This window comes from Microbacterium sp. (assembly GCF_043427715.1).
GTDB lineage: Bacteria > Actinomycetota > Actinomycetes > Actinomycetales > Microbacteriaceae > Microbacterium.
The window spans coordinates 1-52,507 of record NZ_JBHWTD010000045.1 but is presented as its reverse complement, the minus strand read 5'-3'; the positions used below and the strand labels follow the sequence as shown (position 1 = coordinate 52,507).

Below are 52,507 nucleotides of genomic sequence, written 5' to 3'. Positions count from 1 at the left end.
GATCTACCGAGTCGGACTACGCCGTGCGTCTGCGCGAGAAGCAGCGTCTGCGTGCGCAGTACGCCCTGCGCGAGAAGCAGCTGCACCGCGCCTACCTGGACGCCCGCAAGGAGTCCGGCCTGACCGGCGAGAGCATGGTCGAGCTGCTGGAGATGCGTCTGGACGCTCTCGTGCTGCGCTCTGGCTTCGCCCGCACCATCCTTCAGGCCCGCCAGGCGGTCACCCACCGCCACGTGCTGGTCGACGGCAAGCTGGTGGACCGTCCCTCCTTCCGCGTGAAGCCGGGCCAGACCATCCACGTCAAGGAGAAGAGCGAGTCGCTCGAGCCCTTCCAGGTCGCAGCCGCCGGCGGTCACGCCGAGGTCCTGCCCCCGGTTCCCGGCTACCTGTCGGTCGAGCTCGACAAGCTCCAGGCCCGTCTCGAGCGTCGCCCCAAGCGCGCCGAGGTTCCGGTGACCTGTGAAGTCCAGCTCGTCGTGGAGTACTACGCCGCGCGCTGAGCGAGGCGTCGTTCCGTCGCGCAGCGACCGAAGGCACAGCTACGCCGCGCGCTGAGCGAGGCGTACAGCTACGAAGGGCGTCGGGGTCACCCGGCGCCCTTCGTGCTTTGCACCTAAAGTGGATGCCATGAAGAAAGCGCTCTGGTTCGTTCTCGGGATCGCCGGTGGTTTCGTCGCCGCGCACTTCGTGAACAAGGATCCCCGCGGCCAGGAGCTCCTCTCCGAAGTCGATCTGCGGATCTCGGAGTTCACCGATCGCATCGCCGAGGCGTACCGCGAGCAGGAAGCCCGCATCGAGGGCATCGTCGCCGGTGCCAAGGACGTCGCCGAGGACCTCGCCGACTCCGTCGCCGACGCGGCGCAAGATGCCGGCGCCGGCATCGTCGACGCCGTCCGCGCACCCAAGACCACGGACTGACACCCCCACCGATCTGCCGGGCCCCACGGGCTCGGCGGGTCTCGCACGCTTACGAGGATTGACACACCCATGAAGACCGCCGAGATCGCGAAGCGCTACCTGGACTTCTTCCAGAAGGAGGGGCACACGATCGTCCCCTCCGCCTCGCTCGTCAGCGACGACCCCGCTCTGCTGTTCACCGTCGCGGGCATGGTCCCCTTCATCCCGTACCTCTCCGGCGACGTCCCCGCGCCCTACCCGCGCGCGGCCGACAACCAGAAGTGCATCCGGACCAACGACATCGAAGAGGTCGGCAAGACCCCTCGTCACGGCACCTTCTTCCAGATGCTGGGCAACTGGTCGTTCGGCGACTACTTCAAGGAGGGTGCGATCACGTTCGCGTGGACCCTCCTGACCACCCCCGAGGAGGAGGGCGGCCTCGGCTTCGACCCGAAGGACCTCTGGGTCACGGTGTACGAAGAGGACGACGAGGCACGTGAGCTGTGGCTGCGGCTGTCCTCGCTTCCCGAAGAACGGATCCAGCGTCTCGGCAAGGACACCAACTACTGGACGACCGGGCTGCCCGGGCCTGCAGGCCCCTGCTCCGAGATCTTCTTCGATCGCGGACCCGCCTACGGCGTCGACGGCGGTCCCGCCACGGATGACGACCGCTACGTGGAGATCTGGAATCTCGTGTTCATGCAGTACGAGATCACCAACGTCCGATCGAAGTACGAGTTCGACATCGTCGGCGAGCTGCCGGCGAAGAACATCGACACCGGGATGGGCCTCGAGCGCGTCGCGTTCATCAAGCAGGGCGTCGACAACATGTACGAGACCGACCAGGTGCGCCCGGTGCTCGACAAGGCCGTCGAACTCTCCGGCAAGCGGTACGGCGAGAACCACGAGGACGACGTCCGCTTCCGGGTCGTCGCCGACCACATCAGGTCCTCGCTCATGCTGCTCTCCGACGGCGTGACCCCCGCCAACGACGGACGCGGCTACATCCTTCGGCGCCTGATGCGACGGGCGATCCGTTCGATGCGTCTTCTCGGCGTCGACGGGCCGAGCTTCGCGGAGCTGTTCGCCGTCTCCCGCGACGCGATGAAGGAGTCGTACCCGATCGTCGCGACCGATTACGACCGACTCTCGCAGTACGCGCTGGCCGAGGAGGCCACCTTCCTGCGCACCCTCGCGAGCGGATCCGAGATCCTCGACGAGTCGGTCGCTCAAGCGAAGGAGTCGGGCTCGGCCCGTCTCAGCGGGGCGCAGGCGTTCCTCCTGCACGACACCTACGGCTTCCCGATCGATCTGACCCTCGAGATCGCCGAGGAGGCCGGACTCGACGTCGATCGCTCCGCCTTCGACACGCTCATGGCCGAACAGCGCAACCGTGCCAAGGCCGACGCGCGCTCCCGCAAGGGCCAGCTGGCCGACACCAGCGTCTACCGCGATTTCCGCGCGCAGGGGGAGACGGTCTTCACCGGCTACACCGACCTCGAGACGGAATCGCGGGTCCTCGGCATCCTCGTCGGAGGAACGCCCACCGATCGCGCGACGACGGGCCAGATCGCCGAGGTCATCCTCGCCGAGACTGCTCTGTACGCCGAGAGCGGTGGCCAGGTGGCCGACAAGGGAGTCATCGTCGGCCCCGGGTACGAGCTCGAGGTGCTGGATGTCCAGAAGCCGGTTCCCGGCCTGGTGTCCCACACGGTCGAGGTGACCACCGGTGAGGTCGGTGTGGGTCAGCCCGCCACGACCGTCGTGGACGCGGCCAACCGCCGCGCCGCCGCGCAGGCTCACTCGGCCACCCACCTCGTGCACGCGGCGCTCCGCGACACGCTGGGCAAGGGCGCGACGCAGGCCGGCTCGCTGAACCGTGCCGGGTACCTCCGCTTCGACTTTTCGTGGGGGCAGTCGCTCTCGCCGGAGACCCGCAGCGAGATCGAAGAGATCGCCAACAACGCGGTCCGCGACGATCTGACGGTCACCACGCGCGTGCTCTCGCTCGACGAGGCGAAGGCAGCGGGCGCGATGGCGCTGTTCGGCGAGAAGTACGGCGAGACCGTGCGGATGGTCGACATCGGCGGCCCGTGGTCGCGTGAACTCTGCGCGGGCACCCATGTGTCCTCCAGTGCGCAGGTCGGTCTCATCAACCTGGTGGGTGAGAGCTCGGTCGGCGCGTCGAACCGCCGCGTCGAGGCGCTCGTCGGTCTCGATGCGTTCCGCGAGCTCGCCGCCGAGCGTGCGATCGTGTCGCAGCTGACGGCGAACCTGAAGGCACCCCGGGACCAGCTGCCCGCGCGCATCGCTGAGCTGCAGGCGAACCTCAAGGCCGCTGAGAAGAAGATCGCGCAGTTCGAGGCGAAGGCGCTCGGCGAGCGGATTCCCGCACTCGCCACTTCGGCGGAGCGCGTCGGTTCGCTCTCGGTGGTCGCCCAGTCGCTCGGCACCGCGGCATCGGCCGACGACGTCCGCTCGGTCGCCCTCCAGGTGCGCGAGCGCCTGGGATCGGAGGCCGCGGTCGTCGCCCTCGGCGCCGACGTCGGCGGTCGCCCCGTCGTGATCGTCGCGACGAACGAGGCCGCCCGTGCCGCCGGCGTCAAGGCCGGTGCGCTGGCGAAGTCCGCTGCGGCCGCGCTCGGTGGTGGCGGTGGCGGTCGTGACGACGTGGCGCAGGGCGGTGGCACGGATGCCGCGGCGCTCCCGGCCGCGCTGCGCTCGGTCGTCGACGGGCTCGCGGGCACGACGGCGTGATGACGTTCCGTCGGGGTACGCGCCTGGGCGTCGACGTGGGCAAAGCCCGCGTGGGGGTCGCCCGGTGCGACCCGGACGGGATGCTGGCGGTGCCGATCGAGACGGTGCCGCGGTCGGACGTCGCCGCGAAGCGCGTGGCGGAGCTCGCTGACGAGTACTCGGCGTTCGAGATCCTCGTCGGTCTTCCGATCAGCCTCGCCGGCGGGGAGACCGCCTCGACCGCTGACGCACGCGCGTTCGCGGCCGAGATCGCGGCCCTCGCTGACCTGCCGATCCGACTCGTCGACGAGCGCCTCAGCACCGTGACGGCACATGCCGCGCTCCGCCAGAGCGGGCGGTCGCAGAAGTCATCTCGTAGGATTGTCGACCAGGTCGCAGCGGTCGTCCTGCTGCAGCAGGCGATCGATGTCGAGAAGAGCACCGGTAACCCGGCCGGTCAGCTGCTCAGTCCCACCCAGGAGCCCGCCTGATGCCCGAGAACCCGTCGGCCCACGACCCCGGCGCGCCGGCGGAGCCCCCGCTCAGTCGACGCGCGGCGCGCGAGGCGCGCGGGGTCTCCAGTGATCCCGCTCCGGAGACCGTTCCCGCGGGGTCCGCACCCACCCGGCCGCAGCCCCCGCTGCGCCCGTCGGGCACCGAGCGCACCGCGCCGACCAGCGCTGCGCCCATCGATGCGCTCTTCGAGGCGCACACCGGCCGCGCACCGGCCACCGCGGCCCGCCACGACAAGGACCGGCGCAAGAGCCGCGTCGCCGCGTGGGCGATCTTCCTCATCGTCCTCGGACTCCTCGGCGGCGTCGTGGCCGGCGGCTTCTGGGTGTGGAACACCTACGAGAACCAGATCCGGGCCGTCATGGGCTGGGAAGAGCCGAAGGACTACGACGAGGGGCTCGCTGAGGGCGAGGCGACGGTGACGGTCGTCTCCGGTCAGACCGGCGCCGACATCTCCCGCACCCTCTTCGAAGCGGGCGTCACGAAGACCTCCGGCGCGTTCTACTCCTACCTCATCGAGTCCGCTGAGGACACGAACCTGCTCAAGCCGGGTGTCTACGTGCTGCAGCAGAAGATGACGTCCGAGGCGGCTTTCCAAGCGCTCCGCGATCCCGCCAACAAGCTCGAGAGCACCGCTCAGCTGCGCGAGGGGCTCACGGTCGATCAGTCCGTGACCCGCATCGCCGAAGGCGTGGGCCTTCCGCTGGAAGAGGTCGAGGCCGCTGTGGCGGATCCGAGCGCGTACGGCGTCGCGGCGGAGAGCCTGGAGGGCTGGCTGTTCCCCGCGACCTACACGTTCGATCCCGGCACGACGGCCGCCGAGGTGATCCAGACGATGGTCGACCAGACCATCTCGACTCTCGACGCGGCCGGCGTCCCGGAGGGCCGGCGTGAGGAGATCCTGACGATCGCGTCGATCATCCAGAAGGAAGCCCGCTACGAGGAGGACTTCTTCAAGGTCTCCCGGGTCATCGCGAACCGCCTCGATCCGGCGATCAGCGACACCAACGGCCTGCTCCAGATGGACTCGACCGCCCAGTACGGTTTCGCCGAGCGCGAGGGCGGGGCGAGCTCGACGGCGGAAGAGCTCACCGACGACAACGGGTGGAACACGTACGTCCGCACCGGTCTCCCGATCGGACCGATCTCGAACCCGGGCGCACTCGCGATCGCCGCGGCGATGGATCCGGCAGAGGGGCCGTGGCAGTACTTCGTGACGGTCAACCTCGAAACCGGCGAGACGGAGTTCACCGAGACGCTCGCCGAGCACGAGCAGGCCGTCCGGAAGTGGCGCGAGTGGTGCGCCGCCAACCCCGACGGCGGCTGCTGAGGGATGCCCGCACGCACCTTCGAGGTCTGGGGTGATCCGATCGACCACAGCCTCTCGCCGCGCCTGCACACCGCCGCGTATGCGGAGCTCGGACGGGACTGGTCCTACGGCAGGCGTCGCGTCGATGAGGGCGGTTTCGCCGCGGCGCTGGCGGGGGTGGATGCCACGTGCGGCGGGCTGTCGCTGACCATGCCGCTGAAGGGTCTCGCCTTCCGCGCCGCGACGGGAGTGGATGATCGTGCGGCGCGCACGCGCGCGGTGAACACCCTTGTCCGCGAGGACGACATCTGGCACGGGTTCAACACGGACGTGGGCGGGATCGTCGGCGCCCTGGGGGAGGCGGGGATCGGCTCGATCGGCCGAGGCCGGATCGTCGGCGCCGGCGCCACGGCCACGTCCGCCCTCGTCGCCCTGGTCGAGCTCGGTGCCCACGAGGTGGAGATCACCGCCCGCCGTGCGGATGCTGTGGCGCCGCTGATCGCGCTCGGTGAGGATCTCGGCATCCGTGTCACGGGAGCGGAGCTGGCGGTGCGCCGGCCTGATCCCCGCGAGCTCACGATCGCCACGCTCCCGGGTGGAGCCGCGGTGGCCTCGGGGGTCGCCGACGCGCTGGCGGATGCCGGCGGCGCGCTGCTCGACGTCGTGTACGGCCACTGGCCGACGGCGCTGTCGGCGGCGTGGGCGAGGCGGGGGCTGCCGGTGCGGGACGGATCCGCCATGCTCGTGCACCAGGCGCTCCTGCAGGTGCGTGCGTTCGGTGCCGGACGTGTCGATGAGCCCCTGGCGGACGAGCCGCGTCTTCTGGCCGTCATGCACGGTGCGCTCGTGGGAGACTAGAGCAATGCTCCGCGTGCTGACGGCCGGTGAATCCCACGGCCCCGAACTCGTCGCCATCATGGAGGGTCTTCCCTCCGGCGTGCCGATCTCCCTCGACGCCATCCGCGCCGACCTCGCCCGCCGAAGGCTCGGCTACGGCCGCGGCTCGCGCATGAAGTTCGAGGAGGACGAGCTCGCCCTCTCCGGCGGCGTGCGTCACGGACTCTCGCTCGGAAGTCCCATCGCGCTGCGTGTCGGCAACACCGAATGGCCCAAATGGGTCGAGGTGATGAGCGCGGAGCCGGTGGAGCTCACCGAGAAGTCCCGCGGCCGCGGCGCGGCACTCACCCGCCCCCGCCCCGGGCACGCCGACCTCGTCGGCATGCAGAAGTACGACTTCGATGAGGCACGGCCCATCCTCGAGCGTGCGAGCGCCCGTGAGACCGCCGCACGTGTCGCGCTCGGCGCGATCGCGCGCGCCTTCCTGTCGGAGCTGGGCGTTCGCCTGGTGAGCCACACACTGTCGATCGGACCTGTTCGGGTGCCCGAGGGCGCGGCCCTCCCGACGCCCGACGACGTGGACGCCCTCGACGCCGATCCGCTCCGGTGCTTCGACGCCGCGACGAGCGCGGAGATGGTCACGGAGGTCGACGCAGCGAAGAAGGACGGTGACACCCTGGGCGGCATCGTCGAGGTGCTCGCCTACGGCCTCCCGCCGGGGCTCGGCTCGCACGTGCACTGGGACCGCCGCCTCGACGGCAAGCTCGCGCAGGCGCTCATGAGCATCCAGGCGATCAAGGGCGTGGAGGTCGGCGACGGCTTCGAGACCACCCGCCGACGGGGTTCGGCCGCGCACGACGAGCTCGTCGTGAACGAGGGCGAGATCGCCCGCACCTCCGACCGCGCCGGTGGCACCGAAGGCGGCATGTCGACCGGAACCGTGCTGCGCGTCCGCGCCGGGATGAAGCCCATCGCGACGGTGCCCCGCGCCCTGCGCACCGTCGATGTGGCCACCGGCGATGCGGCATCCGCTCACCACCAGCGCTCCGATGTCTGCGCCGTTCCGGCCGCGGGCGTCGTCGCCGAGGCGATGGTCGCGATCGTGCTCGCCGACGCCATGCTCGAGAAGTTCGGCGGCGACAGCATCCGCGAGACCCGTCGCAACCTGCAGTCGTACCTGGACGGCATCCCTGCCGCCCTCAAGACCGCTCCCGCCTCGGAGGCGGCGCTGCTCGAGCATGACCTCGCCTGAGCCGTCCGGCGCGATCGTCCTGGTGGGGCCGATGGGCTCGGGGAAGACGAGCATCGGCAAGAAGCTCGCCAAGCAGCTCGGGCTCGGCTTCACCGACACCGATTCGCTCGTCGTGCGCGCCCACGGGCCGATTGCGGCGCTGTTCACCGCGCACGGTGAGGCCCACTTCCGTCGGCTCGAGCGTGAGGCGGTCGTCGAGGCTATCGCGAACGGCGGGGTGATCTCGCTCGGCGGGGGAGCGGTGCTGGATGCCGACACCCGCCGCGACCTCGCCGATCACCGGGTCGTGCTGCTCACCGTCGCCCCGAAGGTCGTGGCACACCGCCTCGGCGAGGGCGCGAAGCGGCCGCTCCTCGCGCAGAGCGACGAGACGCCGATGCAGCACTGGCAGCGGATCTACGACGAGCGCCGCCCGCTGTACGAGGGCGTCGCCGACATCATCTTCGACACCTCGTCCGGCCCGCTCCATCGCGTCGTCACCGCGATCGCCGAGTGGGTCCAGAACCCGGGAGGCTCTGCATGAGCAGCACCACGATCAGCGTCACCGGAGCCTCGCCCTACGACATCCTCGTGGGGCGCGGCATCCTCTCCGGCATCCGGGAGCTCCTCGCGCCGACCGTCGCGAAGGTCCTCATCGTCCACACCCCGCGCCTCGGAGCGAAGGCCGCCGCCCTCCGCGAGCAGCTGCTCGAGGACGGGACCCTCGAGGTCCTGACCGCGGAGGTTCCCGACGCCGAAGACGGCAAGCGCATCGAGGTCGCCGCCTTCTGCTGGCAGGTCCTGGGCCAGGCCGATTTCACCCGCACCGACGCCGTCATCGGCTTCGGCGGCGGCGCTGTGACCGACCTCGCCGGGTTCGTCGCGGCATCCTGGCTCCGCGGCGTCCAGGTGATCCAGGTCCCGACCACCGTCCTCGGCATGGTCGACGCCGCCGTCGGCGGGAAGACCGGGGTCAACACCGCCGAGGGGAAGAACCTCGTCGGAGCGTTCTGGGCCCCGCGCGCGGTGGTGTGCGACCTCGACACCCTCGACACGCTGCCGCGCAACGAGGCGGTCGCTGGGTTCGCCGAGGTCGTCAAGGCGGGATTCATCTGGTTCCCCGAGATCCTCGACATCATCGAAGCCGATCCCGAGGCCGCCGTCGACACGACCAGCGACGCGTTCCGCCGCTGCATCGAGCTGGCGATCGAGATGAAGGCTCGCGTGGTCAGCGAGGACTTCCGCGAGGCGGGCCTTCGCGAAGTGCTGAACTACGGGCACACCCTCGGTCACGCCATCGAACACGCCGAGCGCTACCGCTGGCGCCACGGCGCCGCGATCTCGATCGGCATGATGTACGCCGCCGAGCTCGCACGCCTGGCCGGTCGCCTCTCGGACGACGACGTCGCGCGTCACCGCCGGATCTTCGACCTGCTCGGTCTTCCCACCGGTTACCGGATGGACGGCTGGCAGCACCTGCTCGGCGTCATGCAGCGCGACAAGAAGACCCGTGCGGGCATGCTGCGCTTCATCGTGCTGGACGGCATCGGCAAACCGACCGTCATGCAGGCGCCCGACGAGTCGCTCCTGTTCACGGCCTACCAGGAGATCGCGGAATGACCCGCGTCCTCCGATCGCTAGGGTGCTGACGTGACCTCTGATCGACGCCTGCTCCTCGTCAACGGCCCGAACCTCAACCTTCTCGGCACGCGCGAGCCCGCGCTGTACGGCACCGACACACTCGACGACGTGGAGGCGCTCGTCACCGAGGCTGCCGCCGCCCGTGGCTACGAGGTGCGCGCGGTGCAGAGCAACCACGAGGGCGTCCTCCTCGACGCGATCCACGCGGCGCGCACCGACTGCGCCGGCATCGTGATCAACCCCGGCGGTCTCACCCACACCTCCGTCGTCCTCCGCGATGCGCTCTCGGGGGTCAGCCTCCCCGTCGCCGAAGTCCACATCTCCGACGTGATGGCGCGGGAGTCCTTCCGGCACCACTCCTACGTCGCCGACGTCGCCGTCGTCCACGTCATCGGCAAGGGGATCGCGGGGTACGCCGAGGCCGTCGAGCGACTGGTCGAGGTCATCGAGGGCTGAACCGGGACGCCCCGCGGGGGGCGGGAACCCGATTCGGGAGCGCGCGGCGCGGCATCCCGTAGACTCGTTTGTCGGCCGTACCGGCCCCGAACTCCACTGAACGGAAAACCCCACACTCATGGCATCCACCGCAGACATCAAGAACGGCGTCGTCCTGTCCATCGACGGGCAGCTCTGGAGCGTCGTGGAGTTCCAGCACGTCAAGCCCGGCAAGGGCGGTGCGTTCGTGCGCACCAAGCTGAAGAACGTCGTCAGCGGCAAGGTTGTCGACCGCACCTACAACGCGGGCACGAAGATCGAGATCGAGAACGTCGACCGCCGCGACTTCACCTACCTCTACAACGACGGCGAGAGCTTTGTCTTCATGGACGTCGCCGACTACGACCAGCTCAACGTCTCGGCGACGGTCGTCGGCGACGCCGCGAACTACCTGCTCGAGAACCAGCAGGTCCAGATCGCGCTCAACAACGGCAACCCGCTCTACATCGAGCTGCCCGCGTCGGTCGTGCTGGAGATCACCTACACCGAGCCGGGCCTGCAGGGCGATCGCTCGTCGGCCGGCACCAAGCCCGCGACCCTCGAGACCGGCTACGAGATCCAGGTGCCGCTGTTCGTCGAGCAGGGCACCAAGGTCAAGGTCGACACGCGCACCGGGGATTACCTCGGCCGCGTGAGCTGACCCCCCGATGAGCGCTCGGAGCAAGGCGCGCAAGCGCGCGCTCGACATCCTCTTCCAGGCCGACGTCCGCGGCGATGAGCTGGCGGTCACCCTCGCGGCCGAGGCGAAGCGCGCCGCGAGCGAGCCGGCCCGTGAAGCCTCCTGGCTCTACGCCCGCGAGATCGTCGACGGCGTCATCGACAACCGCGACGAGATCGACGAGCAGATCGTCACGCACGCGCGTGACTGGAAGCTCGAGCGGATGCCGGCGGTCGACCGCGCGATCCTCCGGATCGGCGTGTGGGAGATCGTCTACAACGACGAGGTCCCCACCGCCGTCGCGATCGACGAGGCGGTGGAGCTCGCGAAGGAGTTCTCCACCGAGGACTCCGGCTCGTTCGTCCACGGGGTCCTGGCGCGGATCTCGCGCGCGGGCTGACCCGATTCTGCGCGGGCCCGGGAGGTGACTCCCGGGCCCGTCGTCGTTCCCGGCCGGCGGGGCGGCGTCGGGTTCGGAGCGTCTCGGTGTTCCGAATTCAGTCCGGAGGTTTTCTGTCGGCGCGCCGGGCAGCGTCGTCACGCGGTGCGGCCGGGTTCCGGCATCCGGCTAGACTGAATACGGAACCACAGCAACCTTTAACACCGTCCTGTGAGGCGGAGAAGGGAGCGGCGGATGACCTCGCGCACCGTTCTGCACGATGCCGACATCGCCCGCGCACTCACGCGCATCTCGCACGAGATCCTCGAGTCGAACAAAGGCCCGGACGGGCTCGTGCTCCTCGGAATCCCCACCCGCGGCGTCACCCTCGCCGAACGCATCGGCGCCCTCATCGCCACGTTCACCGGCGTCACCGTCCCGGTCGGCTCTCTCGACGTCACGATGTACCGCGACGATCTGCACCGTCACCCGACGCGGACGCCCCGCCCGACGGAGATCCCTGCCGGGGGAGTCGACGGGAAGACGGTCGTCCTCGTCGACGACGTGCTGTTCTCGGGCCGGTCGATCCGCGCGGCGCTCGACGCGCTGCAGGACATCGGCCGCCCCGCGTCGGTGCGCCTGGCGATCCTCGTCGATCGCGGCCACCGCGAACTGCCGATCCGCCCCGACTTCGTCGGCAAGAACCTGCCGAGCGCCCGCGAGGAGCGGGTCAACGTCCGGCTCGCGGAGATCGACGATGCCGACGAGGTGACGATCGCATCATGAGGCACCTCCTCGACACCAAGACGCTCGGTCGCATCGACGCCCTCCGCATCCTCGACGTCGCCGAGGACATGCGCGACACCCAGTCCCGCGAGATCAAGAAGCTCCCGACCCTCCGCGGCAAGACGGTGGTCAACCTCTTCTTCGAGGACTCCACCCGCACCCGGATCTCGTTCGAAGCCGCCGCGAAGCGGCTCTCCGCCGATGTCATCAACTTCTCCGCCAAGGGCTCATCGGTCTCCAAGGGCGAGTCGCTCCAGGACACCGCCCAGACCCTGCAGGCGATGGGGGCGGATGCCGTGGTCATCCGGCACGGTGCGTCCGGCGCCCCGCACACCCTCGCCACGAGCGGCTGGATCTCGGCCGGCGTCCTCAACGCCGGCGACGGGACGCATGAGCACCCCACGCAGGCGCTCCTCGACGCGTTCACGATCCGCAAGCGCTTCTTCGGTGACGACAGCCGCGGCCGCGACCTCGCGGGGCTCCGCGTCACGATCGTCGGCGATGTGCTCCATTCCCGCGTCGCCCGCTCGAACGTGTGGCTGCTGACGACCCTCGGCGCCGAGGTCACCTTGGTCGCCCCGCCCACCCTCGTGCCGCAGGACGTCACGGCGTGGCCCGTCCGCGTGCTCTACGACCTCGATGAGGCCCTCGCAGCCGGCCCCGACGCCGTCATGATGCTCCGCATCCAGCTCGAACGCATGAACGCGGCCTATTTCCCGACTGAGCGGGAGTATTCGCGGCGGTGGGGACTGGATGCCGCGCGGCTGGGCCGCCTTCCGGCGACTAGCATTGTCATGCACCCCGGACCCATGAACCGGGGCATGGAGATCTCCGCCGACGCCGCCGATTCGCCACAGTCGACCGTCCTCGAACAGGTCGCGAACGGTGTGTCGGTGCGCATGGCGGCGCTGTACCTGCTGCTGGCGGGCGAGCGGGACACCACGAACGCAGAGGAGGACGGCCGATGAGCGCAGCAACCCTCATCCGCGGAGCACGGGTCCAGGGCGGCGACGCCGCCGACATCCTGGTCGAAGGCGGCGTCATCACCGCGGTCGGCACCGTCTCGGCCCCCGCCGGCGCGCGCGTCGTCGACGCCGACGGCCTCCTCGCCCTCCCCGGTCTCGTCGACCTCCACACGCACCTTCGTGAACCCGGCTACGAGGCGTCCGAGACGATCCTCACGGGGTCCCGCGCCGCTGCGGCCGGCGGGTTCACGACCGTCTTCGCGATGCCCAACACCTCCCCGGTCGCCGACACCGCCGGTGTCGTCGAGCAGGAGCTCGCTCTCGGCGAGGCAGCCGGGTACGTGCACGTCCAGCCGATCGGCGCCGTCACCGTCGGGCAGAAGGGCGAGCGGCTCGCCGAGCTCGGCGCGATGGCGTCCTCCAGGGCGCGGGTGCGCGTCTTCAGCGACGACGGCTTCTGCGTCTTCGACCCGCTCATCATGCGCCGCGCGCTCGAATACGTGAAGGCGTTCGACGGCGTCGTGGCGCAGCACGCGCAGGACCCGCGGCTCACCGAAGGCGCGCAGATGAACGAGGGCGTCGTCTCGGCGGAGCTCGGCCTCACCGGCTGGCCGGCCGTCGCCGAAGAGTCGATCATCGCCCGCGATGTCCTCCTCGCCGAGCACGTCGGCTCGCGCCTGCACGTCTGCCACCTCTCCACGGCCGGCTCCGTCGACCTGATCCGGTGGGCCAAGAAGCGCGGCATCAACGTCACCGCCGAGGTCACCCCGCACCACCTCCTCCTCACCGAGGAGCTCGTGCGCGGCTACGACCCGCGCTACAAGGTCAACCCGCCGCTCCGCCGCGACGAGGACGTGCTCGCGGTGCGCGAGGGGCTCGCCGACGGCACGATCGACATCGTCGCGACCGACCACGCGCCCCACCCCGCGGAGGCGAAGACGTGCGAGTGGCAGGCCGCGGCGAACGGCATGGTCGGGCTCGAATCCGCCCTGCGGGTCGTGCATGCCGCGATGGTCGAGACGGGCCTGCTCGGCTGGGACGACGTCGCGCGTGTCATGTCGTCGGCCCCCGCCCGCATCGGCCGGCTCGCGGATGCCGGCACTCCCATCGCCGTGGGAGAAGCGGCATCCTTCACCTTCTACGACCCCGCCCCGGTGCGCACGTTCACGACTGCGGACCTCCGCGGGCGCAGCGTCAACTCGCCGTACCTCGAGCGCGAACTCCCCGGCGAGGTGCGCGCGACCTTCTTCCGCGGCACGCAGACCGTCCGCGATGGCGAGGTCGTGGGCGGCGCCGAACTCGCAGGAGGTGAGCCCGCATGACCCGTGAGGTCGCCCTCCTCCTGATGCTCGCCCTCGCGGTCGTGCTCGTCGTCCTCGGCATGCGCGCCTGGCGACGACGCGGACGCCGCGACGCCGGCATCGCCGCGCCGGTCGGGGAGGCGCCCGCGGGCGCCGTCGAGACGCTGCACTCCCGCGGGCTCTATGTGGCGACCACCCGCCACGGCGACCCGCTCGAGCGCCTCGCGATCCGCGGCCTCGCGTTCCGGTCCCGTGTCGCGGTGACGGTCACCGACCGCGGCGTGGCCCTCGACCTCACCGGTCAGTCGCGCGTGTTCCTCGACGCGGCACGGATCACGGACGTCGCGCAGGCGACGGTCGCGATCGACCGGGTCGTCGAACGCGACGGCCTCGTGCGCGTGACCTGGACCGCCGACTCCGGCGACACGGTCGACAGCTACCTCCGCCCGCAGGACCTCTCCGCGAAGGCCCTCGCCGACGCGATCAGCGCGATCGGCACGCCCGAGGTCGCCGCGCCCTCCCCGACTCCCTCCACCACTCCGCAGACCCCCGGAAGCGACGCATGAGCATCCCCACGAGATTCCAGGCTCCCGAGCCCGCCGTCCTCGTCCTCGAAGACGGCTCCCGCCACCCCGGACACGCCTACGGCGCCCGCGGCACGACGCTCGGCGAGGTCGTCTTCGCGACGGCCATGACCGGCTACCAGGAGACGATCACCGACCCGTCCTATGCGGGGCAGATCGTCCTCCAGACCGCGCCCCACATCGGCAACACCGGCATGAACGGCGAGGACCACGAGTCCCGTCGCATCTGGGTCGCCGGCTACATCGTCCGCGACCCCTCGCGCATCGTGTCGAACTGGCGCGCCGACCACTCGCTCGAGGACGCCCTCGTCCGCGACGGCATCGTCGGCATCAGCGGCATCGACACCCGCGCCGTGACGCGCGTGCTCCGCTCGGCCGGTTCGATGCGCGGCGGTGTGTTCTCCGGGGATGCCGCGTCTCTCAGCGACGATGAGCAGCTGCGCATCGTGCGCGAGGCCCCCGAGATGACGGGGCTCAACCTGTCGGCCGACGTCTCCGTCCCCGTCGCCGAGGTGACGCCCGCGGTGGGGGAGCGGATCGGCAACCTCGCGATCCTCGACCTCGGCGTGAAGCAGGCCACCGTGAACAACCTCGCCGCCCGCGGCTTCGAGGTGCACGTGCTGCCGCAGTCGACGACCATCGAGGACATCCGCGCCATCGACCCCGTCGCCGTCTTCTACTCGAACGGACCCGGTGACCCGGCGGCATCCGATCGCCATGTCGGGCTCCTGCGCGAGGTGCTCGATGCAGGGCTCCCGTTCTTCGGGATCTGCTTCGGCAACCAGCTGTTCGGGCGTGCGCTCGGCTTCGGCACCTACAAGCTCCCCTTCGGCCACCGCGGCATCAACCAGCCGGTCCTCGACAAGACCACCGGCCGGGTCGAGATCACCGCCCACAACCACGGGTTCGCCGTCGACGCGCCGATCGAGGGCGTCGTCGAGAGCCCGAACGGCTACGGCCGCGTCGAGGTCAGCCACGTGGGCCTCAACGACAACGTCGTGGAAGGCCTGCGCGCCCTCGACATCCCCGCCTTCAGCGTGCAGTACCACCCGGAGGCCGCTGCCGGCCCGCACGATGCCAACTACCTGTTCGACCGCTTCCGCGACCTCGTGATCGCGACCCTGGAGACCAAGAAGAATGCCTAAGCGCGACGATATCCAGAGCGTCCTCGTCATCGGCTCCGGTCCGATCGTCATCGGTCAGGCCTGCGAGTTCGACTACTCCGGCACCCAGGCGTGCCGCGTGCTGCGAGAGGAAGGCGTCCGCGTCATCCTCGTCAACTCGAACCCGGCGACGATCATGACCGACCCCGACTTCGCCGACGCGACCTACATCGAGCCGATCACCCCCGAGGTCATCGAGACGATCATCGCGAAGGAGAAGCCCGACGCGATCCTGCCGACCCTCGGTGGCCAGACGGCGCTGAACGCGGCGATGGCCCTGCACGACCGCGGCATCCTCGAGAAGTACGACGTCGAGCTCATCGGCGCCAAGGTCGACGCCATCCGCAAGGGCGAGGACCGCCAGATCTTCAAGGAGCTCGTCCTCGAAGCGGGCGCCGACGTCGCGAAGTCGGTCATCGCGCACACGATGGACGACCTCCTCGCCGGCGCCGAGCAGCTCGGCTACCCGCTCGTGGTCCGTCCCTCCTTCACGATGGGCGGCCTCGGCTCGGGCTTCGCGTACAACGAGGAGGACCTCCGCCGCATCGGGGGCGCGGGCCTTCGCGACTCCCCGACGACCGAGGTGCTCCTGGAGGAGTCCATCCTCGGCTGGAAGGAGTACGAGCTCGAGCTCATGCGCGACACGTCCGACAACACGGTCGTCGTCTGCTCCATCGAGAACGTCGACCCCGTCGGCGTGCACACCGGCGACTCGATCACGGTCGCCCCGGCGCTCACCCTCACCGACCGCGAGTACCAGAAGCTCCGCGACATCGGCATCGACATCATTCGCGCCGTGGGCGTGGACACCGGCGGCTGCAACATCCAGTTCGCCGTCGACCCGGCATCCGGTCGCATCATCGTCATCGAGATGAACCCGCGCGTCTCGCGCTCGTCGGCCCTCGCCTCGAAGGCGACCGGCTTCCCGATCGCCAAGCTCGCCGCCAAGCTCGCCATCGGCTACCGCCTCGACGAGGTCCCGAACGACATCACCCAGGCGACGCCGGCGAGCTTCGAGCCGACGCTCGACTACGTCGTCGTGAAGGTGCCCCGCTTCAACTTCGAGAAGTTCCCCGCCGCGGACACGACGCTCACGACCACCATGAAGTCGGTCGGAGAGGCGATGGCGATCGGCCGCAACTACACGACCGCGCTGCAGAAGGCGCTCCGCTCGCTCGAGAAGCGCGGCTCCAGCTTCCACTGGGGCCCCGAGGATCGCACCGTCGAGGAGCTCCTCGAGATCGCGAAGACCCCGACCGACGGCCGCATCGTCGTGCTCCAGCAGGCCCTGCGCAAGGGCGCCACGATGGAGCAGGCGTTCGAGGCGACCGCCATCGACCCGTGGTTCCTCGACCAGATGATGCTCATCAACGAGGTCGCCGACTTTATCGCGGCCGCCCCCGAGCTGAACCTCGAGACCCTCCGGATCGCCAAGGACCACGGCTTCAGCGACGCCCAGATCGCGCAGCTGCGGGGCCTCGGCGAGGCAGAGGTGCGGAGCCTCCGCCACGATCTGCAGCTGCGCCCGGTCTACAAGACCGTCGACACCTGCGCGGGCGAGTTCCCGGCTCTCACGCCGTACCACTACTCGTCGTACGACCGCGAGACCGAGGTCACGCCCAGCGAGCGCCAGAAGATCGTCATCATCGGGTCGGGCCCGAACCGCATCGGTCAGGGCGTCGAGTTCGACTACTCGTGCGTGCACGCCTCGTTCGCACTGTCGGATGCCGGTTACGAGACGATCATGGTCAACTGCAACCCCGAGACCGTCTCGACCGACTACGACACCAGTGACCGGCTCTACTTCGAGCCGCTGACCCTCGAAGACGTCCTCGAGGTGCTGCACGCCGAAGCGCAGTCGGGCGAGATCCTCGGTGTCGTCTGCCAGCTCGGCGGACAGACGCCGCTGGGCTTGGCGAAGGGCATCGAGGAGGCCGGGTACACGATCCTCGGCACCAAGCCCGCCGCGATCGACATCGCCGAGGAGCGCGAGCTGTTCTCGCAGCTGCTCGAGCGCGCCGGGCTCACCGCCCCCCGTCACGGCACCGCCGTCGACGAGGCCGGCGCCGTCGCGATCGCCGAGGAGATCGGGTACCCCGTGCTCGTCCGCCCGAGCTTCGTGCTCGGCGGCCGCGGCATGGAGATCGTCTACGACACCGCGAGCCTGCACGACTACTTCGTCCGCGTCGCCGACCAGGCGATCATCGGACCCGACGCGCCGCTGCTCGTGGACCGCTTCCTCGACGACGCCGTGGAGATCGACGTCGACGCGCTGTTCGACGGCGAGACCCTCTACATCGGCGGCGTCATGGAGCACCTCGAGGAGGCCGGCATCCACTCCGGCGACTCGTCCTGCACCCTCCCACCGATGTCGCTCGGTCGCACCGAGATCGATCGCGTCCGCACCGCGACCCACGCGATCGCTGAGGGCGTCGGCGTCCGCGGCCTCCTCAACGTGCAGTTCGCGGTGTCCGCCGGGGTGCTCTACGTCATCGAGGCCAACCCCCGCGCCTCGCGCACCGTCCCGTTCGTCTCCAAGGCGCTCGGGATCCCCATGGCGAAGGCCGCGAGCCGCATCATGGCCGGCGCCACGATCGCCGAGCTGATCGCGGAAGGCCTGCTCCCCGAGCAGGACGGCTCGCGCGTGCCGCTGGACGCCCCCGTCGCGGTCAAGGAGGCCGTGCTCCCGTTCAAGCGGTTCCGCACCGCCGACGGCCGCACCGTCGACTCGGTGCTCGGCCCCGAGATGCGCTCGACCGGCGAGGTCATGGGCATCGACCGCGACTTCCCGACCGCGTTCGCGAAGAGCCAGGCCGCGGCCTACGGCGGCATGCCGACCTCGGGAACTGTGTTCCTCTCGGTCGCCGATGACGACAAGCGTGCCGTCATCCTGCCCGCTCACCGCCTGCAGGAGCTCGGCTTCCGGCTCACGGCGACGGAGGGCACCGCAGAGATCCTCGCGCGCAACGGGATTTCGGTCGACGTCGTCTCGAAGTACTCCGAGACGCAGGAGTCCGGCGAGTCGAACATCGTCGACCTGATCAACGCGGGCGAGATCGACATCATCGTCAACACCCCCTCGGGCGGCATCGCCCGCGCCGACGGGTACGAGATCCGCGCCGCGGCCGTCGCCGCCGACAAGGCGCTGTTCACGACGATGGCCGTGCTCGGCGCGGCGGTCTCGGCCATGCCCGTCCTCCGCGAGGGCTTCGCCGTGAAGAGCCTCCAGGAGTACGCCCTCGAGCGGAAGGCGTCGGTGTGACCTCATTCGGTGCCCGGCTGGCTGCGGCGATCGACGCCCGCGGTCAGCTGTGCGTCGGCATCGACCCGCACGCGGGTCTGCTGCAGGAGTGGGGGCTGGATGCCGCGGCATCCGGCGTCCGTGAGTTCGGCCTCCGGGTCGTCGAGGCGGCCGCCGGCCGCGTGGGCGTCGTGAAGCCGCAGGTCGCGTTCTTCGAGCGCTACGGATCCGCGGGGTTCGCCGCCCTCGAAGAGGTCATCGCCGCGGCCCGCGCCGGAGGTCTCATCGTGATCGCCGATGCCAAGCGCGGCGATATCGGCAGCACCATGGACGGCTACGCGCAGGCGTGGCTCGCGAGCGGTTCGCCGCTGGAATCGGATGCCGTGACGATCAGTCCTTATCTCGGCCCGGACTCGCTGGCGGGCACCGTCGGCGTGGCCGTGCGCGAGGAGAAGGGCCTGTTCGTGCTCGCCGCGACCAGCAACCCCGAGGCCCGTGGGCTCCAGTCCGCCGAGGTCACCGTGGTCGACGCCGAACGCGGACAGACGGTCGCCGACTGGGTCGCCCAGCGCGCCGGGGCGGTGAACTCGTCCGTCGCCGTGGGGGAGGACCGCCTGGGCCCCGTCGGGTTCGTCGTCGGCGCCACCGTCGACCGCGCCGAACTCGGCCTGACCGACGAGGCGCTCCTGCGCGCGCCCATCCTCGCACCCGGCTTCGGTGCACAGGGCGCCCGGCTCGAGGACATCCGAATCCTTTTCGGGCCTCTCGCGCCGCAGGTGCTCGCCAGCGCCAGCCGCAGCATCCTCGGCGCCGGCCCCGACGGGATCGCCGCCGCCATCGACCACCACAACTCCGAGCTCCTGGACGCCCTCAATGCCTGACTCCCGTACCCCTCCCGAGGTCGACCGCGCCGCGGCATCCCGCCGGGCCGTCGCCGCGCGCCGCGAGCGCGCCGGTCTCAAGCGCGATGTGACGAGCCGCGTCATCACGCCGCAGGACCTGCTGCGTCGGGCATGGGCTGAGCCGGCCTCGGCCGCCGCCGCGATGCGTGTCACCGAGTTCCTCACCGCGATCCCGGCCATCGGCGAGGGAAAGCGCGACCGGATCCTCGCCGAGCTCGGGATCTCGCCCGTCAAGAAGGTCGGCGGGCTGGGCGTGCGCCAGCGCGTCGCGCTGACGGAGTTCCTCGACCGTCGGCTGCCTGAGCCGACCGCCCGCGGCGGGCGCAGCCGCCTCCTCGTGCTCGCGGGCCCCACCGCCGTCGGCAAGGGCACCGTCGCCGCGCACATCAAGGAGCATCACCCCGAGATCCTGCTGTCGGTGTCTGCCACGACGCGACCTCCGCGTCCCGGCGAGGTCGAGGGGGAGCACTACTACTTCGTGGACGACGCCGAGTTCGACCGGCTCATCGCCGACGGTGAGCTGCTCGAGCACGCGACGGTGCACAACGCGTACCGGTACGGCACGCCGCGTCGCCCGATCGACGAGGCCCTCGCCGAGGGTCGCACCGTCCTGCTGGAGATCGACCTGCAGGGCGCCCGCCAGGTGCGGGCCGCGGCCCCCGACGCGACCCTCGTGTTCCTGCTGCCGCCGAGCTGGGACGAGCTGGTCAACCGCCTCGTGGGCCGGGGCACCGAAGGCGACGAGGAGCGCACCCGGCGCCTGAAGACGGCGCGAGTCGAGCTGGCGTCGCAGAACGAGTTCGACTACCGCGTCGTCAACGACGACGTCGCTCGTGCGGCGGCGGAGGTCGCCGGCCTCGCCGGGTGATCGCCGCGGCACCGGCCTCTCGACCCTGTAGACTGGTCGGATGCCGCGCCCGCTCGGCGCGCACAGACTTCCCACCTCTCGATCCTGGAGGACCACCATGGCCAACCGTGACCAGGGCATCATCGACCCGCCCATCGACGCACTGCTCGACAAGGTCGACTCGAAGTACCAGCTCGTGATCTACGCATCCAAGCGCGCGCGTCAGATCAACGACTACTACTCCGACCTCCACGAGGGGAACCTGTTCGACAACGTCGGTCCGCTCGTCGACTCGAACATCGAGGACAAGCCCCTCACCATCGCGCTGCACGAGATCCACGAGGACAAGCTGCGCCTGCGCGCCGCCGAGTGAGCTCGACGACCCCCTTCTGACGCCATCCGGCGTCATCCTCATGCCCGTGAGTCCCCCGTGTCGGGGACCGCGGGCATGATGGTTTCACACCCCCGATCCGCGCTCCTGGAGTACCGATGACCTCGCTGCGTCTGTTCACGTCGGAATCCGTGACCGAAGGCCACCCCGACAAGATCTGCGACCAGATCTCCGACAGCATCCTCGACGCGCTCCTCGCCGAAGACGCCGGCAGCCGCGTCGCGGTGGAGACGCTCGTCACGACGGGCCTCGTGCACGTGGCAGGCGAGGTGCGCACCGACGGGTACGCCGACATCCCCGGCATCGTCCGGCGTGTGGTCAACCGCATCGGCTACACATCGTCCGACACCGGTTTCGACGGCGACTCGTGCGGTGTGACCGTGTCGATCGGGGAGCAGTCCGGTGACATCGCCGCCGGCGTCGACAACGCCCTCGAGCAGCGTGAATGCGGATCGGTCGACGCGCTCGACGCCCTCGGCGCCGGCGACCAGGGCATCATGTTCGGGTACGCGACGAACGAGACCCCGCAGTACATGCCGATGGCGATCTGGACGGCGCACCGCCTCGCCGAGCGTCTCACCGAGGCCCGCCGCTCGGGAGCGCTGCCGTTCCTGCGTCCCGACGGCAAGACGCAGGTGACCCTCGGCTACGACGGAACCACGCCCCGCACCGTCGACACCGTCGTGCTGTCCACCCAGCACCACCCCGACATCTCGCTCGCCGCCCTCCGCGCCGCTGTGCAGGCCGAAGTCATCGACCCCGTGCTCGCGCAGACCGGACTCGACGTCTCGGACGTCCGCTACGTGATCAACCCCGCCGGTCCGTTCGTGGTCGGCGGCCCCAAGGGCGACGCCGGTCTCACCGGCCGCAAGATCATCATCGACACCTACGGCGGGGCCGCCCGCCACGGTGGTGGAGCATTCAGCGGCAAGGACCCGTCGAAGGTCGACCGGTCGGCCGCCTATGCGATGCGGTGGGTCGCGAAGAACGCCGTCGCGGCAGGTCTCGCCGACCGGCTCGAGGTGCAGGTCGCCTACGCCATCGGCCGTGCCGCACCCGTCGGGCTCTACGTCGAGACCTTCGGCACCGGTCACGTCTCCGAGGAGGCGATCACCGCCGCGATCCACGATGTCTTCGACCTGCGCCCGCAGGCGATCATCGACGACCTCGACCTGCTGCGCCCGATCTACGCGCGGACAGCGGCCTACGGGCATTTCGGGCGCGAGCTGCCCGAGTTCACGTGGGAGCGCACCGACCGCGTCGACGCGCTCCGCGCCGCCGCCGGACTCTGATCCGTCGTGACGAGCGTCGCGCGGGTCCTGCTGGACTCGCCGCTGCCGCAACTGGACCGGCTGTTCGACTACGCGATCCCTGAGAAGCTCGTCGGGCTCGCCCGTCCCGGCGTGCGGGTCAAGGTACCGTTGCGCAGCGCCGGTCGCATGGTGGAAGGCTGGCTCGTCGAACGGGGCGAGGCCGAACCCGGTGGCCGGCCGCTGTCGGAGCTCGCAGACGTGGTGTCGCCGATCGAGCTGCTGCCGCGGAGCCTGTACGACCTCGCGAGGAAGGTCGCCGACCGTGCCGCGGGATCCGCGAGCGACGTGCTCCGTCTCGCCGTCCCGAAGCGCATGGTGCGCGCGGAGAAGGCGTGGCTCGCGGCGGAGGACCCCGACGCGCCGATCGTCGGATCGGATGCCGCTGAGCGCGCGACCGCGCTGCTCGACGCCTACCCGGGCCTCGCCGAGGCGGCCCGCGCAGGGGAGCGCGTCGCGCTCGAAGCCCCGCCGTTCCCCTCCGTGGGCGGGGCGCCTCGGGGAGCCTGGGCGGATCTGGTCGCCGCGCTCGCGACCCAGACCCTCGCCGCGGGGCGGAGCACCCTCATCGTCGTCCCCGATCACCGGGACCAGAGCCAGGTCCTGGAGGCGCTGGCGGAGTGCGTGCCCGGCGACGCGGTTCTCCGCGACGACGCGCGTCGCTCCGGACCGGAGCGTTTCACGAGCTACCTGCGCATGCTCCGCCCGGTGCCGTGCATCGTCGTGGGCAACCGGTCCACCGTGTACGCCCCGGCGCACGACGTGGGGCTGGTGCTGGTCTGGGATGACGGCGACCCGCTGCTGGCGGAGCCGCTCAGCCCGGCCGTCCACGCGCGTGACGCGGCCCTGGTCCGTCAGGAGAGCGAGGGATCGGCGCTGGTGTTCGCCGGACACACGCGCACGACCGACGTCGAGCGTCTCGTCCACGTCGGCTGGGTCCGCGAGATCGGCGCCGCGAGGCGTCCGAGTCCGCGGGTGGTGCTCTCCGCCACTCACGAGGCGGAATCCCGCGGCGTGCGGGTGCCCTCCAGCGCCTTCGCCGCAGCGCGGGAGGGGCTCCAGCACGGACCCGTCCTCGTTCAGGTGGCCCGGCCCGGGTACTCTCCGGTTCTCGTCTGCGCCGAATGCCGGACCCCCGCGCGCTGCACGCACTGCGCCGGTCCACTCCGGGCGCGACGTGCCGGAGCGGTCCCGGACTGCGCGTGGTGCGGGCGCTCGGCTCCCGGCTGGAGCTGCGGGAAGTGCGGCGGGACCCGATTCCGGATGGCGTCATCGGGAAGCGAACGCACCGCCGACGAGCTGGGCCGGGCGTTCCCCGGCATCCGCATCATCATCGCCGACGGCGACCACCCCGTCTCGGCGGTCGACGATCGCCCTGCGCTGGTCATCGCCACCCGCGGAGCCGAGCCGCACGCCGCGGGCGGCTACCGCGCGATCGTGCTCCTCGACGGTGACAAGATGCTCATGGCCGAGCAGCTGCGCATCGGGGAATCCTGCCTGCGCTGGTGGTCGAATGCCGCAGCCTTGGCAGCGCCCGGTGCACCTGTCCACCTCGTCGGGGTCATTGGCCCCGTGGCACGGGCGCTGGCGACCTGGACGCACGCCGCCTACGCGCGCGCTGAACTGGCCGATCGTGCCCCGCTGCTGATGCCGCCCAGCGTCAGGGTCGCGTCGGTCGAGGGCACCGCGCCCGCGGTCGACGCCGCGCTCCGTGATCTCAGACAGAGCGTCCCCCACCTCGACGCGGGCGCCGTGCTCGGTCCCGTCCCGGGGGCGGAGGGCTCGGTCCGTGCACTGGTGCGCGTCGACTACGCGCACGGCCGTGAGGTGGCCGAACAGCTTCGCGCCTCCGTCATCGCCCACGCCGTCGCGGGGCGCGGCCGGGGGGTGCGGGGGGCACCCCGGACTACACTCAAAGTTCGGCTCGATGTGCCCGAGCTCGATCTGTGAGGACCAGCATGCGCGTCGTTTTCGCCGGAACACCAGACCCGGCCGTCCCCTCCCTCCGAGCCCTCGTCGCTTCGGGTCACGAGGTCGTCGCGGTGGTCACGCGTCGCGACGCGCCCCTGGGACGCAAGCGCGTCCTGACCCCGTCACCGGTCGCCGCAGCGGCGACCGAGCTCGGCATCCCGGTCATCAAGGCGGATCGGCTCGACGAGGAGGCGACCGCAGCGATCGCCGCGCACGAACCCGACCTCGGCGTCATCGTCGCCTACGGCGGGCTGGTCCGTGAGCCGCTGCTGTCGATCCCCGAGCACGGCTGGATCAACCTGCACTTCTCCCTGCTCCCCGCCTGGCGTGGCGCCGCTCCCGTGCAGCACGCGCTGATCGCGGGGGACCGGACGACGGGCGCCGCGGTCTTCCAGCTCGTGCCGCAGCTCGACGCCGGTGACGTGTTCGCCCAGCTCCGCTGGGACATCCCGCGCGGCGCGACAGCGGGCGAGGTGCTTGCGGCCCTCGCCGAAGAGGGCGCGCCGCTGGTGGTGGGTGTCGTGGACGGCATCGGCGCCGGCACCGCCCGGGCCGTGCCGCAGGAAGGAGAAGCGACCCTCGCGCCGAAGCTCACGATCGTCGACGGGGCGCTCGACTTCAGCCAGCCGGCGGTTCGTGTGCTCGACCGCTACCGAGGCACCACGCCCGAACCCGGCGCCCACGCGCAGCTCGGCGGCCAGCGCGTGAAGATCCTCGCCGCTGCCCTCGGGCCGGACGCCGACCTCGCTCCCGGGGCACTCGCGTTCGTCGACAAGCGGGTCCTCGTCGGCACGGGGGAGGGCACCATCGTCCTCACGACCGTTCAGCCCGCCGGCAAGGGTGCGATGGCGGCCGCGGACTGGTGGCGGGGGCTGCGAGACGACGAGCCGCGCTTCGACCCGATCGGAGCGGCGCGATGACCACCGCACGCGAAGTCGCCTTCGACGTCATCAGCGCCGTGCGCTCGACCGACGCCTACGCCAACCTGCTGCTGCCGCGTGAGATCGAGCGGGCGGGGCTCAGCTCCGCCGACGCGGGGCTCGCCACCGAGCTGACCTACGGCACGCTTCGCAGGATCGGCACCTACGACGCCATCATCGCCGCGGCGGCGGGCCGTGCGGCCGACGCGATCGACCCGCCGGTCCTCGACGCTCTGCGCCTGGGTGCCCACCAGCTGCTCGCGACGCGCGTGCCGCCGCACGCGGCGGTCAACGAGACCGTCGAACTCGTGCGTCAGGCCGCGGGGCGGAGGGCCACCGGCTTCGCGAACGCCGTCATGCGGCGCGTGTCCGAATGCGACGAGGCCGAGTGGCTGGCGCAGATCGAGGCGGACGCACGCTCCGACGACGAGAAGCTCGCGGTGCGGTACGCCCACCCGGTGTGGGTCATCCGCGCCCTCCGCCGCGCCCTCGCAGCCGAGGGGCGCGCGGAAGAGCTCACCGCACTCCTGGACGCCGACAACGCACCGCCCGCCGTCACGATGACAGCACTACCGGGCATCGCCGACATCCCCGAGGGCATGACGCCGACCACACAGTCGCCGATCGGGTTCCGACTCGCCGGAGGTGACCCCGAGCCCCTCATCCGTTCCTCGCAAGGCGCCCTGCGAGTGCAGGATGAGGGATCGCAGCTCGCCGCGCTGGCCCTGTCGCGCGCGACGCCGGTGCGCGCGGGGGAGCGGTGGCTCGATCTCTGCGCCGCCCCCGGCGGGAAGACCGCGGTGCTCGCCGCCGAGGCCCACCTGCACGGCGCCTCCCTCGAAGCCAACGAGCTCTCACCCGCGCGGGCGCGGCTCGTCCGCACCTCCGTCGCAGCCGTCCCGGGCGACGTGCCGGTCTCCGAGGAGGACGGGCGCACGCGCGCCGGCCGCGGCGTCTACGACCGCATCCTCGTCGATGCTCCGTGCACAGGCCTCGGCGCGCTGCGTCGGCGCCCCGAGGCCCGGTGGCGGAAGACCCCGGGTGATGTGCCCGAACTCACCTCGCTGCAGGCGGAGCTTCTGGCCGCAGCCGTTCAGGCACTGTCGCCCGGTGGCATCGTCGCCTACGTGACCTGCTCGCCGCACCTCGCCGAGACCACCGGCGTGGTCGCGGAGGTGGAGCGGCAGTTCCCCGGCCGCCTCGAGCAGCTCGACGCCCGCGCGGTGATCAGCGACGTCAGCCTGACCCCGGTCGACCTCCCGGCGCCCGCGGACGGCTCCGGCCGCGCGCAGCTGTGGCCGCATCGGCACGGCACGGACGCGATGTCCATCACGCTCCTGCGGCGCGTGGCCGACCAGACATAATGGCTGACGTGTCCTCCGCCGTGCGCATCAATCCGAGCATCCTCGCCGCCGACTTCGTGAACATGCAGGCGGAGCTCGCCCGCATCGCGACGGCCGACTTCGTGCACGTCGACGTCATGGACAACCATTTCGTGCCCAATCTCACCTTCGGGCCGCAGATGGTCGAGCGCATCCAGGCGACCAGTCCCGTCCCGCTCGACGTGCACCTCATGATCACGGATGCCGATCGGAACGCTCCCGGATACGCCGAGCTCGGCGCGGCATCCGTCACCTTCCATCTGGAAGCGGCGACCGATCCCGTGGCACTCGCGAGGCGTCTACGCGACATCGGCGCGCGCGCCGGGGTGGCGGTCAAGCCCGGCACGGCCGTGGAAGGCCTGTTCGACGTGCTCGACGAGTTCGACCAGATCCTCGTCATGACCGTGGAGCCGGGCTTCGGCGGTCAGAGCTTCATGGCCGATCAGATGCCGAAGCTCCGCCGCCTCGCCGATGAGGCCCGGCGTCGGGGCTCGCAGGTGTGGCTGCAGGTCGACGGTGGCATCTCCGAATCGACCATCGCGCAGGCCGCCGAAGCCGGCGCCGACACGTTCGTCGCCGGGTCAGCCGTCTTCGGTGCGGGCGACCCGGGCGCGGCCATCGCCGCCCTCCGCGCCCGCGCCGGCGCACACCACCACTGAGCCTGCGCCGGGACCGCCCATCACGCGAGCGGACCGACCGCGCCCGCCCGGTACCCTGGAGTGGTGAAGACGTTCGACGGACTGTTCTCCGAACTCAGCGCCACTGCAGCGGCCCGCCCGGAGGGCTCGGGGACTGTGGCGCAGCTCGACCGGGGCGTCCACGCGATCGGCAAGAAGATCGTCGAGGAGGCCGCCGAGGTCTGGATGGCGGCGGAGTTCCAATCCGATGCGGAGACGGCGGAGGAGATCTCGCAGCTGCTCTACCACCTGCAGGTGCTCATGCTCGCGAAGGGGCTCACTCTCGAGGACGTCTACCGACATCTCTGAGATGCCCTCGTCCTCGCTCACACCCGGGGCACCGCCCCACGTCATCGAAAGCCAGACAATGCTGCGCATCGCCATCCCGAACAAGGGATCGCTCGCCGAGACCACCGCTGACATGCTCGCCGAGGCCGGATACACCGGTCGCCGCGACCCGAAAGACCTCCACGTCATCGACCCCGTCAACGACGTCGAGTTCTTCTACCTGCGCCCCAAGGACATCGCCACGTACGTGGGCTCCGGCGCGCTCGACGTCGGCATCACGGGCCGGGACCTGCTGCTGGATGCCCGGATGCCGGGCGCCCGCGAGATGGAGCGCCTCGGCTTCGGCGGGTCGACCTTCCGCTTCGCAGGCCCTCCCGGACGCTTCAGCGAACTGAGCGACCTCCACGGGCTCCGCGTCGCGACCGCCTACCCGGGCCTCGTGGACGCCTACCTCGACGAGCATGGCGTCGCCGTTGATCTGGTGCCGCTCGACGGCGCCGTCGAGTCAGCCGTGCAGCTCGGCGTCGCCGACGCCGTCGCCGACGTCGTCTCCACCGGCACCACCCTCCGGCAGGCGGGGCTCGAGATTTTCGGCCCGGTGCTGCTGGAATCCGAGGCCGTCCTCATCGGCGCGCCCACGGAGGCGGAGGGCACCGACACGCTGCTGCGACGTCTTCGCGGTGTGATGGTCGCCCGCCGATACGTCCTCATCGACTACGACCTGCCGGCACACCTCGTCGACCAGGCGGTCGCGCTGGCGCCGGGGATCGAATCGCCGACGATCTCGCCGCTGCGCGACCCGGAGTGGGTGGCCGTCCGGGTGATGAGCCCGCGGAAGACCGTGAACCAGGTCATGGACGCCCTCTACGAGATCGGCGCCCGCGCCATCCTCGTTACGGCGATCCACAACGCGAGGCTCTGACGTGTCGATCGTCTGCCGGGTCATCCCGTGTCTCGACGTCGCCGCGGGCAAAGTCGTCAAGGGCGTCAACTTCGAGAACCTCCGCGAGATGGGTGACCCCGTCGAGCTCGCCCGCCGGTACTACGAGCAGGGCGCCGACGAGATCACCTTCCTCGACGTGACCGCCACGGTCGATGACCGCTCCACCACCTACGACGTCGTCCAGCGGACCGCGGAAGAGGTCTTCATCCCGCTGACCGTCGGGGGAGGCGTGCGGTCCGCGGAGGACGTCGCCCGTCTTCTCGGTGTCGGCGCCGACAAGGTCGGCGTGAACTCCGCAGCGATCGCCCGTCCGGCCCTGCTCGGCGAGATCGCCGACCGGTTCGGTGCGCAGGTGCTCGTCCTCTCCCTCGACGTGAAGCGAGCCGAGGGCACGGCCTCCGGGTTCGCCGTCACGACGCACGGCGGACGCACCCTCACCCAGCTCGATGCGCTCGAGTGGGCCCGCGAGGCCGTCGAGCGCGGCGCGGGGGAGCTGCTGGTGAACTCCATCGACGCCGATGGGACGAAGGACGGGTTCGACCTGGAGCTCGTCTCCCTCATGCGTGAGGTCGCGTCGGTGCCCGTCATCGCGTCGGGAGGCGCGGGGGATGCCGCGCACTTCGCGCCCGCGATCGCCGCCGGCGCCGATGCGGTCCTCGCGGCATCCGTCTTCCACTCCGGCCAGCTCACCGTCGGCGACGTCAAGGCGGCGCTGGTCGCGGATGGGATCGAGGTGCGCCGATGAGCCGCAGTCTCGAGGGGCGGATGGCCCGCGTCGTCTACAACGCCGACGGCCTCGTGCCGGCGATCATCCAGCAGCACGACACCCTCGAGGTGCTGATGCTCGGATGGATGGACGCCGAGGCTCTCCGCCGCACCCTGACCGAGGGGCGCGTGACGTTCTGGTCGCGCTCGCGCCAGGAGTACTGGCGGAAGGGCGACACGTCCGGCCACATCCAGATCGTGAAGGGCGCGCGCCTCGACTGCGACGGCGACACCCTGCTGTTCACCGTCGAGCAGATCGGCGCCGCCTGCCACACCGGTGACCACACATGCTTCGACGCTGACGACCTCGAGCCGCGAGTGGGGGAGGCGTGAGCGCGGGCGGTACCGGCACCGGGCGCCTGCGCACCGTCGCCGTCCTGGCGATCCTCGCCGGCGGTGCCGTGGGGATCATCGGCTCGACCCAGACCTGGCTCGACGTCGCCCTCCGCGACGGTGCGCAGCTGAGCGTCGTCGTGCCCGGCGCGTCGTCGCTGACGGTGCTGGCCCCGCTCAGCCTCGCCGCCCTCGCGCTGGGGCTCGCCCTCACGATCGTGGGCCGCGCGCTCCGCTACGTGTTCGGAGTCCTCGCGCTGGGCCTGGGCATCGGGCTCGGCACCGGGTCGGCGCGCGTCGCCCTCACGACCCCGGTGGATGCCGTGATGTCGACCGTCACGGAGGCGACCGGCATCAGCGGTCTCGGCCCCGTCGGTGACATCGTGCGGACGATCACCGCGACGCCCTGGCCCGCGGTGACGGCCGCGGCATCCCTCCTCATCGTCGCCGGCGGCGTCCTCACCCTCGCGACCGCGCACCGCTGGCCCGGGTCGGGCCGCAAGTACCGGCAGGACGGGCCCACCGGCGCGTCGTCATCGCGCCCGCATGACGCCATCGACTCGTGGGACGACCTCAGCCGCGGCGCGGACCCGACCCGCTGAGAGGCCGGACCCGCACGCCGCGAAGGCGGAGGGAGCGCCCGCGCCCCGCTAGACTTACCCAGAGGTCGAGTGCGCCCGCGGACCACGTTCCGGGCAGCGGATCGACCAGCCCACGCTTCGCATCCGAAGGAGAACAATGAGCAACGACATCGGCGACCCCGGCCACGGACACTCCCCGGCGGCGTGGACGGCCGTCGTCATCATGCTGGTGGCGATCACGCTCGGAACCCTGTTCTTCTTCCTCGACATGCCGGCGCTGGTCTGGCTTTCGGTCGTCCTGCTCGCCATCGGCGGCGTGGTCGGCTTCGTGATGGCGAAGATGGGCTACGGCGTCGGCGGGCACAAGACCTCCGTGAAGCAGCACTGACGTGCTCGCCGACCTCACGGCCGGCGCGGTGGAGGACGCTCGCGAACGCGAGCTGTCCCGCCCTCTCCAGGACGTCGAGAAGGCAGCACTCGCGCAGCGGCCGGCGCTCGATGCGCTCACGGCACTGGCGCCCGCGGATCGCGTGAAGATCATCGCCGAGGTCAAGCGGGCGAGCCCCTCGCGCGGCGACCTCGCCGCGATCCCCGACCCGGCCGACCAGGCACGCAAGTACGAGATCGGCGGCGCTTCGGCGATCTCCGTGCTGACGGAGGGTCGCAAGTTCAAGGGGTCGCTGGCCGACCTCGAGGCGGTCCGCGACGCGGTCACGCTGCCGGTGCTGCGCAAGGACTTCATCGCGACGCCGTACCAGGTGCTCGAAGCACGCGCGGCGGGGGCCGACCTCGTCCTGCTGATCGTCGCCGGTCTCGAGCAGGCCGTCCTCGCCGAACTCCACACCATGGTTCGTGAGCTCGGCATGACCCCGCTCGTCGAGACGCACTCGTACGATGAGCTGCAGCGGGCCAATGACATCGGCGCGCAGCTCATCGGCGTCAACGCGCGCAACCTCTCCACCTTCGAGCTCGATCGCAACCTGTTCGGGACGCTCGTCGAGCACATCCCCGACGGGGCCGTGAAGATCGCGGAGTCGGCGGTGCTCACCCCCGCAGATGTCGCGCACTACCGCGCCGCGGGGGCCGACGTCGTCCTGATCGGCGAGGCGCTGGTCACCAGCGACCCAGTCGCCACCCTCACGAGCTTCCTGGAGGCGAGCGCATGAGTCTGCGAGCGGCGCAAGGACCGTTCTTCGGCGAGTTCGGCGGGCGGTTCATGCCCGAGTCGCTCATCGCTGCGATCGACGAGCTCACCGCGGTCTACGACGATGCCAAGGTCGATCCCGAGTTCGCGGCCGAGTTCCACCGGCTCCTGAACGTCTATGCGGGTCGGCCCTCCGCCCTCACCGAGGTGCCCAGGTTCGCCGAGCACGCCGGTGGCGCGCGCATCTTCCTCAAGCGCGAGGACCTGAACCACACCGGCTCCCACAAGATCAACAACGTCATCGGACAGGCGCTGCTGACCAAGCGGCTGGGTAAGACGCGCGTGATCGCCGAGACCGGCGCCGGTCAGCACGGCGTCGCGACGGCGACCGCCGCGGCGCTGTTCGGATTCGACTGCACGATCTACATGGGCGAGGTCGACACCGAGCGCCAGGCGCTCAACGTCGCGCGGATGCGTCTGCTGGGCGCCGAGGTGATCCCGGTCACCTCCGGTTCGCGGACCCTGAAGGATGCCATCAACGAGGCGTACCGCGACTGGGTTGCCTCGGTGGAGACGACCAACTACATCTTCGGCACCGCGGCGGGCCCCCACCCGTTCCCGGCGATGGTGCGCGACTTCCAGAAAGTCATCTCGGAGGAGGCGCGACAGCAGCTCCTGGGTGAGATCGGCCGGCTTCCGGACGCGGTCGTCGCGTGCGTGGGCGGCGGCTCGAACGCGATCGGCATGTTCGACGCGTTCCTCGACGACGAGGACGTGAAGCTTTACGGCGTCGAAGCGGCCGGCGACGGCGTCGACACCCCCAAGCACGCGGCGTCGATCGAGCGCGGTCGTCCCGGTGTCCTCCACGGTGCGAAGACCTACGTCCTCCAGGACGAGGACGGTCAGACGACCGAGTCCCACTCCATCTCGGCGGGGCTCGACTATCCCGGCGTCGGCCCCGAGCACGCGTGGCTGGCTGACATCGGACGTGCGACCTACATCCCCGCGACGGATGCCGAGGCGATGGATGCCCTGCGGCTGCTCAGTCGCACCGAAGGCATCATCCCCGCGATCGAGTCCGCCCACGCGTTGGCCGGCGCGCTCCGCCTGGGGCGCGAGATGGGCCCGGATGCCGTCATCGCGGTGAGTCTGTCGGGTCGCGGTGACAAGGACATGGACACTGCCGCGCGCTGGTTCGGCCTGTACGACGAGGGCGCCGAGCCCGTCGCGGTACCGGAGGATCCGGAGCCCGGCAGCGGCGAAGGAGTCGAACTGTGAGCTCGCGCGTCGCGGCGACCATCGCCGCAGCCAAGGCGGAAGGGCGCGGCGTCTTCGTCGGCTACCTCCCGATCGGCTACCCCGACCTTCCCGGCAGCATCGAGGCGGCGGTCACCCTCGCCGAAGCGGGCGCCGACATCATCGAGCTCGGCCCGCCGTACTCCGACCCGGTCATGGACGGACCGATCATCCAGGAGGCGACGCAGGCGGCGCTTGCCGCGGGGTTCCGCTTCCGCGACACCTTCACCGCGGTGAAGGCGGTCACCGAGCGCGTGGACATCCCGGTCGTCGTGATGACCTACTGGAACCCGGTCATGCAGTACGGCGTCGACCGCTTCGCAGATGACCTCGCCGCGGCCGGCGGAGCAGGACTGATCACCCCCGACATCACCCCCGACGCCGCAGCCGACTGGATCGCGGCATCCGAACGCACCGGTCTCGACCGGATCTTCCTCGCCGCACCCACCTCCACCGACGAGCGCCTCGCGATGATCGCAGAGGCGACGACGGGTTTCGTCTACACCGTCTCGACGATGGGCATCACGGGGGAGCGGGCCGAGTTGGATGCCGCGGCGCGGCGCCTCGTGACGCGTCTGCGCGAGCACGGCGTCGACAACGCGTGCGTCGGCATCGGGATCTCGACGCCCGAGCAGGTGACCGGGGTGCTCGATTACGCCGATGGCGCGATCGTGGGCACCGCGCTCGTCCGCGCACTGCGCGACGGCGGCACGGAGCTGCTCGGGGAGACCGCGCGAGCCTTCGCCGCCGGCACGCGCGCGTCGGCGGCTGAGGCGCCTACGAAGTAGACTCGCGGGTGTGACTTCCGCCGCACTCTCGACCTTCGCGAGCATCCCCAGCCCCGACACCAGCTACTTCCAGGTCGGTCCCCTCACGATCCACTTCTACGCCCTGTGCATCCTCACGGGCATCGTGGTCGCGGCGATCTGGACGAACAGCCGTCTCACCCGGCGCGGTGCGGAGCCGTGGGTGGTCATCGACATCGCCCTCATCGCTGTTCCGCTGGCCATCATCGGCGCACGCATCTTCCACGTCGTCACCCACCCCGGGTTCTACTTCGGGGAAGACAAGGACATCTGGGCGATCTTCCGGATCTGGGAGGGCGGCATCGCCATCTTCGGCGCCCTCATCGGCGGCGCGATCGGCGCGTGGCTCGGCTGCAAGTGGACCGGCATCCGGTTCTGGACCTTCGCCGACGCTCTCGCCCCGGCGCTCCTGCTCGCGCAGGCGCTCGGCCGCTTCGGCAACTGGTTCAACCAGGAGCTGTACGGCCTTCCCACCGACGTGCCGTGGGGCCTGGAGATCGACTACCCGAACGCGGCATGGCCCGCCGGGCTGCCCGAGGGCACGCTCTTCCACCCGACCTTCCTCTACGAGGTCATCTGGAACGTCGCCGGCGTCTGCGTCCTCGTGTGGGTCGGTCGCCGGTTCGCCCTGCAGTGGGGCCGCCTCTTCGCGCTCTACCTCATCTGGTACAGCGCGGGCCGGATCGTCTGGGAGTCGATCCGCATCGACCCCAGCGAGGTTTTCCTCGGACTGCGCACGAACGTCTGGGCCGCTGTCCTGGGCGTCGCGGTCGGCGTCGCTATTCTTCTGGTCCAGCGTCGCCGCCACCTCGGCGCCGAGCCGTCGCCGTATCAGAAGGGGCGTGAATGGACGGCTCCGGGCGCTGTACAATCGCAAGGAGCCGATGACTACGTCGACGTGAGCGCACCCCCCACGCCCGTGGCATCCTCGGACCAGGCCACAAGCTCAGTCACCACCCGATAGCACCGTAGGGCCGACGTCGTCCCAGGTCTCGTACCCAGTGAGGACGGTTCGCATGCCCTCGAGCTCCCGTCACCAGCCCACCACGACGCAGTCTGCTGTGATCGCCGGTGGCGCGTTCCCCCAGAAGCAGGGGATGTACAACCCCGCGTTCGAGAAGGACGCCTGTGGCCTCGCGATGGTCGCCACGCTCCGCGGCGAGGCGGGGCACGACATCGTCGACCTCGCCCTGACGGCGCTGCGCAACCTCGAGCACCGCGGCGCCATCGGATCGGATGCCGGAACCGGTGACGGTGCCGGCATCCTCACGCAGATGCCCGACGCCTTCCTCCGTGCCGTGGTCGACTTCGACCTGCCGGCGGCGGGGGAGTACGCGGCGGGTCTCGCGTTCCTGCCGCGAGGGGACGACGAGCGCAGCGCGCAGAAGTCCGCGATCGAGCAGCTCGCCGCCGCTGAAGGGCTGACGGTCCTCGGCTGGCGCGACGTCCCCACCGCCGACGAGCACCTCGGCAAGCTCGCCTTCGACGCGCGCCCCGCGTTCGAGCAGATCTTCCTCTCGCGCCCCGCCGTCGGTGATGCGCCCGCGCTGTCGGGCATCGCCCTCGACCGCCGCTCCTACCGGCTCCGCAAGCGCGCTCAGCACGAGATCGGCGCCTACTTCGTCTCGCTGTCGAGCCGCACCCTCGGCTACAAGGGCATGGTCACCACGCTCCAGCTCGAGCCGTTCTACCCCGATCTGCAGGACGAGCGCTTCACCACTGAGCTCGCCGTCGTCCACTCGCGGTACTCGACCAACACGTTCCCGTCGTGGCCGCTCGCGCAGCCGCTGCGCATGCTGGCCCACAACGGTGAGATCAACACCGTCAACGGCAACCGCAACTGGATGCGCGCGCGCCAGTCTCAGCTCGAGTCCGAGCTCATCGGCGACATCCGTCCGCTCCTGCCGATCTGCACCGACGGCCAGAGCGACTCGGCGTCGTTCGACGAGGTCCTGGAGCTCCTCACCCTCACGGGTCGGAGCCTCCCGCACGCGATCATGATGATGGTCCCCGAGGCCTACGAGAAGCAGGCGGACATCGACCCCGAGCTGCGCGCGTTCTACGAGTATCACTCGATGCAGATGGAGCCGTGGGACGGTCCCGCCGCCCTCATCTTCACCGACGGCACGCTCGTGGGCGCGACTCTCGACCGCAACGGGCTCCGTCCCGGCCGTTGGACCGAGACCACCGACGGCCTCGTCGTGATCGGCAGCGAGACCGGCGTCCTCGACTTCGAGCCCGAGCGCATCAAGCGCCGCGGGCGTCTGCGCCCGGGCCGCATGTTCCTCGTCGACACCGAGCAGGGCCGCATCATCGAGGACGATGAGATCAAGCGCGACCTCGCACGCCTCGAGCCGTGGCAGGAGTGGCTCGACAGCGGCCGCGTCCGGCTCGCGGACCTCCCCGAGCGCGAGCACATCGTCCACCCGATCGCCTCCATCACCCGTCGTCAGCGCACGTTCGGCTACACCGAGGAGGAGGTGCGCATCCTCCTCACCCCGATGGGGCAGGTCGGCGCAGAGCCGCTCGGCGCGATGGGCTCCGACACGCCGATCGCCGTGCTCAGCGAGCGCCCGCGCCTGCTGTTCGACTACTTCGTGCAGCAGTTCGCGCAGGTCACCAACCCCCCGTTGGACTCCATCCGCGAAGAGGTCGTCACCTCGCTCGGGCTCGGACTCGGCCCCGAGCGCAACCTCCTCGCCTCGGGCGCGGATCACACGCGGGTCATCACGCTGGACTTCCCGGTTATCGACAACGACGAGCTCGCGAAGCTGCAGCACATCGACCGCGCCCTCCCCGGGCGCCGGTCGGTGACGATCCGTGGGCTCTACCGCTTCGACGCGGGTCCGGACACCATGAAGACGCGTCTCGACGAGATCTGCGCCGAGGTGGACGCCGCGATCGCCGACGGCGCCGAGTTCATCATCCTGAGCGACCGCGACTCGAACAAGGACCTCGTCCCGATCCCGTCGCTGCTCATGCTCTCCGCCGTCCACCACCACCTCATCCGGCGCGAGAACCGCATGAAGGTGGGGCTCGTGGTCGAGGCCGGCGATGTCCGCGAGGTGCACCACGTCGCGACGCTCATCGGCTACGGCGCGTCGGCGGTCAACCCGTACCTGGCGATGGAGACGGTCGAGTACCTCGTCCGCGCCGGGTACATCACCGGTGTCACGCCGGAGAAGGCCGTCAAGAACCTGATCTACGCGCTCGGCAAGGGCGTGCTGAAGATCATGTCGAAGATGGGCATCTCCACGGTGTCGTCCTACGCCGGCGCTCAGGTCTTCGAGGCCGTCGGTCTCTCCCAGGAGTTCGTCGACACCTACTTCACGGGCACCGAGACCAAGCTCGGCGGCATCGGCGTCCGTGAGATCGCGCGTGAGAACCAGGCCCGTCACGACTACGCGTACCCCGAGGACCAGGCCGTCCGCGCGCACGAGCGGCTCTGGACCGGCGGCGAGTACCAGTGGCGCCGCGACGGCGCCCCCCACCTGTTCAACCCCGACACGATCTTCCGACTGCAGCACTCGACCCGGACACGTCGCTACGACATCTTCCGCGAGTACACGCAGCTGGTCGACGAGCAGGCCACCGAGCTGAAGACGCTCCGCGGCCTCTTCCGGCTCCGTCAGGGCCTTCGGCCCGCGGTTCCGATCGACGAGGTCGAGCCGGTCTCCTCGATCGTGAAGCGCTTCTCGACCGGAGCCATGAGCTACGGCTCCATCTCCCAGGAGGCGCACGAGACGCTCGCGATCGCGATGAACCGTCTTGGGGCGAAGTCCAACACCGGTGAGGGCGGCGAGGACGTCGAGCGTCTGCTCGACCCCGAGCGGCGCAGCGCGATCAAGCAGGTCGCATCGGGGCGCTTCGGCGTCACGAGCATGTACCTGACACATGCGGACGACATTCAGATCAAGCTCGCCCAGGGCGCGAAGCCCGGCGAGGGCGGCCAGCTCCCGCCGGGGAAGGTGTACCCGTGGATCGCCCGCACCCGTGGCGGGACCCCGGGTGTCGGTCTGATCTCCCCGCCGCCGCACCACGACATCTACTCGATCGAGGACCTCAAGCAGCTGATCTTCGATCTCAAGCGCGCCAACCCGTCCGCACGCGTGCATGTGAAGCTCGTCAGCCAGTCCGGCATCGGCGCGGTCGCGGCCGGAACGGCCAAGGCCCTCGCCGACGTGATCCTCGTCTCGGGACACGACGGCGGAACCGGTGCGAGCCCGCTGAACTCCCTCAAGCACGCCGGCACGCCGTGGGAGCTGGGGCTCGCCGAGACGCAGCAGACGCTGATGCTCAACGACATGCGCGGACGCGTGGTCGTGCAGGCGGACGGTCAGCTGAAGACCGGTCGCGACGTCCTCATCGCGGCGCTGCTGGGCGCGGAGGAGTTCGGCTTCGCCACCAGCGCGCTGGTCGTCGAGGGCTGCATCATGATGCGCGTCTGCCACCTCGACACGTGCCCCGTCGGCGTCGCGACGCAGAACCCGGTTCTCCGCTCGCGCTTCACCGGCAAGGCCGACCACGTCGTGAACTTCATGGAGTTCATCGCGCAGGAGGTTCGCGAGTATCTCGCCGAACTCGGCTTCCGCTCCATCGACGAGGCGGTCGGCCACACCGAGGTCCTCGACGTGCAGCCGGCCGTCGACCACTGGAAGGCGCACGGTCTCGACCTGACGCCGCTCCTGGAGGGTCCTGTTTTCACGGATGCCGCGCCTCGCCGCCACGTGCGTGACCAGGAGCACGAGCTGGAGGCGCACTTCGACGTCGCACTGCTCGAGCGGTCGCGTGACGTCGTGGAGCACGGTGGTCACGTCGTCATCGACTTGCCGATCCGCAACACGGAGCGCGCGGTCGGTACGATGCTCGGACACTATGTGACCCGTGCGCGCGGCGAGCAGGGTCTCCCGGCCGGCACGATCGAAGTGAACCTCACCGGCTCCGCCGGTCAGTCCTTCGGCGCCTTCCTCCCGTCGGGTATCACCCTCCGCCTGGAAGGCGACTCGAACGACTACGTCGGCAAGGGGCTCTCCGGCGGCGAGATCGTGGTGCGGCCCCCGCGCGGCGCGACCTTCGACGCCTCGGAGAACGTGATCGCCGGCAACGTGATCGGCTACGGTGCGACACGGGGCTCGATGTTCCTGCGCGGCGTGGTCGGTGAGCGCTTCCTGGTGCGGAACTCCGGAGCCACCGCAGTCGTCGAAGGCGTCGGCGACCACGCCCTCGAGTACATGACCGGCGGGCTCGCGGTGATCCTCGGCCGCACCGGGCGCAACCTCGGTGCGGGCATGTCCGGTGGCAGCGCCTACATTTACAAGCTCGACCGCACACTGCTCAACCGCGAGTCCGTCGCCAGCGGCGAACTCGAGCTGCTCGAGCTCGGCGCCGGCGACCTGGAGATCCTCCGGGACCTCCTCACGCGCCACGTCGAGGAGACCGGCTCGGACCTCGCGGAGCGTCTGCTGGCCGATCTCGACACCGAGGCGGCGAACTTCACGCGCGTGCTGCCGCGTGACTACGCCGCTGTCCTGAAAACCCGTCAGGATGCCGCCGCCGAGGGGCTCGACCCCGATGGCGACGTCGTCTGGACCCGCATCCTGGAGGTGACCGGTGGCTGATCCCAAGGGCTTCCTGAAAGTCACCGAGCGCGAACTCCCGCCGCGCCGGCCCGTCCCCGTTCGCATCATGGACTGGAAAGAGGTGTACGAGCCCGGAGACACGGCCGTGCTCCGTCGGCAGGCCGGCCGCTGCATGGACTGCGGCATCCCGTTCTGCCACAAGGGGTGCCCGCTCGGGAACCTCATCCCGGAGTGGAACGACCTGACCTGGCGAGGCGAGGGACGCGCGGCGATCGAACGTCTGCACGCGACGAACAACTTCCCGGAGTTCACGGGACGGCTCTGCCCCGCGCCGTGCGAGAGCTCCTGCGTGCTGGGGATCAACCAGCCCGCCGTCACGATCAAGCAGATCGAGGTCTCGACGATCGACGAGGCGTTCGCCCACGGGTGGGTCGAGGCAGAGCCCCCGGGGCGCCTCACCGGCAAGACCGTCGCCGTCGTCGGCTCGGGACCGGCGGGCCTGGCAGCCGCGCAGCAGCTGACCCGCGCCGGGCACACCGTCGCCGTATACGAGCGCGATGACCGCATCGGCGGTCTGCTGCGTTACGGCATCCCCGATTTCAAGATGGAGAAGCGCCACCTCGAAACCCGCCTCCGTCAGATGCGCGACGAGGGCACGCGGTTCCGCGCCGGGGTCGAGATCGGCAAGGACCTGTCCTGGTCCGACCTCCGCGCCCGGTACGACGCCGTCGTCGTCGCGACCGGCGCGACGCTGCCGCGCGACCTGGCGATCCCCGGCCGCGACCTCGACGGGGTGCACTTCGCGATGGAGTACCTCGTCGAGGCGAACAAGGCGGTCGCGGGGGACCAGGTGCCCCACCGGATCGACGCCGAGGGCAAGCACGTCATCGTCATCGGCGGCGGTGACACCGGCGCCGACTGCATCGGCACGGCGCACCGGCAGGGTGCGCTCAGCGTGACGAACCTCGCCATCGGCGCCCAGCCGCCGTCCTCGCGACCCGATCACCAGCCGTGGCCGATGGCCCCCACCGTCTTCGAGGTGTCCTCCGCACACGAAGAGGGCGGCGAACGCGCCTATCTCGCCTCGACCGTTGAATTCCTCGGCAACGAGGCGGGGGAGGTCCGCGCGCTGCGCGTGGCCGAAACCGAGTTCGTCGACGGGCGCCGCGTTCCCAAGAGCGGCACCGAGCGGGAGATCCCCGCCGACCTGGTGCTCATCGCGATGGGCTTCACCGGCCCCGAGCGCGCATCGCTCGAGCAGCAGCTCGGCGCGGTGTTCACCTCTCGCGGCAACGTCGAGCGTGCGGACGACTACCAGTCGACCGCCGCCGGAGTGTTCGTGGCCGGCGACGCCGGGCGCGGGCAGTCCCTCATCGTGTGGGCCATCGCCGAGGGTCGCGCAGCCGCCGCGGCGGTCGACGAATACCTCATGGGGTCCACCGAACTCCCGTCGCCGGTCCGCCCGACCGACGTCGCGATCGGCCTCCAGCCCGCCTAGGCTGGGACCGTACACAGCCCCTCATCCAAGAACCCCGACGGAGCAAATTCTGTGAGACGCGCGAAGATCGTCGCCACCCTGGGTCCCGCCACCGAGAGCTATGAGATGGTCCGTGCGATCATCGATGCCGGCGTGGACGTCACCCGTTTCAACCTGAGCCACGGCGACTACGCCGACCACGATGCCCGCCTCGCGAACGTGCGGAAGGCATCCGAGGACGCCGGCCGCGCCGTCGCCGTCCTCGTCGACCTGCAGGGTCCCAAGATCCGTCTCGGCCGCTTCGCGGACGGGCCGCACGAGCTCGCCAAGGGCGACGTCTTCAAGATCACGACCGAGGACATCCCGGGCACCAAGGAGATCGTCTCCACGACGTTCAAGGGTCTTCCCGAGGACGTCAAGCTGGGAGATTTCCTCCTGATCGATGACGGCAAGGTCCGTGTCGAGGTCACTTCCGTCGACGGCCCCGTCGTCACGACGAAGGTCATCGTCGCGGGACCGGTGTCCAACAACAAGGGCATCAACCTGCCCGGTGTCGCCGTCAACGTCCCCGCGCTGTCGGAGAAGGACGAGGCCGACCTCCGGTGGGGTCTGCGCGCCGGCGCCGACATCGTGGCACTGTCGTTCGTGCGCAACGCGGCCGACGTCACCCGTGTGCACGAGATCATGGCGGAAGAGGGCCGGAAGGTTCCCGTGATCGCCAAGATCGAGAAGCCGCAGGCGGTGGACGCCCTCGAGGAGATCATCGACGCGTTCGACGGCATCATGGTGGCCCGCGGCGACCTGGGCGTGGAGCTGCCGCTCGAGGCGGTGCCGATCGTCCAGAAGCGCGCCGTCGAGCTGTGCCGCCGGATGGCCAAGCCCGTCATCGTCGCAACGCAGATGCTCGAGACGATGATCGACAACCCGGTGCCCACCCGCGCCGAGACGAGCGACGTCGCCAACGCCGTCCTCGACGGCGCAGACGCGGTCATGCTCTCGGGCGAGACAAGCGTCGGAAAGCACCCCGTGGGTGTCGTGGAGACGATGGCGCGCATCATCGAGGCGACCGAGACCCATGGACTCGAGCGCATCTCGCCGCTGACGACCAAGCCCCGCACGCAGGGCGGCATCATCACCCTCGCCGCGAACGAGGTCGCGGAGTTCGTCGAGGCGAAGTACATCTGCGTCTTCACCGAATCCGGTGACACGGCCCGTCGCATGTCGCGGCTGCGCCCCGCCATCCCCATGCTCGCCTTCACGATCGAGCCCGCGATCCGCCGCCGCATGGCCCTCACCTGGGGCGTTCAGTCGGCGCTCGTGGAGCACGTCGCGCACACCGACCTCATGTTCCTCCAGGTCGACCACCACTTCCTGTCGCGGGGCCTCCTGGAAGAGGGCGACAAGGTCGTGGTGATCTCCGGATCCCCTCCCGGGATCATCGGGTCGACGAACGACATCCGCATCCACAAGATCGGCGATGCCGTCCACGGCAAGGCACCGATCTACAAGGCCGAGAAGTAACCACGGTCATCGGGAGGCGGGCGCCCACGGGTGCCCGCCTCTTCGGCGTCTTATCACGTCGTTCTGTTGCGCGAAAGGGCATCCGTGACGGCGGTTGCCCCCGGTTATCGTGGGTGATCCATCATCGAATCGGAGGTCCCCATGGGTTTCATCGCCTTCCTCATCCTCGGCCTCATCGCCGGGGCCATCGCGAAGCTGATCCTGCCCGGTAAGCAGGGTGGCGGATGGTTCATCACGCTGCTGCTCGGCGTCGTCGGCGCCCTGCTGGGCGGTTGGCTCGGCAGCGTCCTGTTCGACGCTCCGCTCGAGGAGTTCTGGAGCCTGCAGACGTGGCTCCTTGCGATCGGCGGCTCGCTGATCGTGCTGCTGATCTACGGACTCATCGTCGGTCGCCGCAAGCGCTGACCTACGGTCTTCGTCGGAGAACGGCGTCCCCGAAAGGGGACGCCGTTTCTTCGTGTGTGGGACCGGGTATCGTCGGGATCGTCGCGACGTGCAAGGAGACAGCATGGCTCAGATCGATCCCGTCCCGAACTCCCGGGTTCTCATCACCGGTGCCGCCCGCGGGATGGGGGAGTTGTACGCGCGCCGCGCCGTCGCCGGGGGAGCGCGTGCCGTCGCCCTCCTGGACGTCGCCGACACGGCGCCGCTGGCAGCCGAACTCGCCCGATCGGGGGTTCAGGTGCGGGGGTACCGCGTCGACCTCTCCGATCGCGAGGACATCGCGCGCGTGGCATCCGCTGTCACCGAAGACTGCGGCGGCATCGACATCATCATCAACAACGCCGGCATCGTGCGCGGTGCGCCGTTCTGGGAGCACGACCCCGAGCGCGACATCGAGGGCACCCTGCGGGTGAACACCCTCGCCGCGATGTGGCTCACCCGCGAACTGCTCCCCGCGATGATCGCGGACGGCGACACGCCGAAGCGCGTGCTGAACATCGCCTCAGCCGCGGGCACCCTGGCGAACCCCAACATGAGCGTCTACGCCGCGTCGAAGTGGGCGATGATCGGCTGGAGCGAGTCCCTGCGGCTCGAGCTCGAGTCGCACGGGCACCGGCACATCGCCGTCACCACGTTCTGCCCCAGCTACGTCTCCACCGGGATGTTCGCAGGCGCCCGAGGCCCGCTGCTGACCCCGATCCTCACGCCGCGCCAAGCTACCCAGGCGGCGTGGCAGGGCATGCGCCGCGGCACGCCGATGGTCCTCCGGCCGTGGACGGTGAAGCTCGCGATGGCTCTCCGCGGTGTGCTGCCGACGCGGCCGTGGGACGCGCTGGCGCGCCACGTGTTCAAGGTCTACTCGTCCATGGACCGCTTCACGGGCAGAGGTCCGAAGGACTGACGTGCCGATGGTGGGAGTCGAACCCACACGTCCGAAGACAACCGAGTTTGAGTCGGTCGCGTCTGCCATTCCGCCACATCGGCGCACGTACACACGACGATACCGCAGGCGCCGGGGGAGACCTGGCCTAGGATGGACACCGTGACTGAGCAGGAACCCACTACGGCACCCCAGGCCGCACCCACCCCGCGTCGCGTCGTCGTCGCAGAGGACGAGTCGCTCATTCGACTCGACATCGTCGAGATCCTGCGTGACAGCGGTTTCGACGTGGTCGGCGAGGCCGGTGACGGTGAGACCGCCGTCCAGCTCGCCACCGAGCTGCGCCCCGACCTCGTCATCATGGACGTGAAGATGCCCGTGCTCGACGGCATCAGCGCGGCCGAGAAGCTCAGCAAGAACCACGTCGCCCCGGTCGTGCTCCTCACGGCGTTCAGCCAGAAGGAGCTCGTGGAGCGCGCGAGCGAGGCCGGCGCGCTGGCCTACGTCGTGAAGCCGTTCACCCCGAACGACCTGCTCCCCGCGATCGAGATCGCCCTCGCCCGCTACGAGCAGATCATCACCCTCGAGGCCGAGGTCGCCGACATGGTCGAGCGCTTCGAGACCCGCAAGCTCGTCGACCGGGCCAAGGGCCTGCTCAACGAGAAGATGGGCCTGTCCGAGCCCGACGCGTTCCGGTGGATCCAGAAGGCGTCCATGGACCGCCGCCTGACCATGCAGGACGTCGCGAAGGCGATCATCGAGCAGCTCGCGCCTAAGAAGGGCTGACCGAGCAGAGGATTTCCGGATGCCGGGTGGTTCGCCACCCGGCATCCGTCGTCTTCACCGGTCTTTGACCATGTTGGTGATGCGGACCGTCGAGCAGCGGCGGCCCTGCTCGTCGCTGATCGCGATCTCGTGCACGGTGAGGCTGCGGCCGAGGTGGATGGGCGTGCAGACCGCCGTCACCCAGCCTTCGGTGGCGGAGCGGGTGTGCGTCGCGTTGATGTCGATACCTACGGCCAGGCGACCGGGACCGGCGTGGTAGTTCGCATGCATCGATCCCATCGTCTCGCCGATGACGACGTAGGCGCCGCCGTGCAGGAGACCCACCGGCTGGGTGTTGCCCTCGACGGGCATGCGGGCGATGCAGCGCTCGGGGGTGAACTCCACCCACTCGATGCCCATCTTGTCCGCCAGTGCACCGAGGCCTCGTCCGATGGCCCACTCGAGGGCCGCGTCAGCGGGGGCGGAGGTTTCTGGCATGGCTCACCTTCGTGCGATGCGGGTGCGGGACGCGGTGTCCGAGGGCCTGACTAGGCTGGTTCGGTGACCGACTCCGGAAAGCCTACCCTCCTCGTCGTCGACGGCCATTCGTTGGCCTACCGTGCGTTCTACGCCCTCCCGGTCGACAACTTCTCGACCAAGGACGGCCAGCACACCAACGGCATCTACGGCTTCCTGTCGATGTTCGTGAACCTCTTGAAGGCCGAGAAGCCGACCCACCTGGCGGTCGCGTTCGACACCTCGCGGCAGTCGTTCCGCACGCGCGTGTACGAGGAGTACAAGGCGAACCGCTCCGAGTCCCCGGCGGAATTCAAGGGGCAGATCCCCCTCCTGCAGGAGTGCCTCGCCGCGATGGGCGTGCCGGTGCTCACGAAGGAGGACTACGAGGCCGACGACATCCTCGCGACCCTCGCCACCCAGGGCGCCGCCCAGGGGTTCGACGTGCTCGTCTGCTCGGGGGACCGTGACACGATCCAGCTCGTCACCGACCAGGTCACGCTGCTCTACCCGAGCGTGCAGGGTGTCTCGCAGCTCAAGCGCTACACGCCCGACGCGGTCGTGGAGAAGTACGGTCTGCCACCGGCGAACTACCCCGACATCGCCGCCCTCGTCGGAGAGACGAGTGACAACCTGCCCGGTGTCCCGAAGGTGGGTGAGAAGACGGCCGTGAAGTGGCTGACGCAGTTCGGCAGCCTCGACGCACTGCTCGAGCGTGCCGACGAGATCAAGGGCGTCGTCGGCGGCAACCTCCGCGAGCACCTCGACGACGTACGCCGCAACCGGCAGCTCAACGCCCTCCTGCGCGACGTCGAGTTGGAGTACGCCCCTGAAGACCTCGCCGTCCGTCCGCTCGACCAGCAGGCCGTCCGTGACATCTTCGCGCGCCTGGAGTTCCGCACGCTGCTGCCGCGCGTGTTCGAAGCAGTCGGGGCGGAGCCCGACCCGGTGACCCCCGACGTGGTCGCGCCCACCCCGGTCGAGGCCGATCCCGCGACGCTCGCGGCGTGGCTGGATGCCCGCACCGAAGAGGTCGCGCTCACCGTCACCGTCGCCGGCGGCGTGCCGTCCCGCGTCGGCGCCGCCACCCTCGGTGAGGTCCTCGAAGCCGAGTGGACTCCCGCACTGTCCGAGGCGATCCATGACTGGCTGGAGTCGGATGCGCCGAAGCTGATGACCGACGCCAAGGTGCAGGTGAAGGCGCTCCGACGCGCCGGCATCCGTCTCGGCGGGCTCCGGTTCGACACGCTCCTCGCCGGGTGGCTGCTCCGCCCGAGCCTCCCCGACAAGTCCCTCGCCGACCTCGTCGACCGCTATCTGGACGAGAAGCTCCCCGAGGCCGATCCGTCCCAGCTCGTCCCCGAGACCGAGGGTGCGACACCGGGGCAGCTCGCCTGGTTCTCGCTCCGCGTGGCCGCCGCAGAGCGGGCGGAACTGCCCGAGTCCGTGGCATCCGTCCTCACCGACATCGAGCTCCCCACCCTCGACGCCCTCGCCGACATGGAGCTCGCCGGGGTCGCCGTGTCGCGCGAGAAGCTCAGCGGGTTCTCGGCCGAACTCGGCGCGCGCGCCGATGCGATCGCGCAGGAAGCGTACGGCATCATCGGGCGCGAGGTGAACCTCGGCTCCCCGAAGCAGCTGCAGGAGGTGCTCTTCGAGCAGCTGGAGCTGCCGAAGACCCGCAAGACCAAGACCGGCTATTCGACGGATGCCGCCGTGCTCGCCGACCTGCAGGACTCCCACCCGCACCCGTTTCTCGGCCTCCTCCTGCAGCACCGCGAGGCGACCAAGCTCCGGCAGATCATCGAGTCGCTCACCGTCGGAATCGGCGAGGATCACCGGATCCACACGACCTACGTGCAGACCGGCAGCCAGACCGGGCGGCTCTCGAGCACCGACCCGAACCTGCAGAACATCCCGATCCGCAACGAGGAGTCCCGCCGCATCCGCGCGGCCTTCGAAGTGGGCGAGGGATACGAGACCCTGCTCACGGCGGACTACTCGCAGATCGAGATGCGGATCATGGCGCACCTGTCGGGGGATCCGGGGCTCATCGAGGCCTTCAACTCCGGCGAGGACCTGCACAGGTTCGTCGGCGCACGGGTGTTCGGCGTCGAGCCGGCCGAGGTCACCGCCCCGATGCGCACGAAGGTGAAGGCGATGTCGTACGGTCTCGTCTACGGGCTGAGCGCCTTCGGGCTGTCCAAGCAGCTGCGCATCGAGCAGTCCGAGGCCAAGCAGCTCATGCTGGAGTACTTCGCACGCTTCGGCGCGGTGCGCGACTACCTGCGCTCGTCGGTCGAACAGGCGCGGATCGACGGCTACACCGAGACGATCTTCGGCCGCCGGCGGCCCTTCCCGGACCTCACGAGCCCCAACCGGGTACTGCGGGAGAACGCCGAACGCGCCGCGCTCAACGCCCCCATCCAGGGCAGCGCCGCCGACATCATGAAGATCGCGCTCAACGAGATCCACCAGGACCTCGCGGACAAGGCGCTCGCCTCGCGCGTGCTGCTGCAGATCCACGACGAACTCGTGATCGAGGTGGCTGCGGGAGAGTGGGACGCGGTCGCGGACATCGTCCGCACCCGGATGGGGGATGCCGCGGACCTCTCGGTCCCGCTCGAGGTGCAGATCGGACGCGGCGCGGACTGGGACGAAGCCGCACACTGACCGCGGGCGTCGGTACGCTCGAAGGATGACCGACGCACAACGCACCCCCACGCCGATCGACACGATCGCAGCGGCCTGGGTGGACACTCTTGCCGAGCTCTTCCCGACCACCGCGACCTATATCGGGCGCACCGAGCACAACGGGCGCCTCGACGACCTCTCGCCCGCCGGCGCTGAGCGCGCCGTCGGAGAGGCGCGCGCGACGCTGCGAGCCCTTGAGTCCGAGAAGCCCGTCGACGACGTCGACGAGGTCACGCAGATGGACCTCGCGGCCGAGCTGAAGCTGCAGATCGAACTGCACGAGGCGAAGTCGCACCTCCGCGACGTCAACGTGATCGCCTCGCCGGCGCAGGAGTTCCGCAGCGCCTTCGACCTCATGCCGACCGACACCGCCGACGACTGGAGCACGATCGCGACGCGCCTGGCCGCGCTGCCGGAGGCGCTGTCCGGATACGTCTCGACCCTCCGTCAGGGCATCTCCGAGGGCGTCGTCCCGGCACGCCGGCAGGTGAGCGAGGTCGTCACGCAGATCGGCCGGTACACCGCCGAGGACGGCTTCTTCACGTCTTTCGTCGGGGGCGCGAACGCGCAGGGCGCGGATCTGCCGGCATCCCTCGTCAGCGATCTCCGCACGAACGCGGATGCCGCGCGCACCGCTTACGACCAGCTCGCCGCATTCCTGGCAGATGAGCTCGCCCCGGTCGCCACCGAGACCGACGGCGTCGGCCGGGAGCTCTACGGCCTGCACTCGCGGCGCTTCCTGGGCGCGACGATCGACCTCGACGAAACGTACGAGTGGGGTGTCGAGGAACTAGCCCGCATGGTCGCGGAGCAGGAGTCGATCGCGAACGAGATCAAGGCCGGCGCGAGCGTCGAAGAGGCCGTCGCCTTCCTCGAGCAGGACCCGACCCGCAAGCTCCACGGCACCGACGCGCTGCAGCGATGGATGCAGGAGACCAGCGACCGCGCCGTCGAGGAACTCGGTCGCACCCACTTCGACATCGCTGAGCCGATGCGTCGACTGGAGTGCATGATCGCCCCCACCAATGAGGGCGGCATCTACTACACCGGCCCGACCGACGACTTCTCCCGACCGGGACGGATGTGGTGGTCTGTCCCCGAGGGCGTCGACACGTTCGACACCTGGCGCGAGCTGACGACGGTGTACCACGAGGGCGTGCCGGGTCATCACCTGCAGATCGCGCAGGCCGTGTACAACCGCGCCGAGCTGAACTCGTGGCGCCGTCTGCTGGCAGGCTCCAGCGGTCACGCGGAGGGCTGGGCGCTCTATGCGGAGCGCCTCATGGAGCAGCTCGGCTACCTCGACGACCCGGCTGACAAGCTCGGAATGCTCGACGGCCAGCGCATGCGCGCTGCGCGTGTGGTCCTCGACATCGGCGTGCACCTCGGCAAGCAGCGTCCCGACGGTCAGGGCGTCTGGGACGCCGACTACGCGCTGGAGTTCATGCGGCGCAACGTCAACATGTCGGACGAGTTCGTGCAGTTCGAGGTGAACCGCTACCTCGGGTGGCCCGGACAGGCGCCCTCGTACAAGGTCGGCCAGCGCATCTGGGAGCAGATCCGCGACGACGCGCAGCAGCGTGCCGGGGCCGACTTCGACATCAAGGCATTCCACATGCGGGCCCTCCGCCTGGGCGGTGTCGGACTCGACACCCTCCGCGCCGCGCTCGCGCACGGCTGACAAGAGTCCGATGGGAGGTCCGGGAATGACCGGGCCTCCCACCGACTTGTATACGGGTGAATGAAAGGGGCGGCACCATGACCGCAGTGGAACTCGGACTCGACACCTTCGGTGACATCACCCTCGACGTCAGCGGTGCGCGCGTCAGCGATGCGCAGGCGATCCGCAACCTCGTCGAGCAGGGCACCCTGGCGGATGCCGTCGGCGTCGACTTCATCGGGGTGGGGGAGCACCACCGTCCCGACTTCGCGGTGTCGAGCCCCGAGATCGTCCTGTCGGCGATCGCCGCACGCACCGAGCGTATCCGGGTGGGCACCGCCGTCACCGTGCTCTCGAGCGATGACCCGGTGCGGGTGTACGAGCGATTCGCCACCCTGAACGCGATCTCGAACGGCCGGGCCGAGATCATCCTCGGGCGCGGCTCGTTCATCGAATCCTTCCCGCTGTTCGGGTACGACCTCTCCGACTACGAGGCGCTGTTCGAGGAGAAGCTGGAGCTGTTCTCCCTGCTTCGCACCGAGAAGCCGGTCACCTGGCAGGGCACCACCCGCGCGGCTCTCAACGCCGCGGACGTGTACCCGAAGACCGAAGGCGGCTTCCGCGCCTGGGTAGGCGTCGGCGGCTCACCGGAGTCCGTCATCCGCACGGCCCGCTACGGATACGGGCTCATGCTGGCCATCATCGGCGGCTCCGCAGCGCGGTTTCGCCCATACGTCGACCTCTACCACCGCGCGGTCGGTGAGATGGGCCGAGAGGCGCTGCCGATCGGCATCCACTCGCCCGGTCACATCGCCGAGACCGACGAGCAGGCGTGGGAGGAGGCCTACCCGGGCTTCGAGGCGCAGAACAACTCGATCGGTCGCGAGCGCGGCTGGCCCGCGTACAGTCGACTCCGCTTTCAGCAGGAGGCCGGCCCGGAAGGCGCCATCTACGTCGGCTCGCCCGAGACCGTCGCGACCAAGATCGCGACGACCATCCGGACGCTCGGAGCGGGCCGTTTCGACCTCAAGTACGCCAACGGCACCCTGGGGCACGACAAGCTGATGCGCTCCATCGAGCTCTACGGCACGAAGGTGATCCCCCTGGTCCGCGACATGCTGTCGGAATGAGTCACCGGCGACCGGCGCAGGCGGCGTGCGCCTCGTAGCATTCAGAGATGACCGTCACGTCCTCTGACACCGTCGCGCGCCGATTGGATCGGCTGCCGTTCACCCGAACGCATCTGCGGGTGCTGACCGGCTCCGGCACCGGATGGGCGCTGGACGCCATGGACGTCGGATTGATCTCCTTCGTCATCACCGCCCTCGTCGCACAGTGGGAGCTCTCCACTCAGGCGACGTCCTGGATCGCCTCGGCGGGATTCGCCGGCATGGCGATCGGTGCGACGCTCGGCGGCCTCCTCGCAGACCGCATCGGGCGGCGCTCGGTGTTCGCCCTGACCCTCCTCGTCTACGGTCTGGCGACCGGCGCGAGCGCCCTTGCCGGGGGAGTGATCGCGCTGATCATACTCCGGTTCATCGTCGGCCTCGGGCTCGGGGCCGAGCTTCCGGTGGCGTCCACGTATGTGAGCGAGTTCGCCCCGGCTCGCATGCGCGGTCGGATCATCGTGATCCTGGAGGCCTTCTGGGCGGTCGGGTGGACGGCATCCGCTCTCATCGGATTCCTCGTCATCCCCAACCTCGACGAGGGGTGGCGGTGGGCCCTGGCGATCGGGGCGATCCCCGCCGTCTATGCGATCGTCGTGCGCTGGGCGCTCCCGGAATCCCCGCGCTGGCTCGCCGGTCGCGGGCGGACGACGGAAGCGGATGCCGTCGTGCGCGATCTCGAGCAGGCGCCCGCCCTCTTCGGGACACGCGCCGTCGATGAGGCGCCCGCCCCCACGCACACCGCGCCCGCACGCGCCCTGACCGTCGGGCAGCGACTCGCCGGGCTCTGGGCCCCGGCCCTGCGCCGGCGGACCCTTGCCCTCTGGGTCGTGTGGTTCTGTGTGAACTTCGCCTACTACGGCGCGTTCATCTGGATCCCGACACTGCTGTTCTCGCAGGGCTACGACCTGGTGAGGTCCTTCGGGTTCACGCTCATCATCACGCTCGCACAGCTTCCGGGCTATGCCGTCGCAGCCTGGCTCATCGAGGTGTGGGGCCGGCGCGCGACGCTCTCCGTCTTCCTCGCCGGGTCCGCGGTCTCGGCGCTCCTGTTCGGGCAGGCGTCCGAGGTGTGGTCGATCCTCGCCACCGGGATGGCCCTGTCGTTCTTCAACCTGGGCGCGTGGGGCGCGCTTTACGCGGTGACCCCGGAGATGTACCCGACGTCGCTCCGCGCGACCGGAGCCGGCTGGGCGGCCGGCGTCGGCCGCATCGCGTCGATCGTCGCCCCTCCTGCGGTGCCGCTCCTGCTCGGCGTGGGTGGCGCGCCGGTGGTCTTCGTCGTCTTCGCGGTGTTCTTCGTGATCGCCGCCGCCGCCGCGTGGGCGCTCGTCGACAAGTCCGGCGAGGCCCTCGAGGAGTGAGCCGCTCGTAGACTGAATCAGTGGCAGAGGTCAGATACGTCGCGATCGGCGACTCGTTCACCGAAGGTGTCGGCGACGAGATCGGCGGCATCCCCCGCGGATGGGCGGACCTCGTCGCGCAGGGCTGGGCGGACTCGCGCGGCGACACGGTGCAGTACGCGAACCTCGCCATCCGCGGCAAGCTGATCCAGCCGATCGTCGACGAGCAGCTCGAGCGCGCCCTCGCGCTGAAGCCGACCCACCTGTCCTTCAACGGCGGCGGCAACGACATGCTCCGCCCCCGCACACCGATCTCGCGGGTGGCCGACGGGTTCCTCCGGGTGCTGCGCCGATGCGACGAGGAGGGTGTGACGCTCATCCTGCTGTCGGGCGCCAACCCTTCCGGGCAGCTCCCGCTGTCCCGCCTCATCCAGCGCCGCGGAGATGAGCTCTCGGCGGCGGTGGTCGAGCGCCTCGGCTCGCGGGGCGACGTCATCACCGCGTTCAACTGGCCCGACCGTGAGCTGGCCGATCCGAGCTTCTGGTCGGTGGACCGCCTGCACATGAACACGCGGGGACACCACCGCGTGGCCGCACGGGTGCTCGATGCGCTGGGGGAGAGCGCACCACAGGACTGGTGGTCGCTCAGCGAACCCGACACGACGGTGCGGCTCGGTCGGTCGAGATACCTCCGTGAGCACCTCGGCCCCTGGCTGAAACGACGGCTGACCGGCACATCTTCCGGTGATGGGCGAGAGCCGAAGTTCGCCGACTGGGTGACGGTGACGCCCCGATAAGCACACCCGGAGCTGGTGTGTCAAGAGACTGCGGGGGAGGGGTGGCATCCCTCAGGATCGGAGGACGCAGCTCAGAAAGGGAGTGTTCTCATGAGCATCGGAACCGGAATCGTGCTGTTCGTGATCGGGGCCATCCTCGTCTTCGCCGTCAATGTCGAGGTCGACGTGGTGAACCTCGACATGATCGGCTACATCCTGATGGGCGCCGGCGCGCTCGTCTTCCTCATCGGCATCGTCCTGATGCTGAAGCGTCGCTCCACGGAGTCGACCGTCCGCACCGTCGACCCGGTGGCGGGGGAGCGCGTCACCCGCTCCGAGACCCGGAGCTCGGGCGACGGCACCGTCTGACACCAGCCAAGAAGGCCCGGACACG

At 70.1% G+C, this 52,507-nt stretch carries 49 protein-coding genes and 1 tRNA gene; 48 read left to right on the top strand and 2 right to left on the bottom strand.

The genetic code is table 11. The features are described 5' to 3' along the window. The 41 genes from rpsD to ACHFGS_RS04820 all read left to right on the top strand — a co-directional run. Positions 1-500: 30S ribosomal protein S4 (rpsD, locus tag ACHFGS_RS05020; protein ID WP_394289240.1), on the top strand; the 500-nt coding region annotated here is incomplete at its 5' end. 127 nt (positions 501-627) lie between these two features. Beyond that, the gene (locus ACHFGS_RS05015) at positions 628-918 is read left to right on the top strand and encodes an ATPase (protein WP_394279401.1); all 291 of its coding nucleotides are present in this window, start codon (positions 628-630) and stop codon (positions 916-918) included. Between the two features lie 69 nt (positions 919-987). Beyond that, a complete protein-coding gene (gene alaS / locus ACHFGS_RS05010) occupies positions 988-3,654 on the top strand; it encodes an alanine--tRNA ligase (protein ID WP_394289239.1) in 2,667 nt (888 codons plus the stop codon). Then, positions 3,651-4,124 carry a Holliday junction resolvase RuvX gene (gene ruvX / locus ACHFGS_RS05005; RefSeq protein WP_394280295.1) on the top strand — a complete coding sequence of 158 codons (474 nt, stop codon included), beginning with the start codon at positions 3,651-3,653 and terminating at the stop codon, positions 4,122-4,124. Before alaS ends, ruvX begins: the two co-directional genes overlap by 4 nt. Continuing rightward, positions 4,124-5,476 (top strand): endolytic transglycosylase MltG, encoded by a 1,353-nt coding sequence (gene mltG, locus ACHFGS_RS05000; protein WP_394289238.1) that lies wholly within the window; start codon positions 4,124-4,126, stop codon positions 5,474-5,476. Before ruvX ends, mltG begins: the two co-directional genes overlap by 1 nt. Positions 5,477-5,479: 3 nt before the next feature. Next, a complete protein-coding gene (locus tag ACHFGS_RS04995) occupies positions 5,480-6,313 on the top strand; it encodes a shikimate dehydrogenase (RefSeq protein ID WP_394280293.1) in 834 nt (277 codons plus the stop codon). 4 nt (positions 6,314-6,317) lie between these two features. After that, positions 6,318-7,544: a chorismate synthase gene (aroC, locus tag ACHFGS_RS04990; protein ID WP_394280292.1), complete on the top strand. Its 1,227-nt coding sequence runs from the start codon at positions 6,318-6,320 to the stop codon at positions 7,542-7,544. Next, entirely contained in the window at positions 7,531-8,067 is a 537-nt protein-coding gene (locus ACHFGS_RS04985) for a shikimate kinase (protein ID WP_394280291.1), read from the top strand. Before aroC ends, ACHFGS_RS04985 begins: the two co-directional genes overlap by 14 nt. Further along, entirely contained in the window at positions 8,064-9,143 is a 1,080-nt protein-coding gene (gene aroB, locus ACHFGS_RS04980; protein WP_394280290.1) for a 3-dehydroquinate synthase, read from the top strand. The genes ACHFGS_RS04985 and aroB overlap by 4 nt, the downstream gene beginning before the upstream one ends. Positions 9,144-9,173: 30 nt before the next feature. Beyond that, positions 9,174-9,620 carry a type II 3-dehydroquinate dehydratase gene (aroQ, locus tag ACHFGS_RS04975; RefSeq protein WP_394280289.1) on the top strand — a complete coding sequence of 149 codons (447 nt, stop codon included), beginning with the start codon at positions 9,174-9,176 and terminating at the stop codon, positions 9,618-9,620. Between the two features lie 118 nt (positions 9,621-9,738). Then, positions 9,739-10,299: an elongation factor P gene (gene efp / locus ACHFGS_RS04970; protein WP_394280288.1), complete on the top strand. Its 561-nt coding sequence runs from the start codon at positions 9,739-9,741 to the stop codon at positions 10,297-10,299. Between the two features lie 7 nt (positions 10,300-10,306). Next, positions 10,307-10,717: a transcription antitermination factor NusB gene (gene nusB, locus ACHFGS_RS04965; RefSeq protein ID WP_394280287.1), complete on the top strand. Its 411-nt coding sequence runs from the start codon at positions 10,307-10,309 to the stop codon at positions 10,715-10,717. A gap of 234 nt (positions 10,718-10,951) precedes the next feature. Further along, a complete protein-coding gene (pyrR, locus tag ACHFGS_RS04960; RefSeq protein ID WP_394280286.1) occupies positions 10,952-11,482 on the top strand; it encodes a bifunctional pyr operon transcriptional regulator/uracil phosphoribosyltransferase PyrR in 531 nt (176 codons plus the stop codon). Continuing rightward, on the top strand, positions 11,479-12,450 hold the full coding sequence (locus tag ACHFGS_RS04955; RefSeq protein WP_394280285.1) for an aspartate carbamoyltransferase catalytic subunit: 972 nt from the start codon (positions 11,479-11,481) through the stop codon (positions 12,448-12,450). Before pyrR ends, ACHFGS_RS04955 begins: the two co-directional genes overlap by 4 nt. Then, entirely contained in the window at positions 12,447-13,769 is a 1,323-nt protein-coding gene (locus tag ACHFGS_RS04950; RefSeq protein ID WP_394280284.1) for a dihydroorotase, read from the top strand. Before ACHFGS_RS04955 ends, ACHFGS_RS04950 begins: the two co-directional genes overlap by 4 nt. Further along, positions 13,766-14,314: a hypothetical protein gene (locus ACHFGS_RS04945; RefSeq protein WP_394280283.1), complete on the top strand. Its 549-nt coding sequence runs from the start codon at positions 13,766-13,768 to the stop codon at positions 14,312-14,314. The genes ACHFGS_RS04950 and ACHFGS_RS04945 overlap by 4 nt, the downstream gene beginning before the upstream one ends. Next, positions 14,311-15,477: a glutamine-hydrolyzing carbamoyl-phosphate synthase small subunit gene (gene carA / locus ACHFGS_RS04940; protein ID WP_394280282.1), complete on the top strand. Its 1,167-nt coding sequence runs from the start codon at positions 14,311-14,313 to the stop codon at positions 15,475-15,477. The genes ACHFGS_RS04945 and carA overlap by 4 nt, the downstream gene beginning before the upstream one ends. Beyond that, positions 15,470-18,757: a carbamoyl-phosphate synthase large subunit gene (carB, locus tag ACHFGS_RS04935; protein ID WP_394280281.1), complete on the top strand. Its 3,288-nt coding sequence runs from the start codon at positions 15,470-15,472 to the stop codon at positions 18,755-18,757. The genes carA and carB overlap by 8 nt, the downstream gene beginning before the upstream one ends. Then, a complete protein-coding gene (gene pyrF, locus ACHFGS_RS04930; protein WP_394280280.1) occupies positions 18,754-19,617 on the top strand; it encodes an orotidine-5'-phosphate decarboxylase in 864 nt (287 codons plus the stop codon). Before carB ends, pyrF begins: the two co-directional genes overlap by 4 nt. Next, complete coding sequence (gene gmk / locus ACHFGS_RS04925) at positions 19,610-20,506, top strand: guanylate kinase (protein WP_394289237.1); 897 nt, start codon at positions 19,610-19,612, stop codon at positions 20,504-20,506. The genes pyrF and gmk overlap by 8 nt, the downstream gene beginning before the upstream one ends. A gap of 97 nt (positions 20,507-20,603) precedes the next feature. Then, positions 20,604-20,858: a DNA-directed RNA polymerase subunit omega gene (gene rpoZ / locus ACHFGS_RS04920; protein WP_394278323.1), complete on the top strand. Its 255-nt coding sequence runs from the start codon at positions 20,604-20,606 to the stop codon at positions 20,856-20,858. A 116-nt stretch (positions 20,859-20,974) separates the two neighbouring features. Continuing rightward, positions 20,975-22,168, top strand: a complete 1,194-nt coding sequence (gene metK, locus ACHFGS_RS04915) for a methionine adenosyltransferase (RefSeq protein ID WP_394278322.1) — start codon at positions 20,975-20,977, stop codon at positions 22,166-22,168. A gap of 6 nt (positions 22,169-22,174) precedes the next feature. Beyond that, positions 22,175-24,136, top strand: a complete 1,962-nt coding sequence (locus ACHFGS_RS04910) for a primosomal protein N' (protein WP_394278321.1) — start codon at positions 22,175-22,177, stop codon at positions 24,134-24,136. 8 nt (positions 24,137-24,144) lie between these two features. Beyond that, positions 24,145-25,077 (top strand): methionyl-tRNA formyltransferase, encoded by a 933-nt coding sequence (gene fmt / locus ACHFGS_RS04905; RefSeq protein WP_394289236.1) that lies wholly within the window; start codon positions 24,145-24,147, stop codon positions 25,075-25,077. Then, complete coding sequence (locus tag ACHFGS_RS04900) at positions 25,074-26,441, top strand: RsmB/NOP family class I SAM-dependent RNA methyltransferase (RefSeq protein ID WP_394289235.1); 1,368 nt, start codon at positions 25,074-25,076, stop codon at positions 26,439-26,441. Before fmt ends, ACHFGS_RS04900 begins: the two co-directional genes overlap by 4 nt. Next, a complete protein-coding gene (gene rpe, locus ACHFGS_RS04895; RefSeq protein ID WP_394289234.1) occupies positions 26,441-27,118 on the top strand; it encodes a ribulose-phosphate 3-epimerase in 678 nt (225 codons plus the stop codon). Before ACHFGS_RS04900 ends, rpe begins: the two co-directional genes overlap by 1 nt. Positions 27,119-27,181: 63 nt before the next feature. Continuing rightward, on the top strand, positions 27,182-27,445 hold the full coding sequence (locus tag ACHFGS_RS04890) for a phosphoribosyl-ATP diphosphatase (protein ID WP_394289233.1): 264 nt from the start codon (positions 27,182-27,184) through the stop codon (positions 27,443-27,445). A gap of 58 nt (positions 27,446-27,503) precedes the next feature. Continuing rightward, the gene (gene hisG, locus ACHFGS_RS04885; RefSeq protein ID WP_394289232.1) at positions 27,504-28,346 is read left to right on the top strand and encodes an ATP phosphoribosyltransferase; all 843 of its coding nucleotides are present in this window, start codon (positions 27,504-27,506) and stop codon (positions 28,344-28,346) included. Between the two features lies 1 nt (position 28,347). Further along, complete coding sequence (hisF, locus tag ACHFGS_RS04880; RefSeq protein WP_394289231.1) at positions 28,348-29,112, top strand: imidazole glycerol phosphate synthase subunit HisF; 765 nt, start codon at positions 28,348-28,350, stop codon at positions 29,110-29,112. Continuing rightward, positions 29,109-29,465 carry a phosphoribosyl-AMP cyclohydrolase gene (hisI, locus tag ACHFGS_RS04875; protein ID WP_394289230.1) on the top strand — a complete coding sequence of 119 codons (357 nt, stop codon included), beginning with the start codon at positions 29,109-29,111 and terminating at the stop codon, positions 29,463-29,465. The genes hisF and hisI overlap by 4 nt, the downstream gene beginning before the upstream one ends. Then, complete coding sequence (locus tag ACHFGS_RS04870) at positions 29,462-30,067, top strand: Trp biosynthesis-associated membrane protein (protein WP_394289229.1); 606 nt, start codon at positions 29,462-29,464, stop codon at positions 30,065-30,067. The genes hisI and ACHFGS_RS04870 overlap by 4 nt, the downstream gene beginning before the upstream one ends. 136 nt (positions 30,068-30,203) lie before the next feature. After that, the gene (locus ACHFGS_RS04865; RefSeq protein WP_394289228.1) at positions 30,204-30,434 is read left to right on the top strand and encodes a DUF6704 family protein; all 231 of its coding nucleotides are present in this window, start codon (positions 30,204-30,206) and stop codon (positions 30,432-30,434) included. 1 nt (position 30,435) lies between these two features. Beyond that, entirely contained in the window at positions 30,436-31,212 is a 777-nt protein-coding gene (trpC, locus tag ACHFGS_RS04860) for an indole-3-glycerol phosphate synthase TrpC (protein WP_394289227.1), read from the top strand. Then, positions 31,209-32,468: a tryptophan synthase subunit beta gene (gene trpB / locus ACHFGS_RS04855; RefSeq protein ID WP_394289226.1), complete on the top strand. Its 1,260-nt coding sequence runs from the start codon at positions 31,209-31,211 to the stop codon at positions 32,466-32,468. The genes trpC and trpB overlap by 4 nt, the downstream gene beginning before the upstream one ends. Next, complete coding sequence (gene trpA / locus ACHFGS_RS04850) at positions 32,465-33,274, top strand: tryptophan synthase subunit alpha (protein WP_394279971.1); 810 nt, start codon at positions 32,465-32,467, stop codon at positions 33,272-33,274. Before trpB ends, trpA begins: the two co-directional genes overlap by 4 nt. A 10-nt stretch (positions 33,275-33,284) precedes the next feature. Continuing rightward, the gene (lgt, locus tag ACHFGS_RS04845; protein WP_394279970.1) at positions 33,285-34,256 is read left to right on the top strand and encodes a prolipoprotein diacylglyceryl transferase; all 972 of its coding nucleotides are present in this window, start codon (positions 33,285-33,287) and stop codon (positions 34,254-34,256) included. 52 nt (positions 34,257-34,308) lie between these two features. Then, the gene (gene gltB / locus ACHFGS_RS04840) at positions 34,309-38,910 is read left to right on the top strand and encodes a glutamate synthase large subunit (RefSeq protein ID WP_394289225.1); all 4,602 of its coding nucleotides are present in this window, start codon (positions 34,309-34,311) and stop codon (positions 38,908-38,910) included. Continuing rightward, positions 38,903-40,369 carry a glutamate synthase subunit beta gene (locus ACHFGS_RS04835; RefSeq protein ID WP_394279968.1) on the top strand — a complete coding sequence of 489 codons (1,467 nt, stop codon included), beginning with the start codon at positions 38,903-38,905 and terminating at the stop codon, positions 40,367-40,369. Before gltB ends, ACHFGS_RS04835 begins: the two co-directional genes overlap by 8 nt. Positions 40,370-40,420: 51 nt before the next feature. Next, positions 40,421-41,869 carry a pyruvate kinase gene (gene pyk / locus ACHFGS_RS04830; protein WP_394279967.1) on the top strand — a complete coding sequence of 483 codons (1,449 nt, stop codon included), beginning with the start codon at positions 40,421-40,423 and terminating at the stop codon, positions 41,867-41,869. A gap of 141 nt (positions 41,870-42,010) precedes the next feature. Next, positions 42,011-42,274, top strand: a complete 264-nt coding sequence (locus tag ACHFGS_RS04825) for a GlsB/YeaQ/YmgE family stress response membrane protein (protein WP_394279966.1) — start codon at positions 42,011-42,013, stop codon at positions 42,272-42,274. Positions 42,275-42,377: 103 nt separating this feature from the next. Beyond that, positions 42,378-43,214, top strand: a complete 837-nt coding sequence (locus tag ACHFGS_RS04820; protein ID WP_394279965.1) for an SDR family NAD(P)-dependent oxidoreductase — start codon at positions 42,378-42,380, stop codon at positions 43,212-43,214. Between the two features lie 2 nt (positions 43,215-43,216). On the opposite strand, the gene ACHFGS_RS04815 is transcribed toward ACHFGS_RS04820, so the two are convergent. Beyond that, positions 43,217-43,297 (bottom strand) — tRNA-Leu (locus tag ACHFGS_RS04815). Between the two features lie 49 nt (positions 43,298-43,346). On the opposite strand from ACHFGS_RS04815, the gene ACHFGS_RS04810 reads away from it, so the two are divergent. Further along, a complete protein-coding gene (locus ACHFGS_RS04810; protein WP_394279964.1) occupies positions 43,347-43,979 on the top strand; it encodes an ANTAR domain-containing response regulator in 633 nt (210 codons plus the stop codon). Positions 43,980-44,033: 54 nt separating this feature from the next. Here ACHFGS_RS04810 and ACHFGS_RS04805 read toward each other — a convergent pair whose 3' ends face one another. After that, positions 44,034-44,456, bottom strand: coding sequence for a PaaI family thioesterase (locus ACHFGS_RS04805; RefSeq protein WP_394289224.1), 423 nt, complete (start codon positions 44,454-44,456; stop codon positions 44,034-44,036). Positions 44,457-44,519: 63 nt separating this feature from the next. Here ACHFGS_RS04805 and polA point away from each other — a divergent pair, with 63 nt between their 5' ends. From polA to ACHFGS_RS04775, 6 genes are all read left to right on the top strand, one after another. Continuing rightward, on the top strand, positions 44,520-47,147 hold the full coding sequence (gene polA / locus ACHFGS_RS04800; RefSeq protein ID WP_394279962.1) for a DNA polymerase I: 2,628 nt from the start codon (positions 44,520-44,522) through the stop codon (positions 47,145-47,147). A 25-nt stretch (positions 47,148-47,172) separates the two neighbouring features. Then, positions 47,173-48,849: a DUF885 domain-containing protein gene (locus tag ACHFGS_RS04795; protein WP_394279961.1), complete on the top strand. Its 1,677-nt coding sequence runs from the start codon at positions 47,173-47,175 to the stop codon at positions 48,847-48,849. A 77-nt stretch (positions 48,850-48,926) separates the two neighbouring features. Further along, positions 48,927-49,958, top strand: coding sequence for an LLM class flavin-dependent oxidoreductase (locus ACHFGS_RS04790; RefSeq protein ID WP_394279960.1), 1,032 nt, complete (start codon positions 48,927-48,929; stop codon positions 49,956-49,958). Between the two features lie 47 nt (positions 49,959-50,005). Continuing rightward, on the top strand, positions 50,006-51,358 hold the full coding sequence (locus tag ACHFGS_RS04785; protein ID WP_394279959.1) for an MFS transporter: 1,353 nt from the start codon (positions 50,006-50,008) through the stop codon (positions 51,356-51,358). Between the two features lie 20 nt (positions 51,359-51,378). Continuing rightward, positions 51,379-52,134 carry an SGNH/GDSL hydrolase family protein gene (locus tag ACHFGS_RS04780; protein WP_394279958.1) on the top strand — a complete coding sequence of 252 codons (756 nt, stop codon included), beginning with the start codon at positions 51,379-51,381 and terminating at the stop codon, positions 52,132-52,134. A 90-nt stretch (positions 52,135-52,224) separates the two neighbouring features. Beyond that, entirely contained in the window at positions 52,225-52,482 is a 258-nt protein-coding gene (locus tag ACHFGS_RS04775) for a DUF6458 family protein (RefSeq protein WP_394279957.1), read from the top strand. Positions 52,483-52,507 lie beyond the last annotated feature (25 nt).

Excerpts from the sequence above, each read along its gene's own strand:
- mltG (WP_394289238.1), top strand. The coding sequence starts at position 4,124 with ATGCCCGAGAACCCGTCGGCCCACGACCCCGGCGCGCCGGCGGAGCCC.
- aroC (WP_394280292.1), top strand. The coding sequence starts at position 6,318 with ATGCTCCGCGTGCTGACGGCCGGTGAATCCCACGGCCCCGAACTCGTC.
- alaS (WP_394289239.1), top strand. The coding sequence starts at position 988 with ATGAAGACCGCCGAGATCGCGAAGCGCTACCTGGACTTCTTCCAGAAG.
- ACHFGS_RS04820 (WP_394279965.1), top strand. The coding sequence starts at position 42,378 with ATGGCTCAGATCGATCCCGTCCCGAACTCCCGGGTTCTCATCACCGGT.
- fmt (WP_394289236.1), top strand. The coding sequence starts at position 24,145 with ATGCGCGTCGTTTTCGCCGGAACACCAGACCCGGCCGTCCCCTCCCTC.
- ACHFGS_RS04865 (WP_394289228.1), top strand. The coding sequence starts at position 30,204 with ATGAGCAACGACATCGGCGACCCCGGCCACGGACACTCCCCGGCGGCG.
- ACHFGS_RS04985 (WP_394280291.1), top strand. The coding sequence starts at position 7,531 with ATGACCTCGCCTGAGCCGTCCGGCGCGATCGTCCTGGTGGGGCCGATG.
- pyrR (WP_394280286.1), top strand. The coding sequence starts at position 10,952 with ATGACCTCGCGCACCGTTCTGCACGATGCCGACATCGCCCGCGCACTC.
- rpe (WP_394289234.1), top strand. The coding sequence starts at position 26,441 with ATGGCTGACGTGTCCTCCGCCGTGCGCATCAATCCGAGCATCCTCGCC.
- ACHFGS_RS04790 (WP_394279960.1), top strand. The coding sequence starts at position 48,927 with ATGACCGCAGTGGAACTCGGACTCGACACCTTCGGTGACATCACCCTC.
- ACHFGS_RS04795 (WP_394279961.1), top strand. The coding sequence starts at position 47,173 with ATGACCGACGCACAACGCACCCCCACGCCGATCGACACGATCGCAGCG.
- ACHFGS_RS05015 (WP_394279401.1), top strand. The coding sequence starts at position 628 with ATGAAGAAAGCGCTCTGGTTCGTTCTCGGGATCGCCGGTGGTTTCGTC.
- ACHFGS_RS04805 (WP_394289224.1), bottom strand. The coding sequence starts at position 44,456 with ATGCCAGAAACCTCCGCCCCCGCTGACGCGGCCCTCGAGTGGGCCATC.
- gltB (WP_394289225.1), top strand. The coding sequence starts at position 34,309 with ATGCCCTCGAGCTCCCGTCACCAGCCCACCACGACGCAGTCTGCTGTG.
- aroB (WP_394280290.1), top strand. The coding sequence starts at position 8,064 with ATGAGCAGCACCACGATCAGCGTCACCGGAGCCTCGCCCTACGACATC.
- ACHFGS_RS04955 (WP_394280285.1), top strand. The coding sequence starts at position 11,479 with ATGAGGCACCTCCTCGACACCAAGACGCTCGGTCGCATCGACGCCCTC.
- nusB (WP_394280287.1), top strand. The coding sequence starts at position 10,307 with ATGAGCGCTCGGAGCAAGGCGCGCAAGCGCGCGCTCGACATCCTCTTC.
- ACHFGS_RS04810 (WP_394279964.1), top strand. The coding sequence starts at position 43,347 with ATGGACACCGTGACTGAGCAGGAACCCACTACGGCACCCCAGGCCGCA.
- hisG (WP_394289232.1), top strand. The coding sequence starts at position 27,504 with ATGCTGCGCATCGCCATCCCGAACAAGGGATCGCTCGCCGAGACCACC.
- gmk (WP_394289237.1), top strand. The coding sequence starts at position 19,610 with ATGCCTGACTCCCGTACCCCTCCCGAGGTCGACCGCGCCGCGGCATCC.
- ACHFGS_RS04825 (WP_394279966.1), top strand. The coding sequence starts at position 42,011 with ATGGGTTTCATCGCCTTCCTCATCCTCGGCCTCATCGCCGGGGCCATC.
- carA (WP_394280282.1), top strand. The coding sequence starts at position 14,311 with ATGAGCATCCCCACGAGATTCCAGGCTCCCGAGCCCGCCGTCCTCGTC.
- ACHFGS_RS04775 (WP_394279957.1), top strand. The coding sequence starts at position 52,225 with ATGAGCATCGGAACCGGAATCGTGCTGTTCGTGATCGGGGCCATCCTC.
- ACHFGS_RS04995 (WP_394280293.1), top strand. The coding sequence starts at position 5,480 with ATGCCCGCACGCACCTTCGAGGTCTGGGGTGATCCGATCGACCACAGC.
- ACHFGS_RS04900 (WP_394289235.1), top strand. The coding sequence starts at position 25,074 with ATGACCACCGCACGCGAAGTCGCCTTCGACGTCATCAGCGCCGTGCGC.
- ACHFGS_RS04785 (WP_394279959.1), top strand. The coding sequence starts at position 50,006 with ATGACCGTCACGTCCTCTGACACCGTCGCGCGCCGATTGGATCGGCTG.
- efp (WP_394280288.1), top strand. The coding sequence starts at position 9,739 with ATGGCATCCACCGCAGACATCAAGAACGGCGTCGTCCTGTCCATCGAC.
- carB (WP_394280281.1), top strand. The coding sequence starts at position 15,470 with ATGCCTAAGCGCGACGATATCCAGAGCGTCCTCGTCATCGGCTCCGGT.
- metK (WP_394278322.1), top strand. The coding sequence starts at position 20,975 with ATGACCTCGCTGCGTCTGTTCACGTCGGAATCCGTGACCGAAGGCCAC.
- ACHFGS_RS04945 (WP_394280283.1), top strand. The coding sequence starts at position 13,766 with ATGACCCGTGAGGTCGCCCTCCTCCTGATGCTCGCCCTCGCGGTCGTG.
- ACHFGS_RS04950 (WP_394280284.1), top strand. The coding sequence starts at position 12,447 with ATGAGCGCAGCAACCCTCATCCGCGGAGCACGGGTCCAGGGCGGCGAC.
- hisI (WP_394289230.1), top strand. The coding sequence starts at position 29,109 with ATGAGCCGCAGTCTCGAGGGGCGGATGGCCCGCGTCGTCTACAACGCC.
- trpB (WP_394289226.1), top strand. The coding sequence starts at position 31,209 with ATGAGTCTGCGAGCGGCGCAAGGACCGTTCTTCGGCGAGTTCGGCGGG.
- rpoZ (WP_394278323.1), top strand. The coding sequence starts at position 20,604 with ATGGCCAACCGTGACCAGGGCATCATCGACCCGCCCATCGACGCACTG.